Below are 47315 nucleotides of genomic sequence, written 5' to 3'. Positions count from 1 at the left end.
CCCACACCCTCACGAATGTGCACGCATGACTCGGGGCCGCCGTAGCTGGCTAAGCCTTCAACGTATGACTCTTTCATTCACAACACTTTGCCGGTTTTGACCGGCGCACGGAGACCCGCATGACAACTTGGTTCCACCGCTGTCTCGCCACCGGCTTGCTGGCAGGGCTGACCGCCCTGGCGCAGGCCCAGGACAAGCCGCCGCTGAAGATTCTGGTCGGCTTCCCGCCGGGCGGCTCGGCCGACACGCTGGCCCGCCTGGTGGCCGACGGCCTGCGCAACGACTTCAGCCCGGTGACGGTGGAGAACCGCCCCGGCGCGGGCGGGCGCATCGCGCTCACGCAGACGCGCCTCTCGAAGCCCGACGGGCAGACCGTGATCGTCCTGCCCAGCGGGCCCATGGTGCTGTTTCCGCACGCCTACAAGAAGCTGGACTACGATCCGGCCCGGGACTTCACGCCGATCTCGCAGATCGCCCGATTCCAGTTCGGCGTGGTCGCCGGCCCCGGCAGCCAGGCCCGGACCATCCAGGAGATGGTGACCCAGGCCAAGGCCAAACCGGGCGAAACCAGCTACGGCACGCCCGGCCTGGGTACGCTACCGCACTTCATGGGCGTGCTCATGGAACAAAGCGCCGGCATCCAGCTCAACCACGTGCCTTTTCAGGGCGGCGGCCCGGCTAACACGGCGCTGCTGGGCGGGCACATCGGCTACAAGTTCGACGTGGTGTCGGAAACCGCCGAACTGCACCGCGCGGGCAAGGTGCGCATCCTGGCCGTCACGGGCCCCCGGCGCGACACCCAGGTGCCCGAGGTGCCCACGCTCAGGGAGGCCGGCATTCCCATGGAGGCCACCGCCTGGTTCGCCGTGTACGGCCCGGCCGGTCTGGCGCCCGACACCCTGGCCCGGATCGAAAAGGCCATGGCCGTCGCGGTACGCAAACCCGAGATGCAGGAACGCCTGCTCAAGCTTGGCTACGAGCCTATCGGGTCCACCTCGGCCGAACTGGCCGCCGCGCAACGCGCCGACCTCGCGCGCTGGGAAAAGCCGATCAAGGCCACCGGCGTGCAACTCGACTGATCCCCCGTTTTCCTTCCTGCAACTGGAATGCCTACCATGAATGCCCCACTTCCCCGCCGTGTGGCGCTGCTGGCGCTCGCCACCATCGCGCTGACCCTGGCCGCTGCGCCGGCCGACGCCCAGGACAGCTACCCAACCAAGGCCGTCAAGTTCGTCAACAACTTCCCACCCGGCGGCCCCTCGGACATCCTGGCCCGCTCGGTCGCCGACTGGCTACAGGCCAGCCTCAAGCAGCCCTTCGTGGTCGAGAACAAGCCCGGCGCCAGCGGCAACATCGGCGCCGACCTGGTGGCCAAGAGCCCGGCCGACGGCTATACGGTGCTGTTCGGCATAGACACGACCTTCACCGTCAACCCGCACATCTACAAGGGCATGCCCTTCAAACCGGCGGACCTCAAGCCGGTGATGGTGATGGCCTCGTCGGGCCTGCTGGTCGGCGTCCACCCCTCGACCGGCTTCAAGACCCTGTCCGAGCTGGTCGCGGCGGGCAAGTCCAAGGGCCTGAACTTCAGCTCGGCCGGCAGCGGCAGCCCCGGCCACCTCGCGGCCGAGGTCTTCACCGAGGCCACCGGCATGAAGATCAGCCACATCCCCTACAAGGGCAACACCCCGGCCGTGACGGCCGTGCTGGCCGGCGAAGTGGACGGCGGCGTGCTGGCCACGCCGGGCATGCTGCCCCATGTCAAGGCCGGCAAGATCACGGCCCTGGCCGTGACCAGCCGTCAGCGCTCCAGGCTCGCGCCCGAGATACCCACCGTGGCCGAGGCCGGCCTCAAGGGGCTGGAGCAGGAGGTGGTCTACATCGCCATGGTGCCGGCCGCCACGCCGGAGGCCGTGGTGCAGACCCTGCAGCGCGGCTTCGCCGAGGCGCTGACCCGCCCCGACGTGCAGGCCCGCCTGGTCAACCTGGACCTGCACTACGAGGGCCTGACCGGCGCCGCCGCGAGCAAGCGCCTGGCCGAGCTGTCCGAGCGCTACAGCCGGGTGATCCGCAGCACCGGCATGAAGGTCGAGTGATGAAACGCCCCAACATCGTCTTCATCGTCGCCGACGACCTCGGCTACGCCGACCTCGGCTGCTACGGCGGCCGCGAGGCCGCGTTCGGCCCGGTGTCGCCGGTGCTCGACCGCCTGGCGGCGGGCGGCCTGAAATTCACCGAGGGCTACGCGAACTCGCCGGTCTGCTCGCCCACGCGCTTCGCGCTGATGACGGCACGCTGGCAGTACCATCTGCGCGGCGCGGCCGACGAGCCGATCAGCAGCAAGAGCCGCGGCAGCCAGGTGCTGGGCCTGCCGCCCGAGCACCCCACCCTGCCCTCGCTGCTCCAGGCCAGCGGCTACCGCACGGCGCTGATCGGCAAATGGCACCTGGGCTACCCGCCGGCCTTCGGCCCGCTGCGCTCGGGCTACGAGGAGTTCTTCGGCCCCATGGCCGGCGGCGTGGACTACTTCAGCCACTGCGACTCGCGCGGCGTGCACGACCTCTGGTTCGGCGAGGAGGCGCGCAGCGAGGAGGGCTACCTGACCGACCTGCTGTCGCGCCGCGCCGTCGACTACGTGCAGCGCATGGCGCAGCAGGACGCGCCCTTCTTCCTGAGCCTGCACTACACGGCACCGCACTGGCCCTGGGAGACCCGCGAGGACCGCGCCGTCGCCGGCGAGGTCAAGGACAACCTCTTCCACCTGCACGGCGGCAACATCCACACCTACCGCCGCATGATCCACCACATGGACGAGGGCATAGGCTGGCTGGTCGAGGCACTGCGCGCCCAGGGCCAGCTGGACAACACGCTGATCGTCTTCACCAGCGACAACGGCGGCGAGCGCTTCTCCGACAACTGGCCGCTGGTCGGCGGCAAGATGGACCTGACCGAGGGCGGCATACGCGTGCCCTGGATCGCGCACTGGCCGGCCATGATCGCGCCCGGCGGCGTGAGCCGCCAGCACTGCATGACCATGGACTGGTCGGCCACGATGCTGGACCTGGCCGGCGCGAAGCCCGATGCGGCCTACCCGCTGGACGGGGTCTCGCTGGCGCCGGTGCTGCGCGACGCAGGCCACCGCTTCGCGCGCCCGCTCCACTGGCGCATGAACCACCGCGGCCAGCGCGCGCTGCGCGACGGCGACTGGAAATACCTGCGCGTGGACGGCAACGACTACCTGTTCAACATCCCTGCCGACGCGCGCGAGCGCGCCAACCTGGGCGGCCGCCAGCCCGAGCGCCTGGCCGCGCTGCGCGCGGCCTGGGAGGCCTGGAACGCGACCATGCCGGCGATCCCCGAGGACGCGACGATCAGCCTGGGCTATTCGTACAAGGACATGCCGCAGCGATGAGGCCTTGACGGTCGACCCCTGAGCGCCGGGTAGGATCACGGCATGTCCAGACTGCACCGCCTGTTTCCCTTCCTGAACTGGCCCCGCCCCGACGCCGCGCTGCTGCGCGGCGAGGCGCTGGCCGGCCTGACCGTGGGCCTGATGGTCATCCCGCAAAGCGTGGCCTATGCCGCGCTGGCCGGCATGCCGCTGATCACCGGCATCTACGCCTCCATCCTGCCGGCCCTGGTGGCGGCCCTGTTCAGCGCCTCGGCCCGGCTCTCGGTGGGGCCCACGGCGCTGAGCTGCCTGATCATCGGCGCCTCGCTGGCCGGACTGGCCGAGCCGGGCAGCGCGCGCTGGGTCGAGCTCGCGGTCTGGCTGGCCCTGCTGTCGGGCCTGCTGCAGGTGCTGCTGGGCTTCATGCGCTTCGGCTGGCTGCTCAACCTGGTGAGCGCGCCGGTGCTGATGGCCTTCACCCAGGCCGCGGCCGTGCTCATCATCGGCTCCCAGCTGCCGGCCCTGCTGGGCCTGCCGGCCGGCGCGCTGTGGCGCGGAGAGCTCGCGTCCCTGCATGGGCCCTCGCTGGCCTTCGGCCTGGGCAGCCTGGCCCTCCTGATGCTGGTGCGGCGCTGGCGCCCGGCTTTTCCCAGCGTGCTGCTGATCGTGCTCGCGACGGCCGGCGTGAGCGTCTGGACCGGCTTCGAGGCCGGCGGCGGCGCGGTCGTGGGCGCGCTGCCCGAGGGCCTGCCCGCGCCCTACCTGCCCTCTTGGCCGGGCTGGGCCACGCTGGGCCAGCTGCTGCTGCCCACCCTGGTGATCACGCTGGTGAGCTTCCTCGAGACCGCCTCCAGCGCCAAGGTGGACAACGAGCGCGAAGGCAAGCGCTGGAACCAGGACCAGGACCTGATCGGCCAGGGCCTGGGCAAGCTCGCGGCCGCGTTCAGCGGCGCCTTCCCCACCAGCTCCTCGTTCTCGCGCTCGGCGCTCAACCTGTACGCGGGCGCGCGCACCGCCTGGGCCACCCTGGCCTCGGTGGCCGTGGTGCTGCTGGCCCTGCTCTGGTTCACGCCGCTGCTGCGCCATGTGCCGCAGGCGGTGCTGGCCGCCATCGTGCTGGCTGCCGTGCTGGGCCTGATTCGCCCGCGCGAGTTCTCACGCCTGTGGCGCATCTCGCGCCCCGAGGCCGTCACGGCCGGCGCGACCTTCACGATCACGCTGGCGGCCGCGCCACAGCTGTACTGGGGCGTGCTGGCCGGCGTGCTGATGGCGCTGAGCCATTTCCTCTACCAGCGCCTGCACCCGCGCATCATCGAGGTGGGCCTGCACCCCGACGGCAGCCTGCGCGACCGCCACCTGTGGCGGCTGCCGCCGCTGGCGCCGCACCTGTACGCGCTGCGCATGGACGCGGCGCTGGACTTCGCCGCCGCCAGCGGCTTCGAGCGCGCCATCACCGAGCAGATGGCCGCACACCACAAACTGCGTCATGTCTGCCTGTTCGCGCAGCCGATCAACCGCATCGACGCCACCGGCGTGGAAACCTTTGCCAAGCTGCGCACCCAGCTGCAGCGGCAGGGCGTGACCCTGCACATCAGCGGGCTCAAGCTGCCGGTGGAAAAGGCGCTGCGCCGCGCCGGCGAGCTGGTCGAGGGCGAGCGCCTGAGGATGTACCGCACCGACGCCGACGCATTGGCGGCGCTGGCGCAGCTGGAGGAGCTGCCGGCCGACATCGCGGCAGCCGCGATCTGACCCCCGCAACTTGGTCGCTCAGGCCGTGAGGATCCAGCCCTCCAGCGGGTCGAAGTCCGGCAGGCCGTAGCGCGCATCGCCCGCTGCGTGGCGCTGCTGCGCCCAGGCCGCCTGCACCAGGCACAGCACGGCGTCCAGGCGGTCGCCGCTGGCGTCGTCGACCAGGGCGTCGCGCTGGGCGTGGCTGAGCTTGAGGCGCAGGCCGAGGCGGGTGCGGCCCTGCTCGAGCGCGGTGATCAGGTCCTTGCGCGCGATCAGGCGCTCGGGCGTCTGGCGGGCCCGCTCGTCGCTCTTGTAGCTGCGGCGGCCCAGGACCTCGCGCGCCAGCAGGCCCGGATAGGCCTCCAGCGCCACGCGCGCCGGATCGCCCGCCTGCAGGCCCGGCAGCTGGGCGCCGGCCGCGAGCAGCAGGGGCAAGCCCGCATGCAGCATGAAGGCCACCGGCGGATTGACCCATTTCATGCTGGTGCTGCAGCCGGCCGGCCCGTCGGTGGCGCGGTGGGCGAACTTGCCGCCCGCCGGCCGTGCGGCGCAGAAGGCGGCGAAAGCCGCGCGGATCTGCTCGCGGCTCAGGGCGGCGTAATGAAGCTGGCAGGCCCGCCATTCGAGCGGCCAGCCCAGGGCCTGGACCAGCTCGCGTGGCAGGCCGAACGGCAGGTCGAAGCCGCCCACCCAGGACTCGCGCGGCGCGCCCAGCCAGTCGGCCAGGGCGGCCAGGGACTCCAGGGTTTCGAGGCGCTCGAGCAGCACGCGGCCGGCGGCCAGCCGACCGAGCGCGAGCACGATGGGCTTGCGGCGCGAGGGACTGCTGGAGAAATCGCAGCCGAGCAGCAGGGCCATGGACGCGCCTTCGACCGGCCCCCTCGCCTGCCGACTCAGGCGCGCCCGATGATGGAGGCGGTAGCCATCAACTCCTCGAGCAGGGCCAGCGAAACCTGGCCCGAGACGCTGTAGGGGTCGAGCTCGGCGCGCTCGGAGTACTTGAGCAGGATATTGGTGTTGATCTTGGTCATGTTGACCTGGCCCATGGTCCAGCCGCCGAAGCGCCGCTCGGAGATCTCCTCGTAGTGCAGCAGCACCACGTCCTTGTGGCGGGCGTCGCGCTGGATATGGCCGTACAGCTCGCTGATCGCCATGCGCCCGCCCTCGATGGCCTGCAGGAAGATGCCGCCGCCGTAGCAGAGGATGCCGGTGATGCCGCAGGTGGGGTTGAAGTGGCGCGACTGGTCCAGGATCTCCTCGATCACCTCGGGCCGGGGATCGACGGCGCGGCTGGCGTAGAGCAGGCGTACCAACATGTTCAGGACCTCCGGGGGATGAGCGACAGGAACTCGCGGCGCAGGTTGGCGTCCTTGAGGAACACGCCGCGCATCACCGAGTTGATCATCTTGCTGTCCATGTCCTTGACGCCGCGCCAGGCCATGCAGTAATGGCTGGCCTCCATGACGATGGCCAGGCCGTCGGGCTGGGTCTTGTCCTGGATCAGGTCGGCCAGCTGGATCACGGCCTCCTCCTGGATCTGGGGGCGGCCCATGACCCACTCGGCCAGGCGCGCGTACTTGGACAGGCCGATCACGTTGGTGTGCTCGTTGGGCATGACGCCGATCCAGATCTTGCCGATCACCGGGCAGAAATGGTGGCTGCAGGCGCTGCGCACCGTGATCGGGCCGACGATCATCAGCTCGTTCAGGTGCTCGGCGTTGGGGAACTCGGTCAGGCCGGGCACCTTGACATAGCGCCCCTTGAACACCTCGTTCAAGTACATCTTGGCGACCCGGCGCGCGGTGTCGCTGGTATTGTGGTCGCGCTCGGTGTCGATGACCAGGCTGTCGAGCACGCCCTGCATCTTCTGCGACACCTCGTCCAGCAGCCGCTCCAGCTCGCCGGGCTGGATGAATTCGGCGATGTTGTCGTTGGCGTGGTAGCGCTTGCGGGCCGCCTGGACGCGCTCGCGGATCTTCACGGAGACCGGCGTCCCTTCGTCGACCGGGCGTGCGGCATCGGCAGCAGTCATGGCTTGGGGGGCTTTCATTAACATCCGACGATGGTACCAGCACTGGCCCGCCGAGGCCTTCCACTCGAAAACGCCCTACCCCATTGCGTAGCAAGCTATCAAATCAGGAGCTTGGTAGGTCGACGGCCCCTTCCGGCCGCTCAGTAGCGCTTGCCCGTGATGAACAGCGCCAGCCGCATCAGGCCCAGCGCCATGCGCTCGAGCAGGCGCTGGTAGAGCGGCCGGTTGGCGTACTCGCTGGCCGCCACCGGCCGGCTGTCGTGGCGTATGGCGTGCATCAGGCGCTCGCGCAGCACGGCGGCAAAGTGTGCGTCCTGCACCACGACGTTGGCCTCGCGCGCCAGCAGCATGCTCAGGGGGTCGATGTTGGACGAGCCCACCGTGGCCCAGGGACGCTCGCCTTGCGCATCGATCACGGCGACCTTGGCGTGCAGGAAGCTGGCCGTGTACTCGTGGATCTCGACCCCCGCCGCCATCAGGGCGCCATAGACCGGGCGGGTGGCGTGGAACTGCATGAAGTACTCGTAGCGCCCCTGCAGCAGCAGGCGCACCTTCACGCCGCGCCGGGCCGCGTGGATCAGCGCCTTGCGCAGCTTGCGCCCGGGCACGAAATAGGCGTTGGCGATGATGATTTCCTGGCGCGCGCCGGCGATCGCCCGACGGTAGGCCTTCTCGATCTGGCTGCGGTGCAGCAGGTTGTCGCGCAGCAGCAGGCCGGCTTTGGCCACCCAGAGGTGGCCGCGCCCAGGCGCGGGCTCGGGGCCGGTCCAGGGCAGGTGCAGGCCACCGGCGCGGAACGAGCTGAAGGCCTGCGGGAAATTGTGCTGGCGCACGTTGCGCACCGCCTGGATGCGCCACCACAGCTGGGCCGTGGTCTCCTGGGCCTGCTGCACCAGGGCCCCGCTGGCGCGCACCGCGAAATCGAGCCGCGGCCGCGCCAGCTGGCCATGGTTGGGGTCGTGGTAGTCGTCCAGGATGTTGATGCCGCCGCAGAACGCCAGCCGCCCGTCGACTACGCAGAGCTTGCGGTGCAGGCGCCGCCAGCGGCTGGGAATCAGCAGGCCCAGCGCGCCCAGCGGCGAGTAGACGCGCCACTGCACGCCCGCGGCGTCGAAGCGCCGCTGCCAGCTCGGCGGCAGCGCCCCCGTGCCCACGCCGTCGACCACCAGCCACACGGTGACGCCGCGCCGCGCGGCGCGCTCCAGCGCCTCGGCCACCTCGGCGCCGACGCCGGTGCAGTCGAAGATGTAGGTCTCCAGCCTGACCTCCGAGCGCGCCTGGTCGATCGCCGCGATCAAGGCCGGGAAGTACTCCTCTCCGCCCTGCAGCAGCTGGATCTGGTGGCCGTCGCGCAGCAGGGCGCCAGGGTTGCGCATGCCTTGCGGCCCTAGGGCCTGTTAACACTGTTTTTGCCAGTGCGAACGTGGTTAAAAGCGTGCCAATCTAGGCGCGCGACGACGCCCAGGCTGGCCGCCTGGGCTAGGAGTGCAACAACGAGTGGCACGCTTTTAATCACGTTCCCTCCGGGTTGCGGCCAAAAAGGCCATGCGCCGCGTTGCGAAACATCGCCGGGGTGCCGCCCGCAGCCGTTGGTCTGCGAAGCGAACCAGGCGAAGGGCGGCATTGGCGTTGCTGCGCTGTACAGCTTCGCGCACGGACGCTGCGCAACGCCCCCCGGCTGCGTTTCGCGCCTTGCGCATGGCCTTTTTGATCCGCAACGCATCTGGCAAAAACAGTGTGAACAGGCCCTAGAGTTTGAACTCGGCGATCAGCGGCAGGTGGTCCGACATGCGGCCCCAGACCGGGCCGCGTGGCACATGCTGGGCCAGGGGCTTGAGGCCGCGCACGTAGACGCGGTCGAGCGCCGCCAGCGGCAGGCGCGAGGGATAGGTCGGGCGCGGAGCGTCGTCGCCCTCGCGCAGGCCGACGCTGGCCATCATGCGCTGCACCTGCGTGCCCCAGTCGTTGAAGTCGCCGGCCACGACCAGCGGCGCCCTGGCCGGCACCTCGCGCGCCATGTAGCCATGCAACTGCTCGATCTGGCGCACCCGGCTGGCAGGGATCAGCCCCAGGTGCACGACGATCACGTGCAGCCGCCGCGTCTGCACCTCGATCTCGACATGCAGCAGGCCGCGCTGCTCGAAGCGGTGGTCGGACATGTCCTCGTGCTGGTGCATCACCACCGGCCAGCGCGAGAGCAGCGCGTTGCCGTGCTCGCCGTGGCGGGTGAAGGCATTGGTGCGGTAGACCGACTCGTAGCCCTCGGGCGCCAGGAACTCGGCCTGCGGCAGCTCGGGCCAGTGCGCGAAGTAGCGCTCCTCGCGCCGGTGCAGCTTGCGCACCTCCTGCAGGCAGACCACGTCGGCGTCCAGCTGCTCGACCGCATGGCCCAGGTTGTGGATCTCCAGCCGTCGGCGCGGGCCTATGCCCTGCACACCCTTGTGGATGTTGTAGGTCGCGATGCGGAGCTGGCGTGGCTGGGCGTTCACAGCGCCAACATTACCGCAAAAAGCGCGGCAGCAGCATGATGGCTTCGGCGTTGGACGGCGAAAAACAGGCGTCGGCCGCGGCTTGGTAAGGCAGCCAGCGCAGGGCGGTGTGCTCGCTCGGGTTGAGCCGGACCGGCGTGCCCTGCGGCACGCGCAGGCCGAACAGGTGCTCGGTGTTGCGCGTCACGCCCGGCGCGTAGCGGTGCCGCCAGCGCGGATAGATCTCGTAGACGTTCTCCAGCCCCCAGTCGCTCAGCCGACAGGCCGGGCCCAGGGCGTCGATGCCGGTTTCCTCCAGCACCTCGCGCACCGCGGTCTGCTGCCAGGACTCGTCCTCATGGTCCTTGCTGCCGGTGACCGACTGCCAGAAATCCACCGCATCGGCACGCTGGATCAGCAGCACCTCGAGCGCCGGCGTGTGGATCACGACCAGCACGGATTCGGGGATTTTCCAGCGTGGGGCGCCGGACGAAGGCGGCATGGCACGACCTCCTTGCCCTAGAAGAAGCCGCCCCGCGCCTGGCCCAGCCCCTGGCGCAGGCGTGCCAGCAGGCGCCAGCCCGACCACAGACGCAGCCCCCAGCGCAGGGTACGCCGCGGGCGCAGCAGCGCCAGCCCGAGCGCGGCAGCGGCGACCGCCAGCGGGTGCTCGCGCAGCCAGGCCACCCCCGCGCGCACCTGGTCACCCAGGCCCAGCACGGGCTGCAAGCCGGAGGCCTGCTGCGCGACGCGCTCGCGCAGCAGGGTCGAGCGTTGCTGCAGCGACTGGCGCCTGAGCACCAGCTCCTCGCGGCGCAGGCGGCGCGCGGTCATGGCTGCAAGCGGTCGTGATCGCGCTGCAGCTCCTCCAGGCTGGCGGAGAACAGCCGCGTGCCCTCGCGCAGCCGCTGCCGCGCCAGCCAGGCGGCAACGGCGCCCAGCGTGAGAAACAGCGTGGCGAACACAGTCAGGGCCAGCAGACGGTGCCCGTCCCACAGCAGCACCGTGAGCAGCACCGCCAGGAAGGTCAGCCCCAGACACAGGAAGGCGATGGCGCAGGCCCCATAGACCACCAGTTCGCCCAAGCGCAGCACTTCCTCGCGGGCTTCCACCGTGAGCAGTTCCAGCCGCACCCGCAGCAACTCGACCAGGCCAGCGGCCAGGCCGCGCAGCGACGCAGCCAAGGAAGGCGGTGGGGGCGATGGCGCCATGCGCTGACCGCCCGCGCTCAGCGGCGGCCGATCAGCAGGCCGACCACCAGCCCGATGCCGGCGCCGACGCCGATGGCCTTCCAGGGGTTCTCGTGCACGTAATCGTCGGTGGCGCGCGCCACCTCGCGCGTCTTGGCCTCGATCGCGGCCTCGGCGTCGGCCAGCTTGTTGCGCGCCACGCGCAGGTTTTCATTCATGCGCACGCGCAGTTCGGCGACCTTGCCCTCGCTCTGGGTCGCGGTGGCCTGCAGCAGCTCTTCGGCATCGGCGATGACCTGTTTCAGGTCGGTCACGAGTTTTTCCCGGCTGGCGGCGGTGTCGGCGAAATCGGTCATGTCGTCTCTCCTGCGTGAAAAAAGCGAATGGATCCAGACCCGAAACATCATACTGGCCAATCGGCGCAGGACCCGGCTTGCGGGACGTCACCACGCGGCCGCAGAAAAAGGGCCCTGAATCAGGGCCCTCTTGGTCGAGCCGCCGGCCGGCGGTCCAGTCTGACCGCTCAGGCGGCCTTGACGGCGTCCGGGTTGCGCAGGCGGATGTGCAGCTCGCGCAGCTGCTTCTCGTCCACCGGCGACGGCGCCTGGGTCAGCAGGCACTGGGCGCGCTGGGTCTTGGGGAAGGCGATCACGTCGCGGATCGACTCGGCGCCGGTCATCAGCGTGACGATGCGGTCCAGGCCGAAGGCCAGGCCGCCGTGCGGCGGCGCGCCGTACTGCAGCGCGTCGAGCAGGAAGCCGAACTTCAGCTGCGCCTCGTCGGGCGTGATCTTCAGCGCGTCGAACACCTTCTGCTGCACGTCGGCGCGGTGGATGCGCACCGAACCGCCGCCGATTTCCCAGCCGTTGAGCACCATGTCGTAGCCCTTGGCCAGGCATTTCTCGGGCGCGGTCACCATCCAGTCCTCGTGGCCGTCCTTGGGCGCGGTGAACGGGTGGTGCACGGCAGTCCAGCGGTCCTCTTCCTCGTCGTGCTCGAACATGGGGAAGTCGACCACCCACAACGGCGCCCAGCGATCCTCGAACAGGCCGCGCTTCCTGGCGAACTCGCTGTGGCCGACCTTCAGGCGCAGCGCGCCGATCGCGTCGTTGACGATCTTGGCCTTGTCGGCGCCGAAGAACAGGATGTCGCCGTCCTGCGCGCCGGTACGCTTGAGGACCTCGGCGATCGCGGCGTCGTGCAGGTTCTTGACGATGGGCGACTGCAGGCCCTCGCGGCCCTTGGCCACCTCGTTGACCTTGATCCAGGCCAGGCCCTTGGCGCCGTAGATCTTGACGAACTCGGTGAAGCCGTCGATCTCGCCGCGGCTCATCTCGGCGCCGCCCGGCACGCGCAGCGCGACCACGCGGCCGCCCTTGGTGGTGGCGGGATGCGAGAACACCTTGAAGTCCACGTCGGCCATCACCTCGGTCAGCTCGGTGAACTCGAGCTTGACGCGCAGGTCCGGCTTGTCGGAGCCGAAGCGGTACATGCCCTCGCCATAGCTCATGACCGGGAACTCGCCCAGGTCCACGCCCAGCACCTTCTGGAACACCTGCTTGATCATGCCCTGGAACATGTCGCGGATGTCCTGCTCGCCCAGGAACGAGGTCTCGATGTCGATCTGGGTGAACTCGGGCTGGCGGTCGGCGCGCAGGTCCTCGTCACGGAAGCACTTGGTGATCTGGTAGTAGCGGTCGTAGCCGGCCACCATCAGCAGCTGCTTGAACAGCTGGGGCGACTGCGGCAGGGCGAAGAACTGGCCGTCGTGCACGCGGCTGGGGACCAGGTAGTCGCGCGCGCCCTCGGGCGTGCTCTTGGTCAGCATCGGCGTCTCGATGTCGATGAAGCCGTGCTCGTCGAGGAACTTGCGCACCTCCATCGCCACCTTGTAGCGCAGCATCAGGTTGCGCTGCATGTAGGGGCGGCGCAGGTCCAGCACGCGGTGCGTGAGGCGCGTGGTCTCGGACAGGTTCTCGTCGTCGAGCAGGAAGGGCGGCGTGACCGAGGGGTTGAGCACCGTGAGCTCGTGGCACAGCACCTCGATGCGGCCGCTCTTGAGGTGCTCGTTGGTCGTGCCCTCGGGGCGGGCGCGCACCAGGCCCTTGACCTGGATGCAGAACTCGTTGCGCAGGCCCTCGGCCAACTTGAACATCTCGGCCCGGTCCGGATCGCAGACCACCTGGACCGAGCCCTCGCGGTCGCGCAGGTCGACGAAGATGACCCCGCCATGGTCGCGGCGGCGGTTCACCCAGCCGCAGATGCTGACGGTCTGGCCGATCAGTTCTTCGGTCACGAGACCGCAGTAATGGGAGCGCATGGACATAGGAGAGTCTTTCTGGGGCTGCGTCCGCGGGACGGGCCCCGACGCAGCAGATTCATGAATGGGAGGCTTCGACGACGGCCGGCGCCACCGGCAGGGCCGCGGGGCCGCCGGGCACCACCACCCCCATCGAGATGACGTACTTGAGCGCCTCGTCGACGCTCATCTTCAGCTCCACCACGTCGGCCCGGGGCAGCATGAGGAAGAAGCCCGAGGTCGGGTTGGGCGTGGTCGGCACGTAGACGCTGACATGCTCGCCCACCAGGTGGCTGGCCACCTCGCCGCCGGGCCGGCCGGTCAGGAAGGCGATGGTCCAGGCCCCCTGGCGCGGGTACTGGACCAGCAGGGCCTTGGAGAAGGCGTGGCCGCTGCCGGAGAACAGGGTGTCGGACACCTGCTTGACGCTGGTGTAGATGCTGCGCACCACGGGAATGCGCGTGAACAGCTTGTCCCACTGGCGCACCACCCACTGGCCGAACATGTTGGCCACGAACACGCCGGAGGCGAAGATGACCACGATCACCAGGATCACGCCCAGGCCCGGCACGTTGCGCAGGCGCTCGGCCAGCAGGTGCATGCCTGGGATGACCGCGTCGGCCGCGCCGAGCACGGCCAGGAAGATGCCGTCGAGCACGCCCACCATCCACAGCAGCAGCCACAGCGTGATGGCCAGCGGCAGCCAGACCAGCAGACCGGTGATGAAATAGTTCTTGATGTGGTGCTTCATGCCGTGGGGCTCGGTGGGGCGGGGACCGGCGCGCTCAGTGGCAGGCGCAGGCCGAGCCGCAGCCGCCGGCCGCCGGCGCCGAGTCGGCCGCCGCGCTGCTGGCCGGCGCGCTGGCGCTGTCCGAGCCGGCGCTGGTGCCGGAGTTGGCAGGCGCCGGGTCGCTGCCGCCCGCGCCGCTGCCGCCGCGGAAATCGGTGGCATACCAGCCCGAACCCTTGAGCTGGAAGCCGGCCGCCGTCAGCTGCTTGGCGAAGCTGGCCGCGCCGCAGGCTGGGCATTCGGTCAGCGGGGCGTCGGAAATCTTCTGCAGAACGTCCTTGGCATGACCACAGGACTCACACTTGTAGGCGTAGATGGGCATGACGGGAACTCTCGACTTTGGTGCAAAGCCCGCAATTATAGGCGGACGGCCCTAATTCAAGTCCCAAGGGACCAGCGGCGCACCTGGGGTCTTATACAATCGGCCGGTTTTTCGGCCTGCCGAGCCCCTGGCGCCCGGCATGGCCCTTTGGAGCACCCCAATCTTCGGAGCATGGGCATGATGAACAAAAAGCATTTCTGGATTCTGGCGCTGTCCTTCCTCGCGTTGACGGCCTGCGGCAAGAAGGAAGAGCCCAAGGAAGCCGCCGCGCCGGCCGCTGCACCGGCGCCCGGCGCCAACACCGAGGAAAAGGTGCTGAGCGTCTACAACTGGCCCGACTACGTGGCCAAGGACATGATCGCCGACTTCGAGAAGGAAACCGGCATCAAGGTCAACTACCAGACCTTCGAAAACAACGAGGCGCTGCACGCCAAGCTGGTCGCGGGCAACTCCGGCTACGACGTCGTGGTGCCGGGTGCGGTATTCGCCAAGGGCCAGATCGAGGGCGGGCTGCTGCAAAAGCTGGACAAGAGCAAGATCCCCAACTACGGCAACCTGGACAGCGCCATCATGGCCAAGCTGGCCACGGTGGACCCGGGCAAGGAGTACCTGGTGCCCTGGGCCTGGAGCTACACCACGGTGGGCATCAACAAGACCAAGGTCATGAAGGCGCTGGGCAGCACCCCGATGCCCGAGAACGCCTGGGACCTGGTGTTCAACCCCACCTACACTGCCAAGCTCAAGTCCTGCGGCATCGCCTACCTGGATTCGCCGACCGAGGTGCTGCCGCCCGCACTGCACTACATCGGCAAGAACGCCTACTCCAACGACCCCGCCGACCACAAGGCGGCCGGCGAGATGCTGGCCAAGGTGCGCCCGCACGTCCGGCTGTTCTCCAGCACCATGATCGACGACCTGGCCGGCGGCAAGGCCTGCGTGGCCCTGGGCTGGGCCGGCGACATCAACATCGCCCGCAGCCGTGCCATCGAGAACAAGAGCGACGCCGACATCCAGGCACTGCTGCCCAGCACCGGCGGCCTGATCTTCATGGACAACCTAGCCATCCCCAAGGACGCCAAGCATCCGAACAACGCGCTGACCTTCATCGACTACTTCCTGCGTCCGGAAGTCTCCGCCGCGCTGACCAACGAGCTCAGCTACCCGACGGCGAACAAGGCCAGCCTGGCCAAGGTCAAGCCGGAAATCGCCCAGGACAAGACGGTGTTCCCGGATGCCGGTACGCTGGCCAAGATGGTTGCGCCGTCGAACTTCAGCAATGCCGCGCGCGAGTCGCTGAGCAACGTCTACACCGCCTTCAAGAAGGGCAAGTAAGCATCGCCAGCGCATGCGGTGCGCTGCCATGCGTTGAAGACCCCAAGGGCTGTGGACACCACCGGTGTGCACAGCCTTTCTTTTGACCCTAGCTGACGAGATGGACACCTCCCCTGCCGCCGCGCCCGGAGCCGGCTTCCTGGTCATCGACGCCCTGACCAAGCGCTTTGACGGCGCCACGGCCGTCGACGAGGTTTCGCTGGAGATTCCCAAGGGCGAGATCTTCGCTCTGCTGGGCAGCTCGGGCTGCGGAAAATCGACCCTGCTGCGCATGCTGGCCGGTTTCGAGACCCCCACCTCCGGCGCGATCAGGCTGGGCGGGCGGAACATCGCCGACCTGCCGCCCTACGAGCGGCCGATCAACATGATGTTCCAGTCCTATGCGCTGTTTCCCCACCTGACGGTGTGGGACAACATCGCCTTCGGCCTCAAGCGCATGCAGATGCCCAAGGCGCAGATCCAGGAGCGCGTGCAGGCCATGCTCGACCTGGTGCAGCTGGGCAGCTTCGCGCAGCGCAAGCCGCACCAGCTCTCGGGCGGACAGCAGCAGCGCGTGGCGCTGGCGCGCAGCCTGGCGCGCAAACCGGAACTGCTGCTGCTGGACGAGCCTCTGGGCGCCCTGGACAAGAAGCTGCGCGAGCAGACGCAGTTCGAGCTGGTCAACATCATCGAGTCGGTCGGAGTGACCTGCGTGATGGTCACCCACGACCAGGAGGAAGCCATGACCATGGCCTCGCGCATTGCCGTGATGAGCCATGGCCGCATCCTGCAGGTGGGCACGCCCAGGGAAATCTACGAGACGCCGAATTGCCGCTTCGTGGCCGACTTCATCGGCAGCGTGAACCTGCTGGACGGCCAGCTCGTGCAGGACGCGGCCGACCACTGCACGGTGCAGACGCCGCAAGGCGAGGTCCGCGTCGGCCACGGTATGGCGGGGACCCTGGGAATGCGCCTGTCGATCGCGATCCGGCCGGAGAAGATGCACATTGCCACCGAGCGTCCGCCCCAGCCGCACAACGTGCTGGCCGGCCAGGTGAGCGAGATCGCCTACCTCGGCAGCTACAGCTCCTACATGGTGACGCTGGCCGACGGAAAAATCATCAAGGTCACCCAGGGCAACACCCATCGCCGCGACGACCCGCACATCGCATGGGGCAGCCAGGTGTACTGCTGGTGGGACGACACCGCGCCTATCGTGCTCAAGAGCTGACACCCGGGAAAGGCAACCATGTTTTCGAGCCCACGCTTGCGCTGGACCGGTGGCCGTCGCTGGGTCATCGGCGTGCCCTACCTCTGGCTGCTGGCGTTCTTCGCCCTGCCCTTCCTGATCCTGCTGCGCATCAGCATCACCGACATGGGCGAGGGGGTGGACCCGTTCGCGCCCATCCTGGCCAGCACCGACGGCCAGTGGCAGCTGATCCTGCGGCTCGACAACTTCGCGGCGCTGTTTCGCGGCGAAGACGGTCCGTGGGGCGCCACGCTGTACACCGACGCCTACCTGACCTCGCTCAGGTACGCGTTCTGGACCACGCTGTCCTGCCTGCTCATCGGCTACCCGTTCGCCTACTTCATGGCGCGCGCCGAGCCCAGCCGCCGGCCGGTCTACCTGATGATGGTGATGCTGCCGTTCTGGACCTCGTTCCTGCTGCGCGTCTACGCCTGGAAGGGCATCCTGGCCGACCAGGGCGTGATCAACCAGGCGCTGATGGCGCTGGGTCTGATCTCCGAGCCCCTGGTGATGCTCTATACCGACGTCTCCATGCTGGTGGGCATGACCTATGTGTACTGCCCGTTCATGATCCTGCCCTTGTACGCCAACCTGGTGAAGCTCGACCTGAGGCTGCTGGAGGCCGCCTACGACCTCGGCGCCACCCCCTGGCAGGCCTTCTGGCGCGTGACCGTGCCGCTGAGCCGCGGCGGCATCCTGGCCGGCTCGATGCTGGTGTTCATCCCCTGCGTCGGTGAGTTCGTGATCCCCTCGCTGCTGGGCGGGGCCGAGAACATCATGATCGGCCGCGTGGTCTGGGACGAGATGTTCAGCAGCAACAACTGGCCCAAGGCCGCCGCGCTGGCTATCCTGATGATCCTGCTGGTGATCGTGCCGCTGGCCTGGTTCAACCACCGCACCGCCCAGCGCGTGGCGCAGGAAGGAGCCTGAAATGCCCCCACGCTCATCACTTCGTGTATTCGCTGCCCCCCGAGGGGGCCCAGGCCTCCTTTGGGGCGGCGCTGTGCAGCGTCGTGCGCGCAGCTGTACAGCGCAGCAGCGCCATTGCCGCCCTTCGCCTGGTTCGCTTCGCAGACCAACGGCTCCGGGCGGCCCGGCAGGAGGCCTGAAATGACCGGCTTGACCCGCTGGCTGACGGCGAACCTGCCCCGCCTCTGGCTGGGCGCCGTGTACCTTTTTCTCTACCTGCCGCTGCTGTTCCTGATCGTGTTCTCGTTCAACAGCACGCGCCAGGATGGCGTGTTCACCGGCTTCTCGTGGCGCTGGTACCAGGCCCTGTGGGGCGACACCCGGCTGGTCGAAGGCTTTTTCCTGTCGCTGAAAGTCGCTCTGCTGACCGGCACCTTGTCGACCGTGCTGGGCACCTTTGCCGCCTTCGTGCTCGTGCGCTACGGGCGCTTTCGCGGCCGCGCGCTGTTCACGGGCATGGTCAATGCGCCCCTGGTCATGCCCGAGGTCATCGTCGGCCTGTCGCTGCTGCTGCTGATGGTGGCCGTCCAGCGCCAATTCGGCTGGCCCGAGCGAGGCATGCTGACCATCGTGCTGGGCCATGTGCTGCTGGGCATGGCCTACGCCACGGTGGTGATCCAGTCGCGCCTGCGCGAGATGGACCGCTCGATCGAGGAGGCCGCCATGGACCTCGGCTGCCGTCCGGCCCAGGTGTTCTTCCTGGTGACGCTGCCCAGCATCGCGCCGGCGCTGCTGGCGGCCTGGCTGCTGACCTTCACGCTGTCGTTCGACGACGTGGTGGTGTCGGAATTCCTTTCCGGGCCGGGCGTCACGACGCTGCCGCAGGTGATCTTCAGCTACGCGCGGCGCGGCGTGAACCCCTCGATCTATGCGGCGGCCACCTTGCTGATGGCGGTGGTCACGCTGGGCGTGCTGGCCTACAGCCTGCAGCTGGCGCGCCGGCAGCGGCTGCGCGAGCGGGCCCGGCTGGCCCGAGAAGCAGCCGACGCACTCACCTGAGCCAGGCGGCCATGGCCACCAGTCCGCCGATGAAGCCGGTGGCGGCCCAGGCCATGCCGCGCAGCAGGCGCCGGGTCGCGCGCTGTTCGGCGAGCAGTTCGCGCACCGACGCCGCCGAGCCGCCCTCCTGCTCACGCTGCTGCAGGAAGCTGTGCAACAGGCGCGGCAGCTCGGGCAGCAGCTTGGCGTAGCGCGGCGCCTGGGCCTTGAGCTCGCGCCACAGCCGCCTGGGGCCGACCTGGTCGAGCATCCAGCGCTCGAGAAAGGGCTTGGCCGTGGCCCAGAGGTCCAGCTCGGGGTCGAGCTGGCGGCCCAGGCCCTCGATGTTGAGCAGGGTCTTTTGCAGCAGCACCAGCTGCGGCTGGATCTCGACGTTGAAGCGGCGCGAGGTCTGGAACAGCCGCATCAGCACCATACCCAGCGAGATTTCCTTGAGCGGCCGGTCGAAATAGGGCTCGCAGACACTGCGTATCGCCGACTCCAGCTCGTCCACGCGGGTCTCGGGCGGCACCCAGCCCGACTCGATGTGCAGCTCGGCCACCCGCTTGTAGTCGCGCCTGAAGAAGGCCGTGAAGTTCTGCGCCAGGTATTCCTTGTCGTATTCGGTCAGCGTGCCGACGATGCCGAAGTCCAGCGAGATGTAGCGGCCGAAGCTGGCCGGGTCGACGCTGACCTGGATATTGCCCGGGTGCATGTCGGCGTGGAAGAAGCCGTCGCGGAACACCTGGGTGAAGAAGATGGTCACGCCGTCGCGCGCCAGCTTGGGGATGTCGACGCCGGCCGCGCGCAGGCGCTCGACCTGGCTGATCGGCACGCCGTCCATGCGCTGCATGACGATGACCTCGTTGTGGCAGTAATCCCAGAACATCTCCGGGATCAGCACCAGGTCCAGCCCCGCCATGTTGCGCCGCAGCTGGGCTGCGCTGGCCGCCTCGCGCACCAGGTCCAGCTCGTCGTGCAGGTACTTGTCGAACTCGGCCACCACCTCGCGCGGCTTCAGGCGCTTGGCGTCGGCCGACAGGTTCTCGACCCAGCCGGCCATCATGCGCATCAGGCTCAGGTCCTTCTCGATCACCGGCAGCATGCCGGGGCGCAGCACCTTGACCGCGACCTCGCGCATGCGGCCCTCGCGGTCCTTGAGCGTGGCGAAATGCACCTGGGCGATCGAGGCGCTGGCCACGGGTTCGCGCTCGAAGCGGGTGAAGATCTGGTCCACCGGCCGGCGGAAGGCGCGCTCTACGGTGGCCACCGCGACCTCGGAGGGAAACGGGGGCACGCGGTCCTGCAGGCGAGCCAGCTCCTCGGCGATGTCGGGCGGCAGCAGGTCGCGCCGGGTCGACAGCACCTGGCCGAACTTGACGAAGATCGGCCCCAGGCGCTCGAGCGCCTCGCGCAGCCGCTGGCCGCGCGGCGCCTGCAGGTTGCGCCCCAGGGCAACCGTGCGCGCCAGCAGGTGCAGCCAGGGCTTCTGGAAGCTGGTCAGGACCAGCTCGTCCAGACCGTAGCGCAGTGCAATCCAGACGATGTAGGCACCGCGCAGCAGTCGCCTCATGAACCGGCCCCGCCGGCGCCGGGGCGGGTGCGGGACAGGACGAACTGGCGCAGCGCCAGCGCCGCGCCGCGCGCGGCCTGGGCCAGCTGGTGCGCCGGCGCATCGCCGATCAGGCGCGCCAGGTCTTCCTCGGCGTCCCAGCGCACATGGTCGACCAGCCAGTTCACCTCGGCGGCGAGCTGCACGTCGCCCTCGATGCGCACCGCGGGCCGCTCGCCGCTCAGCACCGCCTGGGCCAGGGCCAGCGGCGAGCTGTCGGTGAGCGTGAGGCGCAGCTCGGGCTCGCCGTCCGGCACCTGCTCGAGCAACCCCGCCGGCGTGGCGGCCAGCTGCAGGCGGAACTGCCGCCACTGCAGGCGCACCCGGCTGCCCTTCTGCCGCATCAGCCGCGCCTGGGCCTCGGGCTCCTGCATCAGCACGTGGTTGAGGAACAGCACCAGGCGGTGCTGGACCTCGTCGGCCATCCAGTCAGGCGGCTGCAGCCGGTCGCCGAGCTGCTCCAGCGCGCCGGCCAGCATGGAAAAAGGGGACGATGTTGCCATGGTCCCCGATTATTCCCTGAAAGCGGTGCCCCACCGCGGCAACCGCACGATGCAGCCGGTGCCTTATTGCAGCGCCTGCACCCCTGCCACCAGCCAGCCGCTGGCGCCGCTGCGGGGCTTGGTCATGTTCCAGACCTCGCGGAACGGGCTGGGGCCGGCCGAGGGCTCCTCGCGGATCATGCCGTTGAACTCGACGCTGGCCATGTAGTGGTCGGGCAGCTCCTCGATGCCCAGCAGCTGCGCCTCGAGCATCACCACCTCGGTCTTGTTCGGCTGGCCCGGGGCATGGCTCTCGCGCTCGGCCAGCTGGGCCCGGATCTCGCCGACCATGGTGTCGGTCATCATGGAGCGCAGGGTCGCGATGTCCGAGCGGTCCCAGGCGTCCTGCAGGGTCACGAAGTTGCGCTTGGCGGCGCCCAGGAAGCCGGCCACGTCGAAGCCTTCCGGGGTGCCCCAGGCCTGGGCGCCGGCCAGGGCCGAGCCGATCATGGAGCCGCCGGATGCCGCACTGGCATCGAAGGGGGTGGCATTGCTTTCCCAGGGACGCGCCGAGGCGTCGTTGCCGACCTTGTCCGGGCTGTACTGGCGCGGCAGGCTGGGCACGGCCGGCGCGTTGCCGGCGCCCTGGAAGGCCAGGCCGCCCTCGGTGCGCGGCGTTCCCTTGCGTGCGCGCATCACCGCGCCGATCACGGCCATCACCACCAGGGCCAGCAGGCCCATCAGCAGGAACTGGCCGAAGGCCTCGCCCAGGCCCAGCGAATGGGCCAGCCAGGCCAGGCCCAGACCGGCCGCCAGGCCGCCCAGCATGGCGCCCCAGGGCTTTCGGGCCGCCGGCGCAGCCGCACCGGCGGCCGTGGCTGCGGTGGCGGGCTGGGCCGTGGGGCTGGCCGCCTGGGTCGTGGTGGTGGGCGCGGCCGGCGCCTTGGTGGCCTCGCGCTGGGTCACGTTGCTCGACTGCTGGCCAATCGACTTGCCGCCGCCCAACCGGCGCGCGGCCTCGGCGTCCAGACTTGCGACGGCCAGCATGGCGACCAGGACCAGGGACAGGATCTTCTTCACGTTGCCTCCTCGTTTGCGTGATGCGTCAACACTTGATTCCAACATGCAAGGCCACCACTCCGCCCGTGAGGTTGTGATAGTCCACATGGCCGTAGCCACTATTTTTCATAAGGGCTTTGAGCTCCTGCTGCCCCGGGTGCATGCGGATCGACTCGGCCAGGTAGCGGTAGCTCGCGTCGTCGCCGGCCACCAGTTGCCCCAGCCGCGGCAGCACCTTGAAGGAATACCAGTCGTAGGCCTTCTCCAGTGGGGGCGCCACCTTGGAGAACTCGAGCACCAGCAGCTTGCCGCCGGGCTTGAGCACGCGGCACATCTCCTTGAGCGCCAGGTCCTTGTGCGTCATGTTGCGCAGGCCGAAGGCCACGCTGACCAGGTCGAAATGGCCGTCGGCAAAGGGCAGCTTCTCGGCGTCGCAGACCAGGGTGGGCAGCACCACGCCGGCGTCCAGCAGGCGGTCGCGCCCGGTGCGCAGCATGGCCTCGTTGATGTCGGTGTGCACGACCTGGCCGCGCGGGCCCACCTTGCGGGAGAAGGCCAGGGACAGGTCGCCCGTGCCGCCCGCGATGTCCAGCACCCGGTCGCCCTCGCGCAGGTTCGCCACCTGGACCGTGTAGGCCTTCCAGAGGCGGTGCAGGCCCATGGACATCAGGTCGTTCATGAGGTCGTACTTGGGCGCGACCGAGTCGAACACCCCGCGCACGCGGCGCGCCTTGTCCTGTTCGTCGACTGACTGGAAACCGAAATGCGTGCTGCTCATGGATCAGATGCTAGAGGAGTGAGGGCCCCAAAACAGGGACAACCCCGCCCCGCCGTAGGGCATTGACGGGGCTGGGCACCGGCGTGGGGGCCGACCGTTGCGAAAAACCGACTGCGGGCCAGCCCGGCTCAGTGGTGGTGGCCGCAGGCCGAGCCGCCCTTGTCCGGCATGGGCGCGTCGCGCTCGACGCCGGCCGCCTGCAGGCGCGCGGCGTAGTCGGCCCAGAGCTGCTCCTGCTGCGAGCCCAGGAAATAAAGGTAGTCCCAGGAGAAGATGCCGCTGTCGTGCCCGTCCGAGAAGCTGGGCTGCACGGCGTAGTTGCCGACCGGCTCCAGCCCGGTCAGCGTGACCTCGCGCTTGCCGGTCTGCAGCACTTCCTGTCCCGGGCCATGGCCCTTGACTTCGGCCGAGGGCGAGTACACGCGCATCAGCTCGAAGGGAATGCGAAAGCGCGCGCCGTCGGAAAAGCCCACCTCGAGCACGCGCGACTGGCTGTGCACCGTGATGTCCACCGGTGTCGGGGCACCGGCCTTCAGTCCTGCCATGGCTGTCGTCTCCTTCGCTGCTCAGACCAGCACGCGCTCGATGCCGCCGGCGTTGGCGGCCGACACGTACTCGGGCAGCCACTGCTCGCCGAGGATATGGCGCGCCATCTCGACCACGATGTAGTCGGCCTCGAGCAGCCCGTTCTGCAGGTCGCCGCCGTAACGGGACAGGCCCTGCAGGCAGCTCGGGCAGCTGGTCAGGATCTTGACGTTGTCCTGCGCGCCGACCGCACCCGAGGCGCGCAGCGCCGCCTCGCCCTTGCGGATCTCCTCTTCCTTGCGGAAGCGCACCTGGGTCGAGATGTCGGGCCGGGTCACGGCCAAGGTTCCCGACTCGCCGCAGCAGCGCTCGCTCTTGAGCACCTGCTCGCCGACCAGGGCCTGCACGGTCTTCATGGGATCCTGCAGCTTCATCGGCGTGTGGCAGGGGTCGTGGTAAAGATACGCGCCCTGGCCCTCGAGCTTGATGCCCTTCTCGAGCAGGTACTCGTGGATGTCTATGATGCGGCTGCCAGGGAAGATCTGGCCGAACTCGTAGCCCTGCAATTGGTCGTAGCAGGTGCCGCAGGAGACCACCACGGTCTTGATGTCCAGGTAGTTCAGCGTGTTGGCCACGCGGTGGAACAGCACCCGGTTGTCGGTGATGATCTTCTCGGCCTTGTCGTACTGGCCCGAGCCGCGCTGCGGGTAGCCGCAGCAGAGATAGCCCGGCGGCAACACGGTCTGCACGCCGGCGTGCCACAGCATGGCCTGGGTGGCCAGGCCCACCTGCGAGAACAGGCGCTCGGAGCCGCAACCCGGGAAGTAGAACACCGCCTCGGTCTCGGCCGTGGTGGCCTTGGGGTTGCGGATGATGGGCACGTAGTCCTTGTCCTCGATGTCCAGCAGGGCGCGCGCCGTGCGCTTGGGCAGGCCGCCCGGCATCTTCTTGTTGATGAAGTGGATCACCTGCTCCTTGACCGGGGCCGTGCCCACGGTGGCCGGGGGCCGGGCGGTCTGCTTCTTCGCCAGGCTGCCGAGCAGGTCGTTGGCCAGGCGCTGGGCCTTGTAGCCCACGTCGATCATGGCCGTGCGCATCAGCTTGATGGTCTCGGGATTGGTCGCGTTGAGGAAGAACATGGCCGCGGCATTGCCGGGGCGGAACGACTTCTTGTCCATCTTGCGCAGCAGGTTGCGCATGTTCATGGACACGTCGCCGAAGTCGATCTTGACCGGGCAGGGCGAGAGGCACTTGTGGCACACCGTGCAGTGGTCGGCCACGTCCTCGAACTCCTCCCAGTGCTTGATCGACACGCCGCGGCGCGTCTGCTCCTCGTACAGGAAGGCCTCGACCAGCAGCGAGGTGGCCAGGATCTTGTTGCGCGGGCTGTACAGCAGGTTGGCGCGCGGCACATGGGTGGCGCAGACCGGCTTGCACTTGCCGCAGCGCAGGCAGTCCTTGACGCTGTCGGCGATGGCGCCGATGTCGGACTGCTGCATGATCAGCGACTCGTGGCCCATCAGGTTGAAGCTGGGCGTGTAGGCGTTGGTCAGGTCGGCGTGCAGCGCCCCGCCCGCGCCGCCCGGCGCGCGCAGCAGCTTGCCCTTGTTGAAGCGGCCTTCGGGGTCGACCTGCTGCTTGTACTCGCTGAACGGGCGCAGCTCCTCGTCGCTCAGGAACTCGAGCTTGGTGATGCCTATGCCGTGCTCGCCCGAGATCACGCCGTCGAGCGAGCGCGCCAGCACCATGATGCGGGCCACGGCCTCGTGCGCGGTCTGCAGCATCTCGTAGTCGTCGCTGTTGACCGGGATGTTGGTGTGCACGTTGCCGTCGCCGGCGTGCATGTGCAGCGCCACCCAGACCCGGCCCTTGAGCACGCGCTGGTGGATGGCGTTGCATTCCTCGAGGATGGGCTGGAAGGCCGCACCGGCGAAGATGGCCTGCAGCGGCTCGCGGATCTGGGTCTTCCAGCTCGCGCGCAGGCGGTGGTCCTGCAGCTGCGGGAACAGCGTGTCTACGCCGTCCAGCCAGCCCTGCCACAGCGCGCGCACCTCGCACAGCACGGCCAGGGCCTGGGCCACGCGGTCCTCCAGCAGCTCGGCCGAGGGGATCTCGCTGGCGTCGTCGCTCTTGCCCAGCGGCAGATTGCCCTGGGTGAAGAAGGCCTCGAGCTCGCGCGTCAGCTTGAGCTTGTTGCGCAGGCTCAGCTCGATGTTGATGCGCTCGATGCCGTCGGTGTACTCGGCCATGCGCGGCAGCGGGATCACCACGTCCTCGTTGATCTTGAAGGCGTTGGTGTGGCGGCTGATGGCGGCCGTGCGCTTGCGGTCCAGCCAGAACTTCTTGCGCGCCTCCGGGCTGATCGCGATGAAGCCCTCGCCGCTGCGCGAGTTGGCGATGCGCACCACCTCCGAGGTGGCGCGCGCCACGGCGTCGGCGTCGTCGCCGGCGATGTCGCCGACCAGCACCATCTTGGGCAGGCCGCCGCGCTTGCTCTTGGTGGCATAGCCCACCGCCTTGAGGTAGCGGTCGTCCAGGTGCTCCAGGCCCGCGAGCAGGGTACCGCTGCGCTCAGCCTCGGCGAACATGAAGTCCTTGATCTCGACGATGCTGGGCACGGCGTCGCGCGCGTTGCCGAAGAACTCCAGGCAGACGGTGCGCGTGTGCTCGGGCATGCGGTGCACCACCCAGCGGCCGCTGGTGATCAGGCCGTCGCAGCCTTCCTTCTGGATGCCGGGCAGGCCGGCGAGGAACTTGTCGGTCACGTCCTTGCCCAGGCCCTCCTTGCGGAAGGTCTTGCCCGGGATGTCCAGGCGCTCGGTGCGGATCGGCGTGCGGCCGTCGGCCTCGAAGTACTTGAGCTCGAAGCTCGCGACGTCGACGTCGTGGATCTTGCCCAGGTTGTGGTCCAGGCGCGTGACCTCCAGCCACTGCGCCTGCGGCGTGACCATGCGCCAGCTGGCTAGGTTGTCCAGCGCCGTGCCCCAGAGCACGGCCTTCTTGCCACCGGCGTTCATGGCGATGTTGCCGCCGATGCACGAGGCCTCGGCCGAGGTCGGGTCGACTGCGAACACGAAGCCGGCGCGCTCGGCCGCGTCGGCCACGCGCTGCGTGACCACGCCGGCCTCGGTCCAGATGGTCGGCACGGGCCGGCCCACGCCGGGCAACGTAACCATCTCCACCTCAGTCATGGCCTCGAGCTTCTCGGTGTTGATCACCGCGCTCTTCCAGCTCAGCGGGATGGCGCCGCCGGTGTAGCCGGTGCCGCCGCCGCGCGGGATGATGGTCAGGCCCAGCTCGATGCAGCCCTTGACCAGGCCGGCCATCTCGGCCTCGGTGTCGGGCGTGAGCACGACGAAGGGGTATTCGACGCGCCAGTCGGTGGCGTCGGTCACGTGGCTGACGCGCGAGAGGCCGTCGAACTTGATGTTGTCCTTGGCCGTCAGCCGGCCCAGCGCGCGCTGGGCCTTGCGGCGCAGCGCCGCCACCTCCTGGAACGCGGTGTCGAAGCTGCGCACGGCGTGGCGCGCGGCCTCCAGCAACTCGGCCACCAGCGCATCGCGCGCCGGGTCCTGGTCGGGCGTGCGGCGCTTGGCCACCTCGCCGAGCCGGTGCCCCAGCGCCTCCACCAGCGCCTTGCGGCGCCCCGGGTTATCGAGCAGGTCGTCCTGCAGGTAGGGATTGCGCTGCACCACCCAGATGTCGCCCAGCACCTCGTAGAGCATGCGGGCCGAGCGGCCCGTGCGGCGCTCTTCGCGCAGCTGGTTCAGCAGGTCCCAGGCACGGGCCCCCAGCAGGCGGATCACGATCTCCCGGTCAGAGAAACTGGTGTAGTTGTAGGGGATTTCGCGCAGTCGGGCGGGCTCTGCAGCCTGGGACAGGATGGCGGCCAACGCGGTGGGAGCATTCATGGATGGAACCTGAGGGGTGGGCGTTGCACGCCCAGAAGCCTTGGGTGGACGATTCTAAGTCACGGACCAAGGGGCCGCCGGGGCGCGGCGCGGCAACCCTTGCGGCGCCGCGGGCAGGCTGAACGTGGCCCCGGGGCCGACTTGGCCCGGCCGCGGGGATCGCCTAGCATCGAGAACCGGGACCCTCCCCCGCATGCGATGAAGCCCGACGCCCTCACCCCCTGGCCCTACCCGCGCTGGATCGCCCACCGCGGCGCCGGACGGCTGGCACCGGAAAACACCCTGGCCGCCTTCCGTCTCGGGGCCCAGCAGGGCTGGCGCATGTTCGAGTGCGACGTCAAGCTCAGCGCCGACGAGGTCCCCTTCCTGCTGCACGATGACACGCTGGAGCGCACCACCAGCGGAAGCGGCCCGGCCGGCCAACAGCCCTGGGCTGCGCTCTCGCGGCTGGACGCCGGCGGCTGGCACTCGCCCGCCTACGCCGGCGAATCCCTGCCGACGCTGGAGAACCTGGCTCGCTTTTGCCTGGCCAACGACTGCCGGCTGAACATCGAGATCAAGCCCAGCCCGGGCACCGAGCAGCGCACCGGCGAGGTCGTGGCGCAGCAGGCGGCGCGCCTGTGGCGCGCCGAAGCCGTGCCGCCGCTGTTGAGCTCGTTCCAGACGGCGGCGCTGCGCGGCGCCCTGCAAGCCGCGCCGCAGTTGCCACGCGCCCTGCTGCTCGACCAGCTGTGGAGCGGCTGGCAGGCCGCGGCGAGCGCCCTGGGCTGCGTGGCCGTGGTCGGCCAGCACGCGCTGTGGGACACCGCCAGCGTCGCGCAGGCGAAGAGCGCGAGCCTGCGCTGCCTGAGCTACACGGTGAACGACGAGGCCACGGCGCAGCGCCTGCTGGCGCTGGGCCTGGACGGCCTGATCAGCGACCGGGTGGACCGCTTCGATCCGCGGGGCTAGCAGCCCGTCGGGATCCTAGCGGCGCAGCGACATCAGCCACTGGCAGGCCAGGGCCGCCAGCACCAGAACCGCGTAACTGCCCATGCGGCCGTCGCGCCCGGTCAGGACCAGGCCGCCGAGCAGCACCGCCAAGCCCACGCCGGCCTGGACCGCGAACTGCACGCGCCAAGCCAGGGCGGCCCGCCCCACCACCCAGGGCGCCGCCAGGGTCACGATCAGGGCGACGAACAGGGCGGGGGCGGCGAAATTCAGCAGGTGGTTGAGCAGATCGAGCGGACCCATGGCGGGCGAAGGCAGCGGCGGGCAGGGTTGAAGCGACAAATTTTATAATCCCGTCATGGCAGTCTGGGCATTGGGGCTTAATCACACGACCGCGCCGCTCGATCTGCGCGGTCGTTTCGCGTTTGCCGTCGACCAGATCGCGCCCACGCTCCACGGTTTGCGCGAGTCCCACGCGCGCCACCCCGAGGCCGCCATCCTCTCCACCTGCAACCGCACCGAGATCTATTGCGCCTCCGACCGGCCCGAGGTCGACCACACGCTGGACTGGCTGGCCGCCAGCGGCGGCGTTTCGCCGGGGTTGCTGCGCTCGCACACCTACCTGCTGCAGGACGGCCAGGCCGCGCGCCATGCCTTCCGCGTCGCCAGCGGCCTGGATTCCATGGTGCTGGGCGAGGCGCAGATCCTGGGCCAGATGAAGGACGCGGTGCGCGCGGCCGAGGACGCCGGCGCCCTAGGCACCACGCTGAACCAGCTGTTCCAGCGCAGCTTCGCCGTGGCCAAGGAGGTGCGCAGCGCCACCGAGATCGGCGCCCACTCGATCAGCATGGCCGCCGCCGCGGTGCGCCTGGCCGGCCAGCTGTTCGAGGACCTGGGCGAGATCCGCGTGCTGTTCGTCGGCGCCGGCGAGATGATCGAGCTGGCCGCCACGCATTTCGCCGCCAGGAACCCGCGCGCCATTGCCATCGCCAACCGCACGCTGGAGCGCGGCGAGAAGCTGGCCACGCGCTTCGGCGGCGAGGTCATGCGCCTGGCCGACCTGCCCGATCGCCTGCACGAATTCGACGCCGTGGTCAGCTGCACCGCCAGCACCCTGCCGCTGATCGGCCTGGGTGCGGTCGAGCGCGCGCTCAAGAAGCGCCGCCACCGCCCCATGTTCATGGTCGACCTGGCCGTGCCGCGCGACATCGAGCCCGAGGTCAAGGCCCTGGAGGACGTCTACCTCTACACCGTGGACGACCTGGCCGCCGTGGTGCAGACCGCCCAGGCCAGCCGCCAGGCCGCCGTGGCCCAGGCCGAGGCCATCATCGACGCCGGCGTGCAGAGCTTCATGCACTGGCTGGGCCAGCGCGGCACGGTGCCGCTGATCCAGCAGCTCAATGCCCAGACCGACGCCTGGCGCGCGGCCGAGATCGCGCGCGCGCGCCGCCTGCTGGCGCGCGGCGAGGACGTGGACGCGGTGCTCGAGGCGCTGTCGCGCGGCCTGACCCAGAAGATGCTGCACGGCGCCCTGGCCGAGCTCAACGCCGCCGACCCGGCCCACCGCGAGCAGACGGCGCAGGCGATCAGCCGGCTGTTCCTGCGCAGCCAGAACAAGAACGGCCTGTAGCGCCCGTCCCGAGGACGCGCTCCGCTGCGAGGCCCGTAGCGAACCACCCTAGCCCGCATGAAACCCTTTCTCCGCCAGCAGCTCGAACGCTACGCCCAACGCCTGTCCGAGCTCGACTTCCTGCTCTCGCGCGAGGACATCATGGCCGACATGGGCCAGTTCCTCAAGCTCTCGCGCGAGCACGCCGAGGTCGCCACGCTGGCCGGGCGCTACGCCCGCTGGCGCCAGCGCGAGGCCGACCTTGCCGCGGCGCGCGAGATGCTGGCCGACCCCGACATGGCCGGCATGGCGCAGGAGGAGATCACCGCCTGCGAGCAGGAGCTGGCCCAGCTCGAGCAGGAGCTGCAGCGCCTGCTTTTACCGAAGGATCCGGACGACGCGCGCAACGCCTTCCTGGAAATCCGCGCCGGCACCGGCGGCGACGAGTCGGCGCTGTTCGCCGGCGACCTGCTGCGCATGTACCTGCGCTACTGCGAGCGCCAGGGCTGGCGCGCCGAGCTGCTGAGCGAGTCGCCGAGCGAGCTCGGCGGCTACAAGGAGGTGGTGCTGCGCATCGCGGGCGAGCACGCCTACGGCCGGCTGCGCTTCGAGTCGGGCGGCCACCGCGTGCAGCGCGTGCCGGCGACCGAGACCCAGGGCCGCATCCACACCAGCGCCTGCACCGTGGCCGTGCTGGCCGAGCCCGACGAGGCGGCGACCGTGCAGATCAACCCGGCCGAGCTACGCATAGACACCTTCCGCGCCAGCGGCGCGGGCGGCCAGCACATCAACAAGACCGACTCGGCCGTGCGCGTCACCCACCTGCCCACCGGCATCGTGGCCGAATGCCAGGACGACCGCAGCCAGCACCGCAACAAGGCCCGGGCGCTGCAGGTGCTGGCCGCGCGCATCCAGGAGAGGGAGCGCACCGAGCGCGCCGCCAAGGATGCAGCCCTGCGCAAGGGGCTGATAGGCAGCGGCGACCGCTCGGACCGCATACGCACCTACAACTTTCCCCAGGGCCGGCTGACCGACCACCGCATCAACCTCACGCTGTACAAGCTGCCCTTCGTCATGGAGGGCGATCTGCAGGAGGTGGTGGACGCGCTGCAGGCCGCGCGCGAGGCCGAGCAGCTGGCCGAACTCGAGGTCGGTGCCGCGTGAGCCCCGCTCCCCATTCTCTGCGTTCAGAGCACCAGGGTATAGACCTGGGCCTCGGCACGCTCTTCGGCGCTGTGGCCAGCCAGGGCCTTGTCCCATTCGGACGCCGTCGCGCCATGGGCGGGGACGATGCCCTCGGTGGTCTCGGACACGTCCTCGGACGAGGCGTCCATGTCGATGACATGGACACGGTTCGCGTCGAACAGCCGTGCCACCATGGGGCCACCCGACTCGATCACGATCAGGTATTTCACCGGTGAGCTGTGCATGATCCGCCCCTCGTTTTCAGTCCATCAGGCCCACAGCATAAGCACCCCGGCCCCCAATCTGCAAGCGGCCCGTCCGAGGGAATGCGCATGACCCTGGCCCAGGCCCTCGCCGCGGCCCAGGCCCTGGGCCTGGCGCGCCTCGATGCCCAGCTGCTGCTGCTGCTGGCGCTGGAGCGCGGGCCGCAGGAGCGCGCCTGGCTGCTCGCGCACGACACCGACCCGCTGCCGCCCGAGCGCCAGCAGCGCTTCGAGCAACTGCTGCAGCGGCGCGCCGGCGGCGAGCCGCTGGCCTACCTCAGCGGGACCAAGGAGTTCTTCGGCCTGCCCCTGCGAGTCGACGCGCGCGTGCTCGACCCGCGGCCCGACACCGAGACCCTGGTCGAATGGGCGCTGGAACTGCTGGCCCCGCTGCCCGGCGCCAGCGTGGTCGACCTGGGCACCGGCAGCGGCGCGATCGCACTGGCGCTCAAGCACGCCCGGCCCGAGCTGCGGGTGACGGCGGTGGACGCCAGCGCCGATGCCCTGGCCGTGGCGCGCGCCAACGCCGAGCGCCTGGACCTGCCTGTGACCTTCCTGCAGGGCAGCTGGCTGTCGCCGGTGGCCGGCCGCCACCAGCTCATCGTCTCCAACCCGCCCTACGTGACCGACGACGACCCGCACCTGGCCGCCCTGGCCCACGAGCCCCTGCAGGCGCTGGCCAGCGGGCCCGACGGCCTGCGGGACATCCGCGAGATCATCGCCCAGGCTCCGGCCCACCTGCTGCCCGGCGGCTGGCTGCTGCTCGAGCAAGGCTGGGACCAGGCCGCGGCCGTGCGCGCCCTGCTCGCCGGCGCCGGCTTCGTACAGGTGCAAAGCCGCATGGACCTGGCCGGCATTGCCCGCTGCAGCGGCGGGCAATGGCCAGGGCTGGGATAATCATCGCTTGTCCGGGCCGCGCCGGCCGCAACCCCTTTCCTTAAGGAACCGAACCATGAGTGACGCCCAGCAACGCATAGACGAACTGGTCAAGAGCAACGACATCCTGCTGTTCATGAAGGGCAGCGCCAGCTTTCCCATGTGCGGCTTCTCCGGCCGCGCCATCCAGATCCTCAAGGCCTGCGGCGTGGACCCCAAGGCCCTGAAGACGGTCAACGTGCTCGAGGACGACGCGATCCGCCAGGGCATCAAGGAATACAGCAACTGGCCGACCATCCCCCAGCTCTACGTGAAGGGCGAATTCATCGGCGGCTCGGACATCATGATGGAGATGTACGAGTCGGGCGAGCTGCAGCAGGTGCTGGGCGCCCAGGCCTGACCCGCCCCGCCCGCCGCGGCGGGCTCCCACAGGACGGCCACCTCCGGGTGGCCGTTCGTTTTGGGCCGTCATAGGGCGGCGACCCTAGATTCGCCACGGACATTGAGAGCAGGCACGTCTTGTGCTTGAATGGATGCGTATCGTGCGTCAAAGGAGTGAACGATGGCATCCCGCAGTCTCGTGCCCTCATCCTCATCCCTGCGCCTGCCCGTGGCCCGGATGCGCAGCGTGTTCCAACCCGGCGAGGTCGAGCGCAAGCTGGCCAAGCTGCAGGACGGCGGCAGCCCGCGCGAGCACGAAGGCCTGCGCGCCACCTACGAGCGCATGCTCGAGCGCGGACCGCAGCGCTTTCAGGTCAAGCCATCGGGCGTGCCCGACATGGCAGGCCTGTACGAAACCCTGCCCAATTTCAGCGAGGTGCTGGACGACGTCAAGCGCCATGTGGCGCTGGCCCAGGACAGCCGCGACGGCCTGGAGGTCACGCCCATGCTGCTGCTCGGGCCACCCGGCATAGGCAAGACCCATTTCGCGCGCCAGCTGGCCGACCTGCTGGGCACCGGCATGTGCCTGGTGCCCATGAGCTCGATGACCGCCGGCTGGCTGCTCTCGGGCGCCTCCTCGCAGTGGAAGGGCGCGCGCCCCGGCAAGGTGTTCGAGGCCCTGGTCGACGGCGAGTACGCGAACCCGGTGATCGTGGTCGACGAGATCGACAAGGCCAGCGGCGACGCCCAGTACGACCCGCTGGGCGCGCTCTACAGCCTGCTCGAGCACGACACGGCGCAAAGCTTCACCGACGAGTTCGCCGAGGTCGCGATCGACGCCAGCCAGGTGATCTGGATCACCACGGCCAACGACGAGCGCGCCATTCCCGAGCCCATACTCAACCGCATGAACGTGTTCCAGGTCGACGCGCCCACGCCCGAGCAGGCGCGCCGCATCGCGGCCCAGCTCTACACCGGCATACGCGCCGCGCACGACTGGGGCCAGCATTTCGACGAGGCGCCGGCCGACGACCTGCTCGACCTGCTGGCCCAGATGCCGCCGCGCGAGATGCGCCGGGCGCTGATGACGGCCTTCGGCAATGCCCGCCTGGCCGGGCGCGACAGCCTGCGGCCCGGGGATCTGCCGGCGGCCAGCGCCGGCAAGCCGCGCATCGGCTTCGTGCAGTAGCGCACCAGCCTGGCGCGGTCAGGCGGTGGCCGGCGTCGCCGCGTCGTTCAGCGGCAGAAAGCGCTGCACCAGGCCAGCCCACAGGGCCGCGCCGGTGGGCAGGATGGCGTCGTTGTAGTCGTAGCCGGGGTTGTGCACCATGCAGCTGCCCTCGCCCTGGCCGTTGCCGACCAGCAGGTAGCAGCCGGGCACCCGCTCGAGCATGAAGGCGAAATCCTCGCTGCCCGAAAGCGGCGCCCCCTGCGGCGTGACCCGCTCGGCGCCGAACAGCTCTCGCGCCACCTCGGTGGCCAGCCGGGTCGGCGCCTCGGCATTGACCAGCACCGCGTAGCCATGCCGGTAGTCGAGCTCGGCCTGCACGCCGTAGCTCTGGGCCTGCGCCTCGACCAGGGCGCGCAGGCGCTGCTCGAGCAGGGCGCGCACCTGCGGGTTCAGCGCGCGCAGGCTGAGCTCCAGCGTGACGCTGTCGGGGATCACGTTGTTGGCCTGTCCGCCATGGATCGCGCCCACGGTGACCACGGCCATCTCGCCGGGGTCGACGTTGCGCGACACCAGGGTCTGCAGTGCCATCACGATCGAGGCGGCCGCCACCACCGGGTCGGTCGCGCGATGCGGCATGGCGCCGTGGCCGCCCACGCCGCGCAGCCGGATCGTGGCGTAGTCCGAGGAGGCCATGAAGGCGCCGCTGCGAAACACCAGCTGGCCCTGCGGCAGGCCCGGCATGTTGTGCAGCGCGAACACGGCGTCGCAGGGGTATTTTTCGAACAGGCCGTCCTGCATCATGCGCAGCGCGCCGCCCAGCCCCTCCTCGGCCGGCTGGAAGATCAGGTTCAGCGTGCCGGAAAAGCCGCGCGTGTCGCCCAGGTAATGCGCGGCGCCCAGCAGCGTCGCCGTGTGGCCGTCGTGCCCGCAGGCATGCATCACGCCGGCATGGGCGCTGGCCCAGGGCAGGCCCGAGGCCTCCTGGATAGGCAGCGCGTCCATGTCGGCGCGCAGGCCGATGGCGCGAGAGCCCGTGCCGCAGCGCAGCCGCCCCACGACGCCGGTGCCGCCCAGGCCGCGTTCGACCTCGTAGCCCCAGTCCGTGAGGCAGCGCGCCACGATGTCGCTGGTGCGCCGCTCCTCGAAACCGAGTTCGGGGTGCTGATGGATGTCGCGGCGCAGCGCCGTCATCTCGGGCGCGTAGCCCTGCATGGCGGCCAACAAGTCGGCGGGAGCTGGGGAAAGCCTCTGCAGCATGGCCGGCCTCACTGACGCTCTATGCCGACCGCGCGGGCCAGCTTGCGGTAGCCCGCCGTCTCGGTGGCGTAAAAGCGCGCCGACTCCTCGAGCGACATGGGGCGGGCCACCAGCTGGCTTTGCGCCGTCAGCGACTCGCGCACCTTGGAGTCGCTCAGCGTCGCCTGGATGGCCTTCTGCAGCCGCTGCACCACCTCGGCCGCCGTGCCCTTGCGCACCAGGTAGCCGGTCCAGGTCATGTAGGCGAAGTCCTTGAGCAGCTTGCCCTCGGTCGCCGTGGGCAGCTGCTTGAGGGTCTCGGCGCGCTGGGCGCCGAGCTGGCCCAGCAGCTTGACGCGGCCGGCCGCGACCATGCCGTCGATGGCGCCGAAATGCGGCAGGATGGCGTAGTCCACGTTGCCGCCGGCCAGGTCCTGCAGCAGCGGCGCCGCGCCCTTGTAGGGCACATGGGTCATCTTCGCGCCTATCACCTGGCCCAGGTGCTCGGACAGCACATGGTAGAGCGAGCCCGTGCCCACGCTGCCGTAGTTCAGCGGCTTGTCCCTGGGCGCCTGGCGCGCCAGCGTGACCAGCTCGTCCATGCTGGCGGCCGGCAAGTCCTTTCTCGCCACCACCACCATGGGCGTCTGGGCGATCAGCTGCACCAGCTGGAAATCCTCGGCCTCGAACTTCACCGCGGCATTGGCCAGCGGGGCGAGGATCAGCTCGTTCGGCGAGCCCTGGAAGAAGCTCTGGCCATTGGCCGGCGCCGACAGCACCTTCTGCGCGCCCAGCGCGCCGCTGACGCCGCCCAGGTTTTCAACCAGCACCGGCACGCCCAGATCCCTGGCCATGGGGGTGTTGAAGATGCGCGCGATCACGTCCGAGGCGCCGCCGGCCGGGTAAGGCACCATCAAGGTCAGCGGGCCGCCGGGGTAGGCCTGGGCCGAGGCACCGAGCGCGAGCAACAGGCTAGCCGCAGCCAGCACGGCACGGCGGGAGAGCTGGGAAATGGCATTCAAGGCGGGTCTCCTGGGTTGTGGGCAAGTCATGACCGAATGCTAGGAAACCCGGATGAATATGTCCAATGCATGTTTATTTTTATTTGAATGAGAAAAAGTTATTAATTCAAGGCCATGCATGGCCTTGTCGCCAGCCATAGCACGGCCCAGTCGTTACACTGGTAAAGACCTCGTGCGAGCCCGTAACATCGGGCCGATCCCCATGAGCCTGACCCAAAGCCTCATCGTCATCGCCCTGCTGATCGGCGTCAGCGCCTTCTTCTCGGTGGCCGAGATTTCGCTGGCGGCCTCGCGCCGCCTGCGCCTGCGCCAGATGGCCGACGAGGGCGACGCGCGGGCCGACCAAGTCATGCACATCCAGGAGCACCCCGGCAATTACTTCACCGTCGTGCAGATCGGCCTGAACGCGATCGCCATCCTGGGCGGCATCGTCGGTGAGGGGGCCCTGAGCCCCCACTTCAGCCAGCTCTTTGGCTGGTGGTTGCCGCCTGCACATGCCGACAGCGCCGGCTTCGTCGTCTCCTTTGCGATCGTCACCTCGCTGTTCATCCTGTTTGCCGATCTGCTGCCCAAGCGCATGGGCATGACCGAACCCGAGAAGCTGGCCGTGCGGGTGGTCGGTACGATGCAGTTGTGCATGTCGGCGTTCAAGCCCCTGGTCTGGCTCTACGGGAAGGGGGCGGACGGGCTGTTCCGCGCCTTCGGACTGCCGGCCGAGCGCGACGAGCGGGTCACGTCCGGCGACATCCTGGCCCTGACCGAAGCCGGTGCCCAGTCCGGCCTGCTGGCACGGGGCGAATTGCAGGTGATCGAGAACGTGTTCGAGCTGGACACGCGCAGGGTGGAAAGCGCCATGACGCCACGCGACCGCATCGCCTACTTCCTCAAGGACGACCCCGACGCCGTGGTGCGCGCACGCATCGCGGCCGAACCGTTTTCTACCTACCCCGTCTGCGACGGCGACATCGACCATGTGCTTGGCTATGTCGACGCCAAGGACCTGTTCCAGCGCGTACTGAACGACCAGCCGATCGCGCTGACCGACGAAAGCCTGCTGCACAAGGTGCTGATCGTGCCAGATCGCCTGACCCTGGGCGAGGTGCTGGAGCAGTTCCGCCAGGTGCACGAGGACTTTGCGGTGATCGTCAACGAGTACAGCCTGGTGGTCGGCGTGGTCACGCTCAACGACGTGATGAGCACGGTGATGGGCGAGCTGGTGTCGCTGCCGGCCGAGGAGCTGATCGTGCAGCGTGACCAAGACTCCTGGCTGATCGACGGCGTCACGCCGGTGCAGGACGTGCAGCGCGCACTCGACATCGACACCCTGCCGCACGAAGATGAGTACGAGACCCTGGCCGGATTCCTGATGGTGATGCTGCGCCGCGTGCCCAGGCGCACCGACAGCGTGAGTTGGGGCGGCTACAAGTTCGAGGTGATCGATGTCGACAGCTACCGCATCGACCAGGTCATGGTGACGCGGCTGGACGCTGCGGCCCCCGCCCCTCCTGCGTGCAGCGAAACGGCCCCCTCCGCACCGGCTCAGGCGCTGCCGAGCTCCCACTGACGCGTCGCGCCCAGCACGGCGTCGGGGTACGGCGCCCGGCCCCGGCTGCCGTTGTAGCGGCCCAGGGCCAGGAACAGGTCGCCGCGCTCGCGCTCCAGGTAATGGCGCAGGATCACGCAGCCGAAACGCAGGTTGGTCTGCGTAACAAACAGATTGCCCGGATCGCCGTCGCCGATCACGCGGGCCCAGAACGGCATGACCTGCATATAGCCGCGCGCGCCAACTTGCGATATTGCACGACGTCGGAAGGCGCTCTCCACTTGGATCAGCCCCAGCACCAGCGACTTGTCCAGCCCAGCACGCGTCGCCTCGTACCAGACTGTCTGCAGAAATTCATCGCGCTCCTGCAAATCTGGCATGCGCCGCGTAAGTCGCGCTCCCATCCTAATTCGCCAGCGCAGGTACTGCAGCCGCGCCTCCGTTGTGCGGAACTCGGACTCGGGCGGTGCGCTGTAAGCAATCGCTGCGCGAAGCGCGCTGCGCACCGAGTCGGCCAGCGGCTCCTCGAGCTGACCTCCGGCCCGGGCCGGCGCGGCCCAGCCCCCCAGCCCCAGGCCCGCTGGCAGGGCCAGCAGGCAGGTTCTGCGGGACAGGCCGGGCTGCATGGTCGCCAACTCGCCGCCGGCCCCGCTCAGGCCGCGAGCCGCCCCTTCACGAAGGCGAACACCTGGTCCGCCGGCACCTTGCTCGCCGCCGCCTCGCGGCGGTGCTGGTACTCGAGCAGCCCTTCCTTGAGGCCGCGGTCCGAGATCACCACGCGGTGCGGCACGCCGATCAGCTCCCAGTCGGCGAACATGGCGCCGGGCCGCTCGCCGCGGTCGTCGAGCAGCACGTCCACCCCCGCGTCCTGCAGTTCGTCGTGCAGCCTCTCGGCGGCGGCCCGGACCTCGGCGCTGCGGTCCATGCCTATCGGGCAGATCACCACAGTGAAGGGCGCGATCGCGTCGGGCCAGATGATGCCGCGCTCGTCGTGGTTCTGCTCGATGGCAGCGGCCGGCAGGCGGGTGATGCCTATGCCGTAGCAGCCCATTTCCATGAACTGCGGCTTGCCGGTCTCGTCCAGGAAGGTCGCGTTCATGGCACGCGAGTACTTGGTGCCGAGGTAGAACACATGGCCGACCTCGATGCCGCGCTCGATCGCCAGCGGGCCCTGTCCGTCGGGCGAGGGGTCGCCGGCGACCACGTTGCGCAGGTCGGCCACCAGGTCGGGCTCGGGCAGGTCACGTCCCCAGTTGACGCCGGTCAGGTGGTGGTCCACCTCGTTGGCGCCGCAGATCCAGTCGGCCATCACGGCGACCTCGCGGTCGGCCACCACGGTGAGCGGCTGCTTGAGCCCGATCGGTCCCAGGTAGCCGGGCGGGCTGCCGAAATGGGCCTCGATCTCGGCGCCTGTGGCGAAGCGGAAACCCGCCTCCAGGCCCGGCAGCTTGCCGACCTTGACCTCGTTCATCTCGCGGTCGCCGCGCAGCAGCAGCAGCCACAGGCGGGTCTTGACCACCTCGTCGTAGTCGTTGAGCTCGTCGCTGGCCAGCACCAGGGACTTGACCGTGGTCGCGAGCGGCACGCCCAGCAGCTCGGCCACCTTGGCGCAGGTGCTGCGGTCCGGCGTGGGGGTGAGCGTGAGGGCCTGGGTCGCGGCCGCACGCGGCCCGGCCGGCGCCAGGGCCTCGGCCTTCTCCATGTTGGCCGCGTAGTCGCTCGCCGGGCAGTAGACGATGGCGTCCTCGCCGGTGGCGGCGATCACCTGGAACTCCTCGCTGAGGTCCCCGCCGATGGCGCCGCTGTCGGCCGCCACCGCGCGGTAGCGCAGGCCGAAGCGGTCGAAGATGCGGCGGTAGGCCTGGGCCATGACCTGGTAGCTGGCCTTGGCCGAGGCCGGGTCGCGGTCGAAGCTGTAGGCGTCCTTCATGACGAATTCGCGCCCGCGCATCAGGCCGAAGCGCGGGCGGCGCTCGTCACGGAACTTGGTCTGGATCTGGTAGAGGTTCTTGGGCAGCTGCTTGTAGCTGCGCAGCTCCTGGCGCGCGATGTCGGTCACCACCTCCTCCGAGGTCGGCTGGATCACGAAATCGCGCGCGTGCCGGTCCTTGATGCGCAGCAGCTCGGGCCCCATCTTCTCGAAGCGGCCGGTCTCCTGCCAGAGCTCGGCCGGCTGCACCACGGGCATGGTCAGCTCCACGGCGCCGGCCCGGTTCATCTCCTCGCGCACGATGGCCTCGACCTTGCGGATCACCCGCAGGCCCATGGGCATGTAGCTGTAGATGCCGGCACCCAGCTTCTTGATCATGCCGGCGCGCATCATGAGCTGGTGGCTCACCACCTCGGCGTCGGCGGGGGCTTCCTTGAGGGTGGAAATCAGGAACTGGGAGGCTTTCATTGACGGCTCGTGCGGGACGGGTAAGAGCTGGTCCTCTTGGCTGGCGCGATGCCTGCCGGGCATAATGGACTCAGTTCAAAAATTTGGGGTTTGATTATGCTCGACCGGGACGGCTTCAGGCCAAACGTCGGCATCATCCTGCTCAACCAGAGAAACCAGGTGTTCTGGGGCAAGCGCATCCGCACCCACAGCTGGCAGTTTCCGCAGGGTGGCATCGACCGGGGAGAGACACCCGAGCAGGCCATGTACCGGGAACTCCAGGAAGAAGTGGGCCTCCTGCCGGAGCATGTGCGCATCGTGGCCCGCACCCGCGACTGGTTGCGCTACGAGGTGCCAGACCGGTACATACGCCGCGACGCGCGCGGCCACTACAAGGGTCAGAAACAGATCTGGTACCTGCTTCAGCTGCTGGGCCATGACTGGGACCTGAACCTGCGCGCCACCGACCATCCGGAGTTCGACGCCTGGCGCTGGAACGACTACTGGGTGCCGCTGGACGTGGTGGTGGAGTTCAAGCGCGGCGTCTACGAGATGGCGCTGACCGAGCTGGCCCGCTTCCTGCCGCGTCACGAGCACCGCAACCGCTACCTGCGCGGCGGCATGCGCGCGCGCGAATTCGAGCCGGCCGGCCCGCGCCAGGAGCGCCCGTCCGGCGCCGGCCTGGAACTGCCGCCCGGCGCCACCTTCGAGCCCGACCCGCACACCGACCTGCCGTCCAGCGCGCAGGATGCCTCACATGCGGCGCCGCGCTAGGCGCGCGGCGCTGGCGCTGGCCCTGTCCGTGCTGGCCGCCACGGGGGCCTGGGCCCAGCTGGTTCCCGACGCACCGGACTGGCGCGAGAGCGAGGTGCCGCCCCCGCCGGCCTTCGACGTCAAGCGCCTGCTGACGGTGGAGATGCCGCGCCCCTCCTCGCTGAGCGTGGGAGTGGACCCGGCCACGCTGTCGATCAGCCGCGACGGCATCGTGCGCTACGTGGTCGTGGCCGCCAGCCCCAGCGGGGCCATGAACGTGATGTACGAGGGCATACGCTGCAGCACCGCGCAGCACCGCGTCTATGCGCGCCACCATCCGGACAGCGGCTGGACCACCGACAGCCAGTCCGCCTGGCGCTCGCTGCGCGACCCCATGCCGTCCCGGTATCCGCTGGTGCTGGCGCGCACCGCCCTGTGCAGCGGCGCAGCGCCCAACGGCCCGGTCGCCGAGATCGTGCGCAGCCTCAAGAACCCCTACCCGAGCGGCCAGCGCGATTGACGCCGCCCCTGGCGGCGCGGTCTTAGCGGCTGAGCACCAGGTTGTCCCGGTGCACCATCTCCGGCTCGGCCAGGTAGCCGAGCAGGCCCTCGATCTCGCTCGAGGGCCGGCGGCACAGCAGGCGGGCCTCGGCGCTCGCGTAGTTGGCCAGGCCGCGCGCGATCTCCTGGCCCTGGGCGTCGCGCACCGCGATCACGTCGCCGCGCGAGAACTCGCCCTCGACCGCCGTCATGCCGATCGGCAGCAGGCTCTTGCCCTCCTCGCGCAGCTTGGCGACGGCGCCGGCGTCTACGGTCACGGCGCCGCGCAGTTGCAGGTGGTCGGCCATCCACTGCTTGCGCGCCTGCTGCTTGGCCGTCTGCGCCACCAGCAGCGTGCCTATGGCCTCGCCGCGCGCCAGGCGGATCAGGGCGTCGGGCTCGCGCCCCCAGGCAATCACCGTGGAGGCGCCGGAGCCCGCCGCGCGCTTGGCCGCCAGGATCTTGGTGATCATGCCGCCCTTGCCCAGGCTGGAGCCGGCGCCGCCGGCCATGGCCTCGAGCACCGGGTCGCCCGCCTGGGCCTCGTGCACGAACTGCGCCGACGGGTCCTTGCGCGGATCGGCCGTGTACAGGCCCTTCTGGTCGGTCAGGATCACCAGCGCGTCGGCCTCGATCAGGTTCGCGACCAGCGCACCCAGGGTGTCGTTGTCGCCGAACTTGATCTCGTCGTTGACCACGGTGTCGTTCTCGTTGATCACCGGCAGCACCCGGTGCAGCAGCAGCGTGCGCAGCGTGGAGCGCGCGTTCAGGTAGCGCTCGCGGTCGGCCAGGTCGGCGTGGGTCAGCAGCACCTGGGCGCTGCCCAGGCCATGCTCGCGCAGCTTGGTCTCGTACATCTGGGCCAGGCCCATCTGGCCGACGGCGGCGGCAGCCTGCAGCTCGTGCACCTCGTGCGGCCGCGTGGCCCAGCCCAGCCGCTTCATGCCCTCGGCGATGGCGCCGCTGGACACCATCACGACCTCGCGCCCCTCGCGCGCCAGCGCCGACATCTGGCGGCACCATTCGCCGATGGCGACCTCGTCCAGCCCCCTGCCCTCGTTGGTCACGAGGCTGGAGCCGACCTTGACGACGATGCGCCGCGCGTCGCGCAGCACGGTGGAAGCGGGTTTCTGAGTCATTCGGGTTCCTGGGCCGCGCCGCGCGGGCAGCAGGCCGATTGCTAGGTTGTCAGGCCGGCCGTTCGGCGAAGCGCGGATCGGGCTCCACCGGCTGCTGCTCGGACACCTGCTGCGCGCGGATGTGCTGATAGACGGCCTGGATCAGCGGCTCGCAGCCCTCGTGCGTGAGCGCCGAGATCTCGAACACCGGGCCCTTGTACTTGAAGCGCTTGACGAAGTCCTTGACGCGGGCGGCGCGCTGCTCGGCCGGCACCATGTCGAGCTTGTTGAGCACCAGCCAGCGCGGCTTGTGGTAGAGCTCGTCGTCGTATTTCTTGAGCTCGGCCACGATGGACTTGGCCTGCGCCACCGGGTCCACGCCCTCGTCGAAGGGCGCCAGGTCGACGATGTGCAGCAGCAGCCGCGTGCGCTGCAGGTGGCGCAGGAACTGCAGGCCCAGGCCCGCCCCCTCCGAGGCGCCCTCGATCAGGCCTGGCACATCGGCCACGACGAAGCTCTGCTCGGGGCCGACGCGCACCACGCCCAGGTTGGGATGCAGGGTGGTGAACGGGTAGTCGGCGATCTTGGGCCTGGCGTTGGAGATCGCGGCGATCAGCGTGGATTTGCCGGCGTTGGGCATGCCCAGCAGGCCCACATCGGCCAGCACCTTGAGCTCGAGCTTGAGGCTCTTGCGCTCGCCGGGCCAGCCTGGCGTCTTCTGGCGCGGCGCGCGGTTGATCGCGCTCTTGAAGCGCATGTTGCCGAAGCCGCCGTCGCCGCCCTTGGCAATCATGATGCACTCGCCCGGCGTCAGCAGCTCATAGAGCACGTCGCCGGTCTCGGCGTCCGTGACGATGGTGCCCACCGGCATCTTGAGCGTGATGTCGTCGCCCGCGGCGCCGAACATGTCCGAGCCCATGCCGTGCTGGCCGCGCTTGGCCTCGTGGCGGCGCGAGAAACGGAAGTCGACCAGGGTGTTGAGGCTGGGATCGGCCACGGCGAACACATGGCCGCCGCGCCCGCCGTCACCGCCGTTGGGGCCGCCGAACTCCTTGTACTTCTCATGCCGGAACGAGACGCAGCCGTTCCCGCCATCGCCGGCAGCGATGTCAATATAGGCTTCATCCACGAACTTCATGACGGGTCCAGTTTACAAAGGAAAGTTGAGGAGGCGGGGCCAAAACACAGAAGCCCCGACCAGGCGGGGCTTCCGGAGTGGATCCTGCGGGCTTCAGGCCGCCGGGGTCACGTTCACCATGTGCTTGTTCAGCGCCCCCTTGGTGGCGAACGACACATGGCCGTCGACCAGGGCGAACAGCGTGTGGTCCTTGCCCACGCCGACGTTGGTGCCGGCATGGAACTTGGTGCCGCGCTGGCGCACGATGATGGAGCCGGCGCTGATCAGCTCACCGCCGAAGGCCTTCACGCCGAGCATCTTGGGCTTGGAATCGCGCCCGTTTCGCGTAGAGCCGCCGCCTTTTTTCTGTGCCATGACCTGTGCTCCTTAGGCAGTGATCGCGCCGATCTGCAGCTCGGTGAACTGCTGGCGGTGCCCTTGACGTTTCTGATAGTGCTTGCGACGGCGCATCTTGAAGATGCGAACCTTGTCGTGCTTGCCGTGCGCCACGACCGTGGCTTTGACAGTCGCGCCGGACACCAGGGGCGTACCCACCTTCAGCTCAGCGCCGTTGCCGACAGCCAGAACCTGGTCGATGACGATTTCCTGGCCTACGTCCGCAGCAATCTGTTCTACTTTAATTTTTTCGCCAGCAGCAACACGGTACTGTTTGCCGCCGGTTTTTATGACCGCGTACATGAATGACCTCTTGAAAGGAAGTTCCGCAAAAAGGATTTTTCGAGGAACCGGGGATTCTATCACGCATGCGGCGCGCTGTCACGACTGGCGGCCAGGCCTCGGGGGCGGCGGCGCGCGCTCCCTATAATGGCGCAACTTCCGTCCAATCGCCGCCTTGTCAGCCTCCCCCAGCACCGCCGCCATTCTTGCCCTCGTTGCCGACGACATGCGCGAGGTGGACAAGGTCATTGCCCACCGCCTGGCCTCCGGCGTCCCGCTGGTCGGCGAGGTGGCGCGCTACATCATCTCCGCCGGCGGCAAGCGCCTGCGCCCCGTGCTGCTGCTGCTGACCTGCGGCGCCCTGGGCTACCGGGGCGCGCAGCGCCACGAGCTCGCCGCGGTGGTCGAGTTCATCCACACCGCCACCCTGCTGCACGACGACGTGGTCGACGCGTCCACACTGCGCCGCGGCCGCCCCACGGCCAACGAGACTTTCGGCAACCCGGCCAGCGTGCTGGTGGGCGACTTCCTCTACTCGCGCGCCTTCCAGATGATGGTCGAGGGCGGCAGCATGCGCGTGATGCAGATCCTGGCCGACGCGACCAACGTCATTGCCGAGGGCGAGGTGCTGCAGCTGATGAACATGCACGACGCCTCGCTCGACGAGGCTGCCTACCTGCGCGTGATCCAGTCCAAGACGGCCAAACTGTTCGAGGCCAGCGCCCGGATCGGCGCCGTGCTGGCGGACAGCCCGCCCGCGGTCGAAGAGGCCTGCGCGCGTTACGGCCAGGCCCTGGGCACGGCCTTCCAGGTCATCGACGACGTGCTGGACTACGACGGCGACGCGGCCGAGATGGGCAAGAACCTCGGCGACGACCTGCGCGAGGGCAAGGCCACGCTGCCGTTGATCGCCGCCATGCGACGCGGCGACGCGCGCCAGCGCGACGTCGTGCGCCAGGCCATCGAAACGGGCTCGGTCACCGAGCTGACCGCCATCGTCGACATCGTGCGCCAGACCGGTGCCCTGGAGGCGACGCGGCAGGCCGCGGCCGCGGAGGCCGAGCGGGCCATGGAGGCCGCGCGCGAGTTGCCGCGCAATGAGCACTCCGAAGGTCTGCTACAATTGGCGGCTCAGCTTTTGGAGCGACGTTCCTGAAACCACTCAGGGCCCGTCATCCGCATCGGGGTGTAGCTTAGCCTGGTAGAGCGCTACGTTCGGGACGTAGAGGCCGGAGGTTCGAATCCTCTCACCCCGACCAGCTGATTCTCGACTGTCTTCTTTTGCCCACTTCGCGGCAATCCTCCACGGCCTGCAGGTTTACACGCACATCCCGATCGGCGATGATCAGGCGCTGTTCCCGCTCTTCGCCTTTCACCGCCGCACATGGCCTCTGTTGACACCGTCCTGAGAGAAGCTGCCGCCGCGACCTTGCCCGGCCTGGGTCGCGCCCTCGTGATGGCAGGCAAGCTCGATCAGAAGACGGCCGAGGAGCTCTACCGCAAGGCCCTGGCCAGCCGCAGCAAGTTCATCGCCGAGCTCACGGGCTCGGGCGCGGTCTCGTCGGCCGACCTGGCGCACACCATGTCGAACGCCTATGCCGCGCCCCTGCTGGACCTGGACGCGGTCGACCCGCAGCGCCTGCCCAAGGGACTGCTCGACGGCAAGATCTGCCTGGCCTACCGCGTGGTGGTGCTGCGCAAGCGCAACAACCGCCTGATCGTGGCCACGGCCGACCCTTCCGACCAGGAGGCTGCCGAAAAGATCAAGTTCGCCACCCAGCTCGGCGTGGACTGGGTGATCGCGGAATTCGACAAGCTCTCGCGCATGGTCGAGGCCAGCAGCACCTCGGCCACCGAGGCCATGGACCACATCATCGGCGAGGACTTCGAGTTCGACGAAGCCTCGATGGAGGCCCAGGCGCCCGACAGCGGCGAGACCACGAGCGCGGAAGTGGACGACGCGCCGGTCGTCAAGTTCCTGCACAAGATGCTGCTCGACGCGTTCAGCATGCGCGCCTCGGACCTGCACTTCGAGCCCTACGAGCACCATTACCGCGTGCGCTTTCGCATCGACGGCGAGCTGCGCGAGATCGCCTCGCCGCCGATCGCGATCAAGGACAAGCTGGCCTCGCGCATCAAGGTGATCTCGCGCCTGGACATCGCCGAGAAGCGCGTGCCGCAGGACGGGCGCATGAAGCTCAAGATCGGTCCCGACCGCGTGATCGACTTCCGCGTCAGCACCCTGCCCACGCTGTTCGGCGAGAAGATCGTGATCCGTATCCTGGACCCTAGCAGCGCCAAGCTGGGCGTCGACGCGCTGGGCTACGAGCCCGAGGAAAAGGAGCGCCTGCTCAAGGCCATCGAGCGGCCCTACGGCATGATCCTGGTCACCGGTCCCACGGGCTCGGGCAAGACCGTGTCGCTCTACACCTGCCTGAACCTGCTGAACAAGCCCGGCGTCAACATCGCCACGGCCGAGGACCCGTCGGAGATCAACCTGCCCGGCGTGAACCAGGTCAACGTCAACGAAAAGGCCGGCCTGACCTTCGCCGCGGCGCTCAAGTCCTTCCTGCGCCAGGACCCGGACATCATCATGGTGGGCGAGATCCGCGACCTGGAGACCGCCGACATCGCCATCAAGGCCGCCCAGACCGGCCACCTGGTGCTGTCCACCCTGCATACCAACGACGCGCCGACCACGCTCACGCGCATGCGCAACATGGGCATCGCGCCGTTCAACATCGCCTCCAGCGTGATCCTGATCACCGCGCAGCGGCTGGCGCGGCGATTGTGCGTCAACTGCAAGGCCCCGGCCGACATTCCCGCCGAGACCCTGGTCGAGGCGGGATTGCGCGAGGAAGACATCGACGGCAGCTGGACGCCCTACCGGCCGGTAGGCTGCTCCATGTGCAACAACGGCTACAAGGGCCGGGTCGGCATCTACCAGGTCATGCCGATCAGCGAGCCCCTCCAGCGCATCATCCTCGCCGACGGCAGCGCGCTCGAGATCGCCGAGCAGGCCCAGCGCGAGGGCGTGCGCTCGCTGCGCCAGTCGGGCCTGCACAAGGTCAGGCTGGGGCTGACCTCGCTGGAAGAGGTCCTGGCCGTCACCAACGAATAAGACAGAACGGGGAGAAGGAAACGATGGCCACCGCAGCGACCGCCGCCAAGGAATTCGTCTTCGAATGGGAGGGCAAGGACCGCCAGGGCAAGCAGGTCCGGGGCGAGACCCGGGCCGCCGGCGTCAACCAGGTCCAGGCCGCGCTCAGGCGCCAGGGCGTGCTGCCCACGCGCATCAAGAAGCGGCGCATGGGCGCCGGCAAGAAGATCAAGCCCAAGGACCTGGCGATCTTCACGCGCCAGCTCGCGACCATGATGAAGGCCGGCGTGCCGCTGCTGCAGTCCTTCGACATCGTGGG

General features: G+C 69.1%; 48 protein-coding genes and 1 tRNA gene (1 of these 49 only partly in view). 21 read left to right on the top strand and 28 right to left on the bottom strand.

Annotated features, from left to right (window positions below; all coding sequences use genetic code 11):
* The first annotated feature begins 119 nt into the window (after positions 1-119).
* From FFS10_RS06390 to FFS10_RS06375, 4 genes are read left to right on the top strand one after another with little or no spacing between them, the layout of a single operon-like run.
* Positions 120-1079: a Bug family tripartite tricarboxylate transporter substrate binding protein gene (locus FFS10_RS06390; protein WP_137892721.1), complete on the top strand. Its 960-nt coding sequence runs from the start codon at positions 120-122 to the stop codon at positions 1077-1079.
* Between the two features lie 36 nt (positions 1080-1115).
* A complete protein-coding gene (locus FFS10_RS06385) occupies positions 1116-2096 on the top strand; it encodes a Bug family tripartite tricarboxylate transporter substrate binding protein (protein ID WP_171016070.1) in 981 nt (326 codons plus the stop codon).
* Entirely contained in the window at positions 2096-3412 is a 1317-nt protein-coding gene (locus tag FFS10_RS06380) for a sulfatase family protein (RefSeq protein ID WP_137892717.1), read from the top strand. The genes FFS10_RS06385 and FFS10_RS06380 overlap by 1 nt, the downstream gene beginning before the upstream one ends.
* A gap of 42 nt (positions 3413-3454) precedes the next feature.
* Positions 3455-5140, top strand: a complete 1686-nt coding sequence (locus tag FFS10_RS06375; RefSeq protein WP_137892715.1) for a SulP family inorganic anion transporter — start codon at positions 3455-3457, stop codon at positions 5138-5140.
* An 18-nt stretch (positions 5141-5158) separates the two neighbouring features.
* Here FFS10_RS06375 and FFS10_RS06370 read toward each other — a convergent pair whose 3' ends face one another.
* The 12 genes from FFS10_RS06370 to FFS10_RS06315 form a co-directional block, all read right to left on the bottom strand.
* Complete coding sequence (locus FFS10_RS06370) at positions 5159-5980, bottom strand: DUF429 domain-containing protein (RefSeq protein ID WP_137892713.1); 822 nt, start codon at positions 5978-5980, stop codon at positions 5159-5161.
* Between the two features lie 35 nt (positions 5981-6015).
* Complete coding sequence (locus tag FFS10_RS06365; protein ID WP_137892711.1) at positions 6016-6438, bottom strand: BLUF domain-containing protein; 423 nt, start codon at positions 6436-6438, stop codon at positions 6016-6018.
* A 2-nt stretch (positions 6439-6440) separates the two neighbouring features.
* The gene (gene folE, locus FFS10_RS06360; RefSeq protein WP_137892709.1) at positions 6441-7172 is read right to left on the bottom strand and encodes a GTP cyclohydrolase I; all 732 of its coding nucleotides are present in this window, start codon (positions 7170-7172) and stop codon (positions 6441-6443) included.
* Between the two features lie 122 nt (positions 7173-7294).
* Positions 7295-8530 (bottom strand): cardiolipin synthase ClsB, encoded by a 1236-nt coding sequence (gene clsB, locus FFS10_RS06355; RefSeq protein WP_137892707.1) that lies wholly within the window; start codon positions 8528-8530, stop codon positions 7295-7297.
* A 372-nt stretch (positions 8531-8902) separates the two neighbouring features.
* Positions 8903-9643, bottom strand: a complete 741-nt coding sequence (locus FFS10_RS06350; protein WP_137892705.1) for an endonuclease/exonuclease/phosphatase family protein — start codon at positions 9641-9643, stop codon at positions 8903-8905.
* A gap of 10 nt (positions 9644-9653) precedes the next feature.
* The gene (nudB, locus tag FFS10_RS06345) at positions 9654-10124 is read right to left on the bottom strand and encodes a dihydroneopterin triphosphate diphosphatase (protein ID WP_137892703.1); all 471 of its coding nucleotides are present in this window, start codon (positions 10122-10124) and stop codon (positions 9654-9656) included.
* A 17-nt stretch (positions 10125-10141) separates the two neighbouring features.
* Positions 10142-10456, bottom strand: a complete 315-nt coding sequence (locus tag FFS10_RS06340) for a YqjK family protein (protein ID WP_137892701.1) — start codon at positions 10454-10456, stop codon at positions 10142-10144.
* Entirely contained in the window at positions 10453-10833 is a 381-nt protein-coding gene (locus FFS10_RS06335; protein ID WP_137892699.1) for a phage holin family protein, read from the bottom strand. Before FFS10_RS06335 ends, FFS10_RS06340 begins: the two co-directional genes overlap by 4 nt.
* 17 nt (positions 10834-10850) lie before the next feature.
* Positions 10851-11168 carry an ElaB/YgaM/YqjD family protein gene (locus tag FFS10_RS06330; protein WP_137892697.1) on the bottom strand — a complete coding sequence of 106 codons (318 nt, stop codon included), beginning with the start codon at positions 11166-11168 and terminating at the stop codon, positions 10851-10853.
* 167 nt (positions 11169-11335) lie between these two features.
* Positions 11336-13138, bottom strand: coding sequence for an aspartate--tRNA ligase (gene aspS, locus FFS10_RS06325; RefSeq protein WP_137892695.1), 1803 nt, complete (start codon positions 13136-13138; stop codon positions 11336-11338).
* Positions 13139-13190: 52 nt separating this feature from the next.
* On the bottom strand, positions 13191-13862 hold the full coding sequence (locus FFS10_RS06320) for a DUF502 domain-containing protein (protein WP_137892693.1): 672 nt from the start codon (positions 13860-13862) through the stop codon (positions 13191-13193).
* Between the two features lie 34 nt (positions 13863-13896).
* Positions 13897-14223: an FmdB family zinc ribbon protein gene (locus FFS10_RS06315; RefSeq protein WP_137892691.1), complete on the bottom strand. Its 327-nt coding sequence runs from the start codon at positions 14221-14223 to the stop codon at positions 13897-13899.
* Positions 14224-14403: 180 nt separating this feature from the next.
* Between FFS10_RS06315 and FFS10_RS06310 the strand changes: the two genes are divergently transcribed.
* The 4 genes from FFS10_RS06310 (at position 14404) to FFS10_RS06295 (ending at position 18751) form a co-directional block, all read left to right on the top strand.
* Positions 14404-15555: an extracellular solute-binding protein gene (locus FFS10_RS06310; protein WP_137892731.1), complete on the top strand. Its 1152-nt coding sequence runs from the start codon at positions 14404-14406 to the stop codon at positions 15553-15555.
* A gap of 100 nt (positions 15556-15655) precedes the next feature.
* Positions 15656-16765, top strand: coding sequence for an ABC transporter ATP-binding protein (locus FFS10_RS06305; protein ID WP_137892689.1), 1110 nt, complete (start codon positions 15656-15658; stop codon positions 16763-16765).
* Positions 16766-16783: 18 nt separating this feature from the next.
* Positions 16784-17713, top strand: coding sequence for an ABC transporter permease subunit (locus tag FFS10_RS06300; protein WP_137892687.1), 930 nt, complete (start codon positions 16784-16786; stop codon positions 17711-17713).
* A 180-nt stretch (positions 17714-17893) separates the two neighbouring features.
* Entirely contained in the window at positions 17894-18751 is an 858-nt protein-coding gene (locus tag FFS10_RS06295; RefSeq protein ID WP_137892685.1) for an ABC transporter permease subunit, read from the top strand.
* Here the strand turns inward: FFS10_RS06295 and ubiB are convergent.
* From ubiB to FFS10_RS06265, 6 genes are all read right to left on the bottom strand, one after another.
* Positions 18744-20303, bottom strand: coding sequence for a ubiquinone biosynthesis regulatory protein kinase UbiB (ubiB, locus tag FFS10_RS06290; RefSeq protein WP_137892683.1), 1560 nt, complete (start codon positions 20301-20303; stop codon positions 18744-18746). The two genes, FFS10_RS06295 and ubiB, sit on opposite strands and share 8 nt — an antisense overlap.
* On the bottom strand, positions 20300-20845 hold the full coding sequence (locus FFS10_RS06285) for a hypothetical protein (RefSeq protein ID WP_137892681.1): 546 nt from the start codon (positions 20843-20845) through the stop codon (positions 20300-20302). The genes ubiB and FFS10_RS06285 overlap by 4 nt, the downstream gene beginning before the upstream one ends.
* A 63-nt stretch (positions 20846-20908) precedes the next feature.
* Positions 20909-21904 carry a Tim44 domain-containing protein gene (locus FFS10_RS06280; protein ID WP_137892679.1) on the bottom strand — a complete coding sequence of 332 codons (996 nt, stop codon included), beginning with the start codon at positions 21902-21904 and terminating at the stop codon, positions 20909-20911.
* A gap of 25 nt (positions 21905-21929) precedes the next feature.
* Entirely contained in the window at positions 21930-22661 is a 732-nt protein-coding gene (ubiE, locus tag FFS10_RS06275; RefSeq protein ID WP_137892677.1) for a bifunctional demethylmenaquinone methyltransferase/2-methoxy-6-polyprenyl-1,4-benzoquinol methylase UbiE, read from the bottom strand.
* Between the two features lie 128 nt (positions 22662-22789).
* Positions 22790-23206: a gamma-butyrobetaine hydroxylase family protein gene (locus FFS10_RS06270; protein WP_137892676.1), complete on the bottom strand. Its 417-nt coding sequence runs from the start codon at positions 23204-23206 to the stop codon at positions 22790-22792.
* A 21-nt stretch (positions 23207-23227) separates the two neighbouring features.
* Entirely contained in the window at positions 23228-27097 is a 3870-nt protein-coding gene (locus FFS10_RS06265; RefSeq protein WP_137892674.1) for a DUF3683 domain-containing protein, read from the bottom strand.
* A gap of 198 nt (positions 27098-27295) precedes the next feature.
* Here FFS10_RS06265 and ugpQ point away from each other — a divergent pair, with 198 nt between their 5' ends.
* Entirely contained in the window at positions 27296-28048 is a 753-nt protein-coding gene (gene ugpQ, locus FFS10_RS06260; RefSeq protein ID WP_137892672.1) for a glycerophosphodiester phosphodiesterase, read from the top strand.
* Positions 28049-28063: 15 nt separating this feature from the next.
* On the opposite strand, the gene FFS10_RS06255 is transcribed toward ugpQ, so the two are convergent.
* Positions 28064-28330 carry a hypothetical protein gene (locus FFS10_RS06255; RefSeq protein ID WP_137892670.1) on the bottom strand — a complete coding sequence of 89 codons (267 nt, stop codon included), beginning with the start codon at positions 28328-28330 and terminating at the stop codon, positions 28064-28066.
* 55 nt (positions 28331-28385) lie between these two features.
* Between FFS10_RS06255 and hemA the strand changes: the two genes are divergently transcribed.
* Positions 28386-29657, top strand: a complete 1272-nt coding sequence (gene hemA, locus FFS10_RS06250; RefSeq protein WP_137892668.1) for a glutamyl-tRNA reductase — start codon at positions 28386-28388, stop codon at positions 29655-29657.
* A 57-nt stretch (positions 29658-29714) separates the two neighbouring features.
* A complete protein-coding gene (prfA, locus tag FFS10_RS06245) occupies positions 29715-30800 on the top strand; it encodes a peptide chain release factor 1 (protein ID WP_137892666.1) in 1086 nt (361 codons plus the stop codon).
* Positions 30801-30823: 23 nt separating this feature from the next.
* Here prfA and FFS10_RS06240 read toward each other — a convergent pair whose 3' ends face one another.
* The gene (locus tag FFS10_RS06240; RefSeq protein WP_137892664.1) at positions 30824-31066 is read right to left on the bottom strand and encodes a hypothetical protein; all 243 of its coding nucleotides are present in this window, start codon (positions 31064-31066) and stop codon (positions 30824-30826) included.
* An 87-nt stretch (positions 31067-31153) separates the two neighbouring features.
* On the opposite strand from FFS10_RS06240, the gene prmC reads away from it, so the two are divergent.
* The 3 genes from prmC (at position 31154) to FFS10_RS06225 (ending at position 33530) form a co-directional block, all read left to right on the top strand.
* Positions 31154-31981, top strand: a complete 828-nt coding sequence (gene prmC / locus FFS10_RS06235) for a peptide chain release factor N(5)-glutamine methyltransferase (RefSeq protein ID WP_249931183.1) — start codon at positions 31154-31156, stop codon at positions 31979-31981.
* Between the two features lie 55 nt (positions 31982-32036).
* Entirely contained in the window at positions 32037-32360 is a 324-nt protein-coding gene (grxD, locus tag FFS10_RS06230; protein ID WP_137892660.1) for a Grx4 family monothiol glutaredoxin, read from the top strand.
* Between the two features lie 162 nt (positions 32361-32522).
* Positions 32523-33530 (top strand): AAA family ATPase, encoded by a 1008-nt coding sequence (locus FFS10_RS06225; RefSeq protein ID WP_137892658.1) that lies wholly within the window; start codon positions 32523-32525, stop codon positions 33528-33530.
* An 18-nt stretch (positions 33531-33548) separates the two neighbouring features.
* On the opposite strand, the gene FFS10_RS06220 is transcribed toward FFS10_RS06225, so the two are convergent.
* Positions 33549-34724 carry a M20 aminoacylase family protein gene (locus FFS10_RS06220; protein WP_137892729.1) on the bottom strand — a complete coding sequence of 392 codons (1176 nt, stop codon included), beginning with the start codon at positions 34722-34724 and terminating at the stop codon, positions 33549-33551.
* A gap of 53 nt (positions 34725-34777) precedes the next feature.
* On the bottom strand, positions 34778-35770 hold the full coding sequence (locus FFS10_RS06215; protein ID WP_349654576.1) for a tripartite tricarboxylate transporter substrate binding protein: 993 nt from the start codon (positions 35768-35770) through the stop codon (positions 34778-34780).
* A 202-nt stretch (positions 35771-35972) separates the two neighbouring features.
* Between FFS10_RS06215 and paeA the strand changes: the two genes are divergently transcribed.
* Complete coding sequence (gene paeA, locus FFS10_RS06210; RefSeq protein ID WP_137892654.1) at positions 35973-37334, top strand: polyamine export protein PaeA; 1362 nt, start codon at positions 35973-35975, stop codon at positions 37332-37334.
* Here paeA and FFS10_RS06205 read toward each other — a convergent pair.
* Positions 37310-37939 carry a lytic transglycosylase domain-containing protein gene (locus tag FFS10_RS06205; RefSeq protein ID WP_137892652.1) on the bottom strand — a complete coding sequence of 210 codons (630 nt, stop codon included), beginning with the start codon at positions 37937-37939 and terminating at the stop codon, positions 37310-37312. The two genes, paeA and FFS10_RS06205, sit on opposite strands and share 25 nt — an antisense overlap.
* Positions 37940-37965: 26 nt before the next feature.
* Positions 37966-39711, bottom strand: a complete 1746-nt coding sequence (locus FFS10_RS06200) for a proline--tRNA ligase (RefSeq protein ID WP_137892649.1) — start codon at positions 39709-39711, stop codon at positions 37966-37968.
* 96 nt (positions 39712-39807) lie between these two features.
* Between FFS10_RS06200 and FFS10_RS06195 the strand changes: the two genes are divergently transcribed.
* On the top strand, positions 39808-40464 hold the full coding sequence (locus FFS10_RS06195) for an RNA pyrophosphohydrolase (RefSeq protein ID WP_137892727.1): 657 nt from the start codon (positions 39808-39810) through the stop codon (positions 40462-40464).
* Entirely contained in the window at positions 40448-40963 is a 516-nt protein-coding gene (locus FFS10_RS06190; RefSeq protein ID WP_137892647.1) for a CNP1-like family protein, read from the top strand. The genes FFS10_RS06195 and FFS10_RS06190 overlap by 17 nt, the downstream gene beginning before the upstream one ends.
* Positions 40964-40985: 22 nt before the next feature.
* On the opposite strand, the gene proB is transcribed toward FFS10_RS06190, so the two are convergent.
* From proB to rplU, 4 genes are all read right to left on the bottom strand, one after another.
* Positions 40986-42122 carry a glutamate 5-kinase gene (proB, locus tag FFS10_RS06185; protein WP_137892645.1) on the bottom strand — a complete coding sequence of 379 codons (1137 nt, stop codon included), beginning with the start codon at positions 42120-42122 and terminating at the stop codon, positions 40986-40988.
* A 49-nt stretch (positions 42123-42171) separates the two neighbouring features.
* Positions 42172-43239, bottom strand: a complete 1068-nt coding sequence (cgtA, locus tag FFS10_RS06180; RefSeq protein ID WP_137892643.1) for an Obg family GTPase CgtA — start codon at positions 43237-43239, stop codon at positions 42172-42174.
* A gap of 93 nt (positions 43240-43332) precedes the next feature.
* The gene (rpmA, locus tag FFS10_RS06175; protein ID WP_137892641.1) at positions 43333-43593 is read right to left on the bottom strand and encodes a 50S ribosomal protein L27; all 261 of its coding nucleotides are present in this window, start codon (positions 43591-43593) and stop codon (positions 43333-43335) included.
* Positions 43594-43605: 12 nt separating this feature from the next.
* Positions 43606-43917 carry a 50S ribosomal protein L21 gene (gene rplU / locus FFS10_RS06170; RefSeq protein ID WP_137892639.1) on the bottom strand — a complete coding sequence of 104 codons (312 nt, stop codon included), beginning with the start codon at positions 43915-43917 and terminating at the stop codon, positions 43606-43608.
* Between the two features lie 154 nt (positions 43918-44071).
* Here rplU and FFS10_RS06165 point away from each other — a divergent pair, with 154 nt between their 5' ends.
* From FFS10_RS06165 to FFS10_RS06150, 4 genes are all read left to right on the top strand, one after another.
* Positions 44072-45052 carry a polyprenyl synthetase family protein gene (locus FFS10_RS06165; protein WP_137892637.1) on the top strand — a complete coding sequence of 327 codons (981 nt, stop codon included), beginning with the start codon at positions 44072-44074 and terminating at the stop codon, positions 45050-45052.
* A gap of 26 nt (positions 45053-45078) precedes the next feature.
* Positions 45079-45155, top strand: a tRNA-Pro gene (locus FFS10_RS06160).
* Positions 45156-45280: 125 nt separating this feature from the next.
* Complete coding sequence (pilB, locus tag FFS10_RS06155; protein ID WP_137892635.1) at positions 45281-47017, top strand: type IV-A pilus assembly ATPase PilB; 1737 nt, start codon at positions 45281-45283, stop codon at positions 47015-47017.
* A 23-nt stretch (positions 47018-47040) separates the two neighbouring features.
* A protein-coding gene (locus FFS10_RS06150; protein WP_137892633.1) for a type II secretion system F family protein crosses the window boundary here: on the top strand, positions 47041-47315 show its beginning. Its footprint extends 940 nt past the window's final position; the window shows 275 of its 1215 coding nt (coding positions 1-275); its start codon is at positions 47041-47043; its stop codon lies off the right edge, out of view.

The organism is Ramlibacter sp. 2FC (genome assembly GCF_005503345.1).
Taxonomy (GTDB): domain Bacteria; phylum Pseudomonadota; class Gammaproteobacteria; order Burkholderiales; family Burkholderiaceae_C; genus SCMQ01.
Note: the sequence above shows the minus strand (reverse complement) of the source record. Positions and strands in the feature narration are given on the sequence as shown.

What these genes read in the sequence shown, in the direction of transcription:
- FFS10_RS06390 (WP_137892721.1), top strand. Translation starts at nt 120, where the DNA reads ATGACAACTTGGTTCCACCGCTGTCTCGCCACCGGCTTGCTGGCAGGG.
- FFS10_RS06385 (WP_171016070.1), top strand. Translation starts at nt 1,116, where the DNA reads ATGAATGCCCCACTTCCCCGCCGTGTGGCGCTGCTGGCGCTCGCCACC.
- FFS10_RS06380 (WP_137892717.1), top strand. Translation starts at nt 2,096, where the DNA reads ATGAAACGCCCCAACATCGTCTTCATCGTCGCCGACGACCTCGGCTAC.
- FFS10_RS06375 (WP_137892715.1), top strand. Translation starts at nt 3,455, where the DNA reads ATGTCCAGACTGCACCGCCTGTTTCCCTTCCTGAACTGGCCCCGCCCC.
- FFS10_RS06370 (WP_137892713.1), bottom strand. Translation starts at nt 5,980, where the DNA reads ATGGCCCTGCTGCTCGGCTGCGATTTCTCCAGCAGTCCCTCGCGCCGC.
- FFS10_RS06365 (WP_137892711.1), bottom strand. Translation starts at nt 6,438, where the DNA reads ATGTTGGTACGCCTGCTCTACGCCAGCCGCGCCGTCGATCCCCGGCCC.
- folE (WP_137892709.1), bottom strand. Translation starts at nt 7,172, where the DNA reads ATGAAAGCCCCCCAAGCCATGACTGCTGCCGATGCCGCACGCCCGGTC.
- clsB (WP_137892707.1), bottom strand. Translation starts at nt 8,530, where the DNA reads ATGCGCAACCCTGGCGCCCTGCTGCGCGACGGCCACCAGATCCAGCTG.
- nudB (WP_137892703.1), bottom strand. Translation starts at nt 10,124, where the DNA reads ATGCCGCCTTCGTCCGGCGCCCCACGCTGGAAAATCCCCGAATCCGTG.
- FFS10_RS06340 (WP_137892701.1), bottom strand. Translation starts at nt 10,456, where the DNA reads ATGACCGCGCGCCGCCTGCGCCGCGAGGAGCTGGTGCTCAGGCGCCAG.
- FFS10_RS06335 (WP_137892699.1), bottom strand. Translation starts at nt 10,833, where the DNA reads ATGGCGCCATCGCCCCCACCGCCTTCCTTGGCTGCGTCGCTGCGCGGC.
- FFS10_RS06330 (WP_137892697.1), bottom strand. Translation starts at nt 11,168, where the DNA reads ATGACCGATTTCGCCGACACCGCCGCCAGCCGGGAAAAACTCGTGACC.
- aspS (WP_137892695.1), bottom strand. Translation starts at nt 13,138, where the DNA reads ATGTCCATGCGCTCCCATTACTGCGGTCTCGTGACCGAAGAACTGATC.
- FFS10_RS06320 (WP_137892693.1), bottom strand. Translation starts at nt 13,862, where the DNA reads ATGAAGCACCACATCAAGAACTATTTCATCACCGGTCTGCTGGTCTGG.
- FFS10_RS06315 (WP_137892691.1), bottom strand. Translation starts at nt 14,223, where the DNA reads ATGCCCATCTACGCCTACAAGTGTGAGTCCTGTGGTCATGCCAAGGAC.
- FFS10_RS06310 (WP_137892731.1), top strand. Translation starts at nt 14,404, where the DNA reads ATGAACAAAAAGCATTTCTGGATTCTGGCGCTGTCCTTCCTCGCGTTG.
- FFS10_RS06305 (WP_137892689.1), top strand. Translation starts at nt 15,656, where the DNA reads ATGGACACCTCCCCTGCCGCCGCGCCCGGAGCCGGCTTCCTGGTCATC.
- FFS10_RS06300 (WP_137892687.1), top strand. Translation starts at nt 16,784, where the DNA reads ATGTTTTCGAGCCCACGCTTGCGCTGGACCGGTGGCCGTCGCTGGGTC.
- FFS10_RS06295 (WP_137892685.1), top strand. Translation starts at nt 17,894, where the DNA reads ATGACCGGCTTGACCCGCTGGCTGACGGCGAACCTGCCCCGCCTCTGG.
- ubiB (WP_137892683.1), bottom strand. Translation starts at nt 20,303, where the DNA reads ATGAGGCGACTGCTGCGCGGTGCCTACATCGTCTGGATTGCACTGCGC.
- FFS10_RS06285 (WP_137892681.1), bottom strand. Translation starts at nt 20,845, where the DNA reads ATGGCAACATCGTCCCCTTTTTCCATGCTGGCCGGCGCGCTGGAGCAG.
- ubiE (WP_137892677.1), bottom strand. Translation starts at nt 22,661, where the DNA reads ATGAGCAGCACGCATTTCGGTTTCCAGTCAGTCGACGAACAGGACAAG.
- FFS10_RS06270 (WP_137892676.1), bottom strand. Translation starts at nt 23,206, where the DNA reads ATGGCAGGACTGAAGGCCGGTGCCCCGACACCGGTGGACATCACGGTG.
- FFS10_RS06265 (WP_137892674.1), bottom strand. Translation starts at nt 27,097, where the DNA reads ATGAATGCTCCCACCGCGTTGGCCGCCATCCTGTCCCAGGCTGCAGAG.
- ugpQ (WP_137892672.1), top strand. Translation starts at nt 27,296, where the DNA reads ATGAAGCCCGACGCCCTCACCCCCTGGCCCTACCCGCGCTGGATCGCC.
- FFS10_RS06255 (WP_137892670.1), bottom strand. Translation starts at nt 28,330, where the DNA reads ATGGGTCCGCTCGATCTGCTCAACCACCTGCTGAATTTCGCCGCCCCC.
- hemA (WP_137892668.1), top strand. Translation starts at nt 28,386, where the DNA reads ATGGCAGTCTGGGCATTGGGGCTTAATCACACGACCGCGCCGCTCGAT.
- prfA (WP_137892666.1), top strand. Translation starts at nt 29,715, where the DNA reads ATGAAACCCTTTCTCCGCCAGCAGCTCGAACGCTACGCCCAACGCCTG.
- FFS10_RS06240 (WP_137892664.1), bottom strand. Translation starts at nt 31,066, where the DNA reads ATGCACAGCTCACCGGTGAAATACCTGATCGTGATCGAGTCGGGTGGC.
- prmC (WP_249931183.1), top strand. Translation starts at nt 31,154, where the DNA reads ATGACCCTGGCCCAGGCCCTCGCCGCGGCCCAGGCCCTGGGCCTGGCG.
- grxD (WP_137892660.1), top strand. Translation starts at nt 32,037, where the DNA reads ATGAGTGACGCCCAGCAACGCATAGACGAACTGGTCAAGAGCAACGAC.
- FFS10_RS06225 (WP_137892658.1), top strand. Translation starts at nt 32,523, where the DNA reads ATGGCATCCCGCAGTCTCGTGCCCTCATCCTCATCCCTGCGCCTGCCC.
- FFS10_RS06220 (WP_137892729.1), bottom strand. Translation starts at nt 34,724, where the DNA reads ATGCAGGGCTACGCGCCCGAGATGACGGCGCTGCGCCGCGACATCCAT.
- paeA (WP_137892654.1), top strand. Translation starts at nt 35,973, where the DNA reads ATGAGCCTGACCCAAAGCCTCATCGTCATCGCCCTGCTGATCGGCGTC.
- FFS10_RS06205 (WP_137892652.1), bottom strand. Translation starts at nt 37,939, where the DNA reads ATGCAGCCCGGCCTGTCCCGCAGAACCTGCCTGCTGGCCCTGCCAGCG.
- FFS10_RS06200 (WP_137892649.1), bottom strand. Translation starts at nt 39,711, where the DNA reads ATGAAAGCCTCCCAGTTCCTGATTTCCACCCTCAAGGAAGCCCCCGCC.
- FFS10_RS06195 (WP_137892727.1), top strand. Translation starts at nt 39,808, where the DNA reads ATGCTCGACCGGGACGGCTTCAGGCCAAACGTCGGCATCATCCTGCTC.
- FFS10_RS06190 (WP_137892647.1), top strand. Translation starts at nt 40,448, where the DNA reads ATGCGGCGCCGCGCTAGGCGCGCGGCGCTGGCGCTGGCCCTGTCCGTG.
- proB (WP_137892645.1), bottom strand. Translation starts at nt 42,122, where the DNA reads ATGACTCAGAAACCCGCTTCCACCGTGCTGCGCGACGCGCGGCGCATC.
- cgtA (WP_137892643.1), bottom strand. Translation starts at nt 43,239, where the DNA reads ATGAAGTTCGTGGATGAAGCCTATATTGACATCGCTGCCGGCGATGGC.
- rpmA (WP_137892641.1), bottom strand. Translation starts at nt 43,593, where the DNA reads ATGGCACAGAAAAAAGGCGGCGGCTCTACGCGAAACGGGCGCGATTCC.
- rplU (WP_137892639.1), bottom strand. Translation starts at nt 43,917, where the DNA reads ATGTACGCGGTCATAAAAACCGGCGGCAAACAGTACCGTGTTGCTGCT.
- pilB (WP_137892635.1), top strand. Translation starts at nt 45,281, where the DNA reads ATGGCCTCTGTTGACACCGTCCTGAGAGAAGCTGCCGCCGCGACCTTG.